This window comes from Streptosporangium sp. NPDC048047, assembly GCF_040653115.1.
Classification (GTDB): Bacteria; Actinomycetota; Actinomycetes; order Streptosporangiales; family Streptosporangiaceae; genus Streptosporangium.
In genome coordinates, this window is the sequence record NZ_JBEZNH010000046.1 from 1 (window position 1) to 57440 (window position 57440).

The window sequence follows — 57440 nt, forward strand, 5'->3', positions numbered from 1 at the left end:
GGACAGCCTCTCCGCCGAGGAGAAGGCCCGGATCAAGCTGTACCTGAACTTCGACGCCGCGGGACCCGCCGGGCCCCGCGGCGCGGTCAGTGCTGGACGGCCTTCTCCGCGCCGACGCCGGTGAGCGAGCGGACCTCGATCTCGGCGTACTTGGCGGCGTTGTGCTCCTTGCTGAGCACGGTCCCGAGGTAGCCGAACAGGAAGCCCAGCGGGATCGAGACCAGGCCGGGGTTGCTGAGCGGGAACCAGGAGAAGTCCGCGCCCGGGATCAGCGAGGTCTCCGCGCCCGACACGACCGGTGAGAAGATCACCAGCAGCAGGGCCGAGGCCAGGCCGCCGTAGATCGACCAGACCGCGCCGGAGGTGTTGAACCGGCGCCAGAACAGGCTGTAGAGGATCGCCGGCAGGTTGCCCGAGGCGGCGACCGCGAAGGCCAGCGCCACCAGGAACGCCACGTTCTGCTTCTGGGCGAGGATGCCCAGGCCGATGGCGACGGCGCCGATGACGAAGGCGGCGATCCGGGCGACCGCGATCTCCTCCCGGTCGGTGGTCTGGCCGCGCTTGAAGACGTGCGCGTACAGGTCGTGGGCGAAGCTGGAGGAGGAGGCCAGCGTCAGTCCGGCGACGACCGCCAGGATCGTCGCGAAGGCGACCGCGGCGATCACCGCCAGCAGGATCGTGCCGCCGACCTCGCCGAAGACGGCCCGGCCGATCGCCTCGGCGAGCATCGGCGCGGCGGTGTTGCCCGCCTTGTCCTGCGCGGCGATGGCCTTGCCGCCGACCAGCGCCGCCGCGCCGAAGCCCAGCACGAGGGTCAGCAGGTAGAAGACGCCGATGATGCCGATGCCCCACAGCACCGACTTGCGGGCCTCCTTGGCGGTGGGGACGGTGTAGAAGCGGATCAGGATGTGCGGCAGGCCCGCGGTGCCCAGCACCAGCGCCAGGCCCAGGCTGATCAGGTCGAGCTTGCCGGCCAGGCCCTGCGCGGCAGTGCCGTACTTGCCGCCCGGGTTGAGGAACGCCTCGCCCTTGCCGCTCTGCGCGGCGGCGTCGCCGAGCAGGCCGGAGAGGTTGAACCCGTACTTGCCGAGCACCAGCAGGGTGATCAGGGTCGCGCCGCCCATGAGCAGCACGGCCTTGACGATCTGCACCCAGGTGGTGCCCTTCATGCCGCCGACGACCACGTAGACGATCATCAGCAGGCCCACGGCGACGATGGTGAGCGCCTTGCCCGCCGGGGAGGTGACGCCGAGCAGCAGGCCGACCAGCGCGCCCGCGCCGACCATCTGGGCCAGCAGGTAGAAGATCGACACCACGATGGTGGAGACGCCCGCCGCGGTGCGCACCGGGCGCGGGCTCATCCGGAAGGCCAGCACGTCGGCCATGGTGAACTTGCCGGAGTTGCGCATCAGCTCGGCGACCAGCAGCAGCGCCACGAGCCAGGCGACCAGGAAGCCGATCGAGTACAGGAAGCCGTCGTAGCCCGACAGCGCGATGGTGCCGGCGATGCCCAGGAAGCTCGCGGCCGACATGTAGTCGCCGCCGATCGCCAGGCCGTTCTGCGCGCCGCTGAAGGACCGGTTGCCGGCGTAGAAGCCCGCGGCGTCCTTGGTGCTGCGGCTGGCCCGGAAGGTGATGCCCAGCGTGATCGCGACGAAGAGCAGGAACAGGATCGTGGAAAGCGTCTGGTGGCTCATTCGGCGCCGCCCTTCACGTCGGTCCCGTCCTTCGCCTCGGCCCCGGCCACTCCGGTCCCGGCCGCTACGGTCCCGGCCATGTCGGCGCCGCCCTCCGCCTCGTGGCGGATCTCGTCGGCCAGGGGGTCGAGCTTCGCGGCGGCGTGCCGGGAGTAGGCCCAGGCGATGAGGAACGTCGAGACGAACTGCAGCAGGCCGAAGATCAGCGCCACGTTGATGTTGCCGAAGACCTTCGTGCCCATGAAACCGCGCGCCCAGGCCGACAACACGACGTACAGCAGGTACCACACCAGGAACACCGCGGTCATCGGGAACACCCACGCCCGGAAGCGCCGCTTCAGCTCCTGGAACCGCTCCTCACTCTGGATCTGTTCATATAGGGATGAATCATGTTGTCTGGTGGTCACCGGACCTCCCACGCATGTGATCTGGGTCACCGACAACGTAGGAGGAGGGGTTCTCCGGCGAGGAGACCCGGCGGCGGACTCTTCGCCCAGCCGCCGCCGGACGGCGTTCAACCGGTCACGGCCCGCGATGAACGGTGCGATCCCTGCGCCGAACGGTCCGCCGTACCCTCAATCGGCCGTGGCGGTGGAGCCGGCGGGGGCCGCGGGGACGGCAGGGGCGGAGACGGCGACGGCCTCGGCGGAGGCGGGGACGACGGTTCCGGCGGGGGCGTGGCAGCCGGCGTACTCGTCGCGGCGCCACAGCATCGCGGCGAGCATGAGGGGGAACATCGCCACGTGCGCCGCCGTCATCATGGTCCCGGCGCCGATGACGCCGGCCCACAGCAGCGGGAAGAGCGGCACCACCGGCACGAACATGGCGGCGCACATCTCCAGGGTGCTCGCCCAGCCGTGGCCGCGGTAGCGCATCCACACGGCCATGCCGACGGACATGTTCACCGCCATCACCAGGTACGCCGCCTCGGGGTGCTCGGCGTGGGACAGGCCCAGCCCGGCGGCGTCCAGCGCCAGTCCGAGGAGGAGCATCCCGGCGAACATGGCGACGACCATCTCGGCGTAGTGGCGGGCGAAGCGGCCCCAGGAGGGACGGGCGGGGGATGCGGTGTCGTTCATGGCTCCACTGTGCGGCCGGATCGGCCTCCTGCCGGAACCCGGAGGGGGTATATGTCCGGAAACTTGGGCATAATGTCCTCCGAACCGGCGATCAACTCATAAGGTCCCTCCCATGAGCGAACGGCGCATCACGGTCATCGGCTACGACGGAGCCGAGCTCCTCGACATGGCCTGCGTGACCACGCCCCTGGAGATCGCCAACCTGGCGGGCGCCGCGCCCGCCTACCGCGTGCGCCTGGCCACCCCCGGCGGCCACCCCGTCACCTGCGGCACCGGCCTGGTACTCCAGGCACAGGAGGCCCTGGAACGGGTGAACGGGCCCCTGGACACCGTCATCGTCTCCGGCGGCATCGGGCACGAGGCCGCCGCCGCCAACCGGCTGATCCTCGCCCACGTCCGCCGCCTGGCCCGCGACAGCCGCCGGATCGCGTCGGTCTGCACCGGCAGCAGCGTCCTGGCCGCCGCCGGCCTGCTGAACGGCCGGCGCGCCACCACCCACTGGCAGTGGGCCCACCGCCTGGCCTCCCGCCACCCGGAGGTCACCGTCGACCCCGCACCGATCTTCATCCGCGACGGCGACACCGCCACCGCGGCCGGCGTCACCAGCGCACTGGACCTCACGCTCGCCTTCATCGAGGAGGACAACGGCGCCGAACTGGCCCGGCGGGTGGCCCGCTACCTGGTGACCTACCTGCAACGCCCCGGCGACCAGGCGCAGATGAGCATGTTCACCGCCGCCCCGTCGCCCGAGGACACCCTCGTCAAACGGATCGTCGCGCAGATCACCGCCGACCCGGCCGCCGACCTGTCGGCCGCGACGCTGGCGGCCGTCGCCGGCGTCAGCGAGCGGCACCTGACCCGCCTGTTCCTGCGGCACCTCGGACAGACCCCCGGCCGTTTCGTACGGCAGGCCCGCACCGAAGCCGCCGCCCACCTGCTGACCTCCACCTCCCTGCCGGTGGCCGCCGTGGCGGCCCGCTGCGGCTTCGGCACCGCCGAGACCCTGCGCCAGGCCTTCGTCGCCCGCTACGGCGTCTCCCCCTCCGGATACCGCGCCACCCGGCAACCGGCCTGACCGGCCCTCCACGGGAGGCCCGGTCAGACGGCGCTCGGACGCGCGGCCGAGGACCCCATGGACCGGGCCCGCAGAGCGTGCGCCCCGGCCAGGCACACCGTCACCCCCACCACGCCCAGCAGGACCCGGTGGTCGAAGAGCGACACCAGCACCGCCCCCGCCGCCAGGGACGCCAGCTGAACGGCGCCGGCGACCGCGTCGAAGGCGGCCGAGACCCTCCCGACCAGATGACCGGGGCTGCGCCGCTGCGTCAGCGTCGCCTCGGCCACGCCCGCCAGCGTCAGCCCGGCGCCCCCCGCCGCCATCGCGGCGAGCACGACCACCCCGGCGGGCACCATCCACAGCAGCACGGCCACGCCGTACAGGGCGATGCCGGCGCCGACCGCGAACAACTCGCCGTAACGGGCGATCACCGCCGCCGCGCCCAGGCCACCGGCGATCGCGCCGACGCCCATGGCGGTGGAGGTGACCGCGGTGAACTCCGGCGGCCGGCCCAGGCCGTGCTCGATGACCGCGAAGATCAGCGACTCGGTGGCGCCCGCGATCGCGAACATCATGCAGAACGCCGTCACGGTACGGCGCAGCAACGGATCACCGGCCAGGTGCCGGGCACCGGCCAGGAACTCGTCCCGTGGCCGGCCCCGCGGAGCGGCCGGCGCCGGCGGCGGCGGCGGCGCGGACAGCGACGCGAAGGCCGCGGCGGCCACCGCGAAGGTGACGACGTCGAACAGCACCACCGCGCCGATTCCCCATACCGCGTAGACGGCCATGCCGAACAGCGGCCCCACCAGGCGCAGCCCCTGCCGGGCGGTCTGCAGCGCCCCGTTGGCCCCGGCGAGTGCCTCCGCCGGCAGGATGGCCTTCAGCAGCCCGCCGAGCGCCCCGGACGTCGCGGCGTACGAGAGCCCCATGGCGGCCGAGACCGGATAGACCAGCCAGAAGGTGTCGCGCCCGGTCACGGCGGCGAGCGGGGTGATCGCCATGGCCGCCAGCAGGCAGGTCGCGACCAGGAACCTCCTGCGGTCCACCCGGTCGATCACATATCCGAGCAGCGGCGACAGGCACAGCGGCGCGGTGAAGAAGAACAGGGTCAGCCCGGCGGCGCCGTCGGAGCCGGTGAGCTTCTTCGCCAGGACCGCCGGGATCAGCAGCAGCGACGCGTCCCCCAGCAGGCTGACGACCATCGCGAAGTAGACGATCCGGAACCGCCGGTCGCGCAGGGCCGCGCGCATCACCGCTTACCGGCGAGCCGCCGCGCGGCCCGTCCCGTCGGCAGCACCGGGACGGCGCTGTGCACCATCGCGAACGCGTCCAGACCGGGAACGATCACGGTGAGCACCGGGCAGCGGGCCCGCCCGGGATTCCAGCGGAAGGCGTAGGCGGCGAATCCCGCGGCCTCCAGCCGCCCGAGGATCTCGGCGACCTGCCCGGCCACGCTCCGCCGTCGTTCGAACCGCTCGCCCATGCGCTCCCGCTCCGTCAGGTGATCACCCGCCGTCCGATCCGCCTCGCCTGCCGCGCCCGACCGGCTCTCCTCTCCGCCCGGCCGGACACCGCCCGGCCGGACACCGCTCGGCTCACCGCCCGGCTCTCCGCCCGGCCAGACACCGGCCACCAGGCGCGGGCCCAGCGGCTCGGGATCCAGCCGCGCGCACCGCTCCAGCAGCGGCCAGCGCCGTAGGCTCTCCAGCCTGCGCGCCAGGGTCAGATCCACCCCGAGCGACATGTTGAACGACGACTGGACCACCTCGCTCAACGCGCGCTCCACCGCGTACTCCGGATCCAGCGAGGCCCCCGAGCCGATCACCCCGGGGTACGGTCCGGCCCGGGAGGGGAGCGCACAGTAGGCGGGGATTCCCAGGTCGGAGGTCATGTCGATGACCAGCGGCGGCGCCCCGAGGCGCGTCCGCGCCTCGGCGTGCAGGCGACGCAGGTCACCCGGCAGCCCATCCGGGTCGACGACCCGGATCGGCGTGTCCGCGTCGAGATACCAGTCGAGCAGGGCGTGCGACAGGGCGTCCCGCTCGACGACCTCCAGCAGCCCGTGCAGGACGGCCTCGGTCTCGGTCGTCCCGGCGGCCGTGCCGCTGTCGTAGGCGTACCGCAGATACGACTCGTAGCACAGGTCGTCACCGGGAACGGGATGGCTGCGGCAGGACGGCGACCGGGCGAAGGCCGGATACCAGATCGCCGGCCGCCCCGGGGAGGAACCTCCCGCGGGAGACGACGCGGCCCCGGCCCGCCCGGGACCGGCGACCAGCCCGGACACCCGCGACGGCTCCCCCGGCGGCTCCCCCAGCGGCTCGGCCCGCAGGCAGGCCACCGCGACACCGGGATGGTCACGGGCGAGGCGATGGATCATCTCCTCGCCGCGCAGCTCCGGCTGGGCCACCACGGCCTCCACCGGCAGCACCCGCACCCGGCCGGCGTCCCGGGCGAGCGCGGCCTGCCCCCGATCGTGTTCGAGGTGCTGCCACGCCTCGAACATCGCACTCACCCTGCTCTGCGCGCCGGCCCCCTTGCCCAGGGACGCCGTCACGACCCTCCCCGACCGGTCACGGACGGTGCAGCGATGGACGGGGAACTCCGGCGAGCCGGCGGAGACGAACTCCGCCGACAGGCCGAAGCCGGCGAACATCTCCTCGATGACGGACAACGCCTCCGTCAGGCCGGTCTCACGCTCCCGCTGGGCGCGCGCCACCGGCCGTCAGCGGGCGCCGGCGAGCACGCCGGGCGCGAACCGCACGGAGAAGAACTCATCGAGGAGAAGCGCCTCGGCGGGGCTGAAGGAGAAGGACGCCTCCAACTGGAAGCCGTCCTCCCCGGTGAGGCACCGGCCGTTGGAGTTGCTGTTCCCCATCGCACGCTCCCCACCTCGAAACGGACCCTTTCCGATCATTTCTTCACACGTCATGATCCGCGTCAAGGGCGGCGGGGACATCCGGCCGCCCCTGTCCGGATCGGGGGCCACGGGGCCCGGCGCGACCCCGGAACCATCGGAACCACCGGTCTCCGGCCTCCGATCGGGGAGAGAGAGGGGATCGTGGCGGAGGCCCGGCGCCGGCCCACACCGGGCCGGGCCTCGTCAGAGGGAACGAGATCGCGGTGGAGACCCGCGAGCCGGGCCCCGTCAGGAAGAACGGGGCCGCCAGTCGCCCCGGTCCAGGTTGAGGGTCTCGGGGGTGTGCAGGCGCACCATCGTGCGCGCCACCCCCGGCGGGATGCGGCCCGGCGTCAGCAGCGAGACCACGATCATCACCCCGAACGCCACCGGCACCGTCCACGCCGCCGGCTGCGCCAGCAACGCCCCGGCCAGCCCGGTGTGCGGGCCGCCGCCGATCGTCAGCAGCACCGCCCCGCACGCCAGCCCGCCGCCCGCCAGCAGCCCGGCCATCGCCCCGGCCGAGGTCAGCCGCCGCCACCAGATGCCCAGCACCAGCAGCGGGCAGAAGGAGGAGGCCGCCACCGCGAACGCCAGCCCCACCACGTCGGCCACCGGCAGCGTGCGCGCCCACGTCGCCAGGCCCAGCGGAACCACCACCGCCACCACCGCCGCCGCGCGGAACGAGCGCACCCCGCCCTTGAGGATGTCCTGGCCGATCACCCCCGCCACCGACACCGTCAGCCCCGAGGAGGTCGACAGGAACGCCGCGAACGCCCCCGCCGTGACCAGCGCCCCCAGCAGGTCGCCCACCACTCCCCCGACAACCCGCCCGGGCAGCGCCAGCACCACCGTGTCACCGCCCGACAGCTCCGGCGCGTAGACCCGCCCCAGCGCGCCGTAGACCGCCGGCAGCAGGTAGAACACCCCCAGCAGGGACAGCACCACCAGCGTCGTACGGCGCGCCGCCCGCCCGTCGGGGTTGGTGTAGAACCGCACCAGCACGTGCGGCAGCCCCATCGTGCCCAGGAACGTCGCCAGGATCAGCGAGTACGTCGAGTACAGGCCGTACTCCTTGCCGCTGGCCAGCGGCAGCGCCCAGGTCGCCGCGTCACCCGCGCTCAGGCCCGGGGTGCCGTCCGCCCGCCACGCCACCAGCAGGAACACCACCGGAACGGCCAGCGCGGTCAGCTTCAGCCAGTACTGGAACGCCTGCACGAAGGTGATCGACCGCATGCCGCCCGACACCACGTTGACCGCCACCACCACGGCCACCAGCGACCCGCCCATCCACTCCGGCGCGCCGGTGATGGCCCGCAGCACCAGACCCGCGCTCTGGAACTGCGGCATCAGATACAGCCACCCGATCAGCACCACCAGCACCCCGGCCAGCCGCCGCACCGCCATCGACTCCAGCCGCGCCTCGGCGAAGTCCGGCAGCGTGTAGGCCCCCGAACGGCGCAGCGGCGCCGAGACCAGCACCAGCAGCACCAGGTACCCGCCCGTCCACCCCACCGGCAGCCACAGCATGTCCACGCCGTAGGTGAGGATCAGCCCGGCGACCCCCAGGAAGCTCGCCGCCGACAGGTACTCCCCGCCGATCGCCGAGGCGTTCCACAGCGGCGAGACCGTCCGGGAGGCGACGTAGAAGTCCGAGGTGGTCCGCGACAGCCGCACCCCGAACGTCCCGATGAGCACCGCGGCCAGCATCACCAGGACCACGGCCGTCACACCGTACGCCGCGTTCACCGGCCGCCCGCCCGGCCCGTCCCGGGACCCGCGACCGGATCGGCAGCCGGGCCCGTGACCGGCTCCGCGGCCGGATCCGCCCCCTCATCCGCCTCACGCCCGCCCGCCCGGTCCGCCGGCTCGGCGGAAAGCCGCCCGTCGCGCCCGTCCGGCCGGTCCACCAGCTCGGCGAAGTGCCGCTCGTAACGCTCGGCCTGCCGCACGTACAGCCACGCCCCGGCCACGAACCCCGGGTAGACCAGCCCCGCCAGCAGCGCCCACGGCACCGGCACCCCGAGAAGACGCGCCGCGCCCAGTTCAGGAACCAGCATGAACAGCAGCGGCAACCCGCCGGCCACGCACCCCAGCACCGTGCAGACGAACAACGCCAGCCGGAACTGCGTCCGCACCAGCGACCTCATGTAGACCTCGCCCAGCCGCGTCTGCTCGTCGATCTCCCGCGTCGCCGGATACCGCGGATGCCGGGCCGCGGTGGTCCGCGGGCTGGTCACCACCTCCCGGCGCGGCCGCTCGGCCTCCCGCTCCCGCCGCGGCCGCTCCCCCTCCCGGCCCTCCCGGGCATCCCTGCCCACCCGGTCCACCGCCCGGGTGAACCGCTCGGCCATCCGCCGCCGCGGCTCGGCCTCCTCCCGCGGCTCGGCGTCCCTGCCGTCCCTGCTCATTCGCCCCTGCCCCGGCGGGCCCGGCGGACCAGCAGATCACGCAGCTCACGCGTGTGCCGGCGGCTGACCGGGATCTCACTGCCGCCCACCCGCACCACACACCGGCCCGACTCGATGTGCAGCTCGTCGATATGCTTGACCGCCACCAGATGGCTGCGGTGCACCCGTACGAACCCCGCCGCCGACCAGCGCTCCTCCAGCGTGGCCAGCGAGATGCGCACCAGATGACTGCCCGCGGCCGTGTGCAGCCGCGCGTAGTCGCCCTGCGCCTCCACGTAACGCACCTCGGCGCTGGACACGAACCGGGTGACGCCCCCCAGCTCCACCGGGATCGTCTCCGGCTCGGCCCGGCCCGCACCGTCCCCGTCCGGCAGCTCCGCCGCCACGCACACCCGCCGGATCGCCTCCGCCAGCCGCTCCGGCCGCACCGGCTTCAACAGGTAGTCCTCGGCCTTGATCTCGAACGCGTCGACCGCGTGCTCCTCGTACGCCGTCACGAACACCACCCGCGGCGGGTTGGCGAACTGCGACAGCAACCTGCCCAGCACCACCCCGTCCAGCCCCCGCATCCGGATGTCCAGGAACACCGCGTCCACCGGCCGCCCCTCGGCGATCGCCCGGTCCAGCACCCGCAGCGCCGCGGCGCCGTCCCTGGCCAGGAAGACCTCGCCGATCCGCGGATCGTCCCGCAGCAGGTAGGCCAGATCCTCCAGGGCGGGAAGCTCGTCGTCCACCGCCAGCACACGCAGGCCGGTCACGGTCACCCCTCGACATCGTTCACATGCGAATCCCTAGAGGGTGATGAACCAGACATCAGGTGTCAACACTCTCCGCCAACCTCCGGAAGGACCGCTCCCGGCCTCGAGCCCGGCTCAGGTGGCCGACACCCCCGGGTGATACTTGGGAACCCGCACACTGATCTTGGTCCCGGCGCCCCTGCCGGTCTCCACGACCAGACCGAACTCGTCGCCGTAGACCTGGCGCAGCCGCTCATCCACGTTCGCCAGCCCCACCCCGCCGGCCCCGGAACGCTCCTCGGCGTCCCCCGCCAGGATCCCGCGCAGCCGCTCCGGATCCATCCCCACCCCGTCGTCCTCCACGCTGATCCGGCACTCGGCGCCCGCGTCCTCCGCGATGATCGCGATGCGCCCGGTCCCCGGCTTGCTCTCCAGACCGTGCCGCACCGCGTTCTCCACCAGCGGCTGAAGACACAGGAACGGCACCGCCACCGCCAGCACCTCCGGGGCGATCCGCAACGTCACCTGGAGCTGGTCGCCGAACCGGGCCCGCTCCAGGGTGAGGTACCGATCGATGGAGTGCAGCTCCTCGGCCAGCGTGGTGAACTCCCCGTGCCGCCGGAAGGAGTACCGGGTGAAGTCCGCGAAGTCCAGCAGCAGGTCCCGCGAGCGGTCCGGGTCCGAACGCACGAAGCTCGCGATGGTCGTCAGCGAGTTGTAGATGAAGTGCGGGGAGATCTGCGCCCGCAGCGCCCGCACCTCCGCCTCCATCAGCCGCGTCCTGGACCGGTCGAGCTCGGCCAGCTCCAGCTGGGAGTCCACCCAGCTCGCCACCTCGTGGGCCGCCCGGACCAGCCCCGCCGAGGCGTGCCCGCCGTAGGCCGCCAGCGACCCCACCACCCGGCCGTCGGTGGTGAGCGGCACCACCACGGCGAACCTGATCGGGCACTCGGGGATGTCGCACGAGACGACCTCCGGCCCCAGCACCCGGGTACGGCCGCCCGCCAGCGTCCTGGCCGCGTGCCCGAACGCGTCCGGAGCGTGGTGGTCGCCCTCGCCGTCGTAGACCAGCAGCCGCTCCCCGTCGGTGATCGCCAGCGCCGGGGAGCCGAGCAGCTCGCGCAGGTGCCGGGACGCCTTCTGCGCGCCCGCCTCGGTCAGCCCGGCCCGCAGCGGCGGCGCGGCGAGCGAGGCGGTGTGCAGGGTCTCGAACGTGGCCCGCTCGGCCGGGCTGCTGCCCAGTTCGCGCCGGCCGCGCAGCACCCGCCACAGCACCAGCGCGGGGACGCCGACCAGGACCGTCACCACCAGCACCGCGACGAGGGGTTCCACGTGCCGGACCCTACCGCCGGGATCGTTGTACGGCCAACGTTACTTTACATAGTAGATCATGAAATGGACGTGAACGGACCAGTGAATACCCAATGACCCTTTACAACGTTGAATACAACGTTGTAGAAACGGCTGGACACGATCGTCGGGGGCGAGGAACCGAGGAGAGACCCCTTGCGCACCAGAACCGTCCGCCGCGCCCTCGCGGTCGCGGCCGGGGCCGCCTGCCTCCTGGCGGCGTCCCCCGCCACCCCGGCCGGAAGCAGCGCCGCCCCGGCGCGAGACATCACCCGGCCGCGCGACGCCACCCGGCCGCAGAGCGCCGTCCCGGCCCAGAACACCGCTCGGAGCACCGTCCCGGCCCGGAGCGCCGCCCAGGACACCGGCCGGGCGCCGGGCGGCGCCCGGGACCGGGGCGCCGCCGTCCCCGCCCGGACTCCGCGGGGCACGTACGTCAACCCGGTCAGCCGGGACTTCGCCGACACCTTCGCCGACCCGTCGGTCATCCGGGGCGACGACGGCTGGTGGTACGCCTACGGCACCAGCGACCCCCTCCGGGAGGGCGAGGGCACCCGCCACCTGCTGCCCGTCTCCCGCTCCCGCGACCTGGTCCACTGGACCCACGTCGGCGACGCCTTCACCGAGGAGACCATGCCCTCCTGGGCCGACGCCGCGGGCGGCGCGAGCCTGTGGGCGCCCGACATCCGCAAGGTGGGCCGCGAGTACCGGCTCTACTACGTGGTCACCCAGACCACCGTCACCGGCGAGCCGAACGACAACGCGATCGGCATGGCCACCGCGCCCACCCCGGCCGGCCCCTGGACCGACTCCGGCGCGCCGGTCGTCGGGCCCCGCAGGGGCCCCGGCGGCGCGGGCGACTTCCAGTGGACCTTCGACCCGGCGCTGGCCGTCGACACCGACGGCGCCCAGTACCTCGTCTACGGCTCCTACTACGGCGGGGTCTTCGTCACTCGGCTCGACGCCGCCGGACGGCGCGCCGCAGGCGAGCCCACCATGATCGCCATCGACAACCGCTTCGAAGGCGGCTACCTGGTCCGCCACGGCGGCTACTGGTACCTGTTCGCCTCCTCCGCCGACTGCTGCGCGGGCCCGGCGACCGGCTACAGCGTCTACGCCGGCCGCTCCCGCGACATCACCGGCCCCTACCTCGACCGCCAGGGTGTTCCGCTGAACACCTCCCGGGCCGGCGGCACGATCGTCATCGCCCCCAACGGCAACCGCTGGGTCGGCACCGGCCACAACGCCGTCCTGACCGACGACACGGGCCAGGACTGGCTGCTCTACCACGCCATCGACCGCTCCGACCCCTACCTCGACGAGCCGTACGGCGTCAACGAGCGGCCCATGCTGATGGACCGGCTCGACTGGATCGACGGCTGGCCGACCGTGCGGGGCGGCCGCTGGGCCTCCGAGGACCCCCAGCCCGCGCCCGGCCGCCGCGACCCGCGGCGCCGGCCCGCGCCGGACCCGGTCCCCGGCCCGGTGGACCGCGCCCGCAGCGACGAGTTCGACGGCACGGCCCTGGGCCCCGGCTGGTCGTGGATCCGTTCCCCGCAGGGCGCGCTCCGCGACGGGGAACTGCGCTGGCCCACGCAGGCCGCCGAGCTCAACCGCGACGACAACACCGCCTCGGTGCTGCTGCGCGACGTGCCCGAGGGCGACTGGACGGCCGAGACGAAGCTGACCATCGACCTGGGGACCGACACGGTCCGCAACTACCAGCAGGCCGGCCTGATCGCCTACGCCGGGGACGACCTCTAAGCCAAGCTCGTCCACGCCGCGATCTGGAACACCCGCCAGACCGAGTTCGGCAAGGAGATGCCCTACGCCGGCCGGATCGCCTACGGCGGCACGATCGTCGGGCCGCCCGCCGAGACCACCTGGCTGCGCCTGGTCCACCGCGTGGACCCGCGCGACGGCGAGCACGAGCTGCGCGCGGCCACCAGCCGCGACGGGCGCGAATGGGTCCACGGCGGCGTGTGGACGCTGCCGGCCGGGGCCGACGTGCGCGTCGGGCTCGTCTCGATGGGAGGCGCCGGGGCCACGGCGCGGTTCGGCTACTTCCGCCTCCACCGCCGCTGACCGCGGCCGGCCACCCGCGGCGGGCGGGGCCGGCGGGACCCCTCTCCCCGCCGGCCCCGCCTCCCCGCGACCCGTCCCCGGATCGCCCGCCGGGCCTCAGGAGACCTTCGTGGTGACCGTACGGCTGAAGCGGTAGTTGCAGAACTTCGCCCGGGCCTGGGCGCGGGTGTGCCGCCGCGCGTGGTCCCGCTCGTTGAGCCCGTCGAAGCTGTCGAAGCCCAGGGTCGCCGCGGCCGCGCCGTGGGCTCCGGCCGGAAGCCGGGCCGAGAGCACGACCCTGCCCTGCCTGGGGAGCCCGCCGCGGGCCTCGCACCAGACGCCGTCGGCGTACCGCCTGCAGGGGAAGGTCGCCAGCCGCCTGCCCGCGGTGTCGAACAGCGTCGCCCGCGAGGGCCCGCGGGCCCCCTTGGGGAAGGAGCCGCCCACCCACTGGTAACCCCAGTAGGGGGCGAAGGACGGCGTCCAGGTCGTGGAGTAGTCCAGGACGTAGGTGACCTCCCGCCCGGGGGCGGCGCGGGAGGCGCCCCGCACGGTCAGGTCGAAGGCGATGAGCGCCTCCCGCTCGCACTTCCTGGCGCTGAGGCAGCCGGCGTCGGCCGACGACGCCGGGGACAGCGCGGTCGCGACGAGGGTGAGTCCCGCGGCCAGTCCGAGAGCACGGCGCATGTGACCTCCTGGGGGTTCTGCCGATCGGGCGGGGCCGTGGGGCCCCGCCCGCCGGTGGGTTGCCTGCATCGGCACTGAGGACAACGGACGCGGCCCCGGAACGGTTCAGCCCGCCGGGAATCCCAGGGTTTCCGGGCGGACGGAAGGGAGGGGGTCCGCCGTCCGCCCGGAGGCGGCCAGACTACCCCCGTCGGCTTCGGGGCCGGTCGCGCCCCGGCCCCATCGGCCTCAGGACCGGTCACGCCCCGGCCCTCGGTGGGGCCGGGGCGCGACCGGCTCCCCTACCACCCGCGTCGTCGCGCGGCCGTCCGCCGTACGGTGACCCGCCGGGTCCCGGCCCGGTTCCGGCGCAGCGACCGGAGCACGAGCACGGCCAGGGCGGCCGCCGCCGCGGCGGCCAGGGCGGCCGGTTGCCGGCCCGCCGTGTCCTTGAGCCGGACGGGCGCCCTCTCCTTCACCCGGCCGACCACCTCCGGCGCCGCGGCCCGCGCCCTGGTGACCATCCGGTCGGCGCCCTGCTTGACACGGGCCTTGACGTCGGTCTTCTGCACCAGGGCCTCCACGGTGTCACCCAGTTGCCGGCGGGAGTTCTCGATGTCGCGGCGCACGGACTCCTTGGTGTCCTTGACCGTGCCCCGGTCGCCCCGCGTGTCGTTCCGCGCCGGAGCCCTGCCGTCGGTCATCGTCCCCCCGGACGCGGTGACGCCGGCCGTGCCCGTACCGGCCGCGCCCACCCCGCTCGCCGCCGTGCCGGTCCCGACCGCGCCGGACCGCCCGCCGGCGGCGTCCCCTCCGGTGGCGCCCGCCACGGCGGCGGACGGCCCGGCGTCGCCGTCGGGGCCCGTTCCGATGTGCCCGCCCGTCGAGGCGCCGGGGACCGGGGCGTACGGCGTCTTCGGCGGGATGTCCAGCGACTGCCTCTCGTCCGGCGGCACCGGCATGCCCACCGGCTCCCGGCGGGAGCCGGTGACGCCGGCCGCCTCACTCTCCCGGCCGGCCCTGCCCGGATCGGTCTCGGTCATCGGTGCGCCCTCTCCTTCACCGTGTCGATGTCGTGCTTGACGCTCTCGATGGTGTGCCGCGGAGCCGGCGGACCGGCCTCGGACACCTGCTGCTTGCCCAGCAGCCCGAGGATCCCGGCCACCGCCAGCAGCACCACGCCCACGATCAGCGCGGACAGCCAGCCCGGCAGGACCAGGGCGAGGGCCAGGATCGCCGCGGCGACCAGGGCTCCGCCCCCGTACAACGCCATGGCTCCCGCTCCGCCGAACAGCCCGGCGCCGAGCCCGGCGTGCCTGCCCTTCTCCGTCAGTTCGAGCTTGGCCAGGCGCAACTCGTCCCGGACCAGGCGCGAGACGTCCTGCGAGAGCTGGCGGACCAGCTCCGCCGTGGACAGGGTCTCCCTGTGAGTGTCGGTCATGGCATGCCTCTCCTCCCTGCAGGAGAAGCGCCTACCCCCTCCTGCCATGGCAAACATCCCCGGCGGCGGCCGGTCGCGAGGCGCCGGGCGGCCTCGCGACCGGCGCTCGCGACGGCCCGCGCCGTCACCGCGGGGAGGAGCGCGCCTGCGCCGGTGACGGCCCGTACGCCGCCGGGAAGGGAGCGGCGGACCGCCCCTCCCCACCCGTCCGCGCGTCCCGTGGACCGGGCCCGCGCGGATTCATGATCGATGTGACCGGTGTGGATACCGGTTCGATCCTGGCCATACCCACCTGCCGTTCGACGGCAACCGGTTACCCGCAGTCATTCGGCGGCGCGTCCCGATGCGAACCCGGCACCGGACGTGTCCGGACGCGGCCGGTCCGGACACGGCGAGGGCGGCGCGGCCGGTCAGCCGGGCAGCGGGTCGAGCAGCCGGTGAGGGCGGCGCAGGGCCACGCTGACCGGGTCCTCACGGAAGGGGTCGGCGCCGGGGCCGGGCCGTATCTCGATCTCCTCCAGCGGGGGAGGCCCGCCGCACGAGGGGCAGTTCCCGTGGGGGTCGATGCGGACGCCGCAGGTGAGGTGGTGGAAGACCCGGCGGGGCCCCTCCTGCGACAGGTGCCTCTCGCCCCACTGGGAGAGCAGGTACACCGGGTCCCAGAGCTCGCGGCCCATCGCGGTGAGGACGTACTCCTCGCGAGGGGGCGCCTGGGAGTATCGGGCCCGCTCCAGCACCCCGGCGTCGACCAGCGTCTGGAGCCGCTGCGACAGGACGGCCCGCGGTATGTCGAGATGGGTGAGGAAGTCGCTGTAGCGGCGCACGCCGTACAGCGCGTCGCGGACGACCAGCAGCGTCCAGCGCTCCCCGACGAGTTCCAGGGCGCGGGCGAGCGAGCAGTCCTGTCTTTCGTAGTTCTTGCCGAGCGCCATGGCCCCATGTTAGTTCGCTCACCGAACCCGGGGGCCGCGCGTCCGATGTGGGTTCATTCACCGAACCGACCCGTGTTACGGTTTCCGCCAGTTCATTGAATGAACCTGGAGGATCCTCATGGCACTCGCCGCCCCCGGGCGCGCCCCGGACGCCGCTCCGGCCCCCGGCCCCACCCTCGCGCTCGCCTGCGCCGCGCCACTGCTGGCGCTGGTCAACTACACCGTGCCCATGACGACGCTGCCCCAGATGACCAGGGACCTCGGCTCGGGCCCCACCGGGCCGGCCTGGCTGCTGAACGGCATCTCGCTGGGCCTGGCTGCGGCGCTGCTGGTGGCGGGGGACGCGGCCGACACCTACGGGCGGCGGCGGGTCTACCTGATCGGATTGTGGACGCTGGCCGCCACCGCCGTCGCGGCGGCCCTGGCGACCGGTACCGGGATGTTCGCCGCCGCCCGGGTGGCGCAGGGAGCCGCCAGCGCGGCGGTGCTCACCGGCGGGCTGGGCGTCCTCGGGCACGCCTTCCCCTCCGGCCCCGGGCGCCTGCGGGCCGTCGGCCGCTACGGCGCCATGATCGGCCTGGGCATCGCCGTGGGGCCGCTGCTCTCCGGGGTCCTGGCCGACGCGGTGAGCTGGCGGGCGGTCCACTGGGTGGTCGCCGCGGCCTCGGTGGCGCTGGCGCTGCTGGGGGCCCGGTGGCTGCCGGAGTCGCGGTCCGCGACGCGCCGGCCGCCGGACGTGCCCGGCGCCCTCCTACTGGCCTCGGGCCTGGCCGCGCTGGTCACCGGCGTCACCGAGGGACGCGCCGGCTGGGACCGGCCGGTCGTCGCCGTCGCCTTCGCCGTGGCGGCGCTGCTGCTGGGCCTCTTCGTCGCGGTCGAGCGGCGCCGCCGGGTCCCCCTGCTCGACCTGGGGCTGTTCCGGCGCCCCCTGTTCGCCGTCTCCACCGGCGGGGCGCTCGTCGTCGGAACGGTCGTGGTCGGGCTGATGAGCTTCCTCCCCGCCGTCCTGCAGCTCTCGCGGGGCATGACCCCGCTGAGCAGCGCCGCGTTGCTCGCCGCCTGGTCGGGGACCTCGTTCCTGACGGCACTGCAGGCACGCCGCCTGCCGCTGAGCGGCGGTGGCGGCCTGGCGCTGGGACTGGGGCTGTCGGCCGCGGGCACGCTCGTGCTGCTGGACGCGGCCGCCCACGCCCCCTGGATCCGGGTGGCGGCCGGGATGGTCGTCGCCGGGGTCGGCAGCGGCCTGATCAACGCGGCGCTCACCCGGCTGGCGATCGAGAGCGTGCCCGCCCACCGGGCCGGGATGGGGTCGGGGGCGGGCAACACCGCCCGCTACGTCGGCTCGACGCTGGGCGTGGCGCTCATGGCCGCGGTGGTCGGCACCGCGGGCCCGCGGGCGGGGACCGACGCCGCCGTGCTGGTCTGCGCCCTGGTCGCGGCCGTCGCCGGCGCCGGGATCGCGGCCGTCGCCCGGCTCACCGGTCCCGGCGGAACACGACCACCAGCACCCGCAGCGCGAGGATCGCGCTGATCACCAGCAGGTTGTAGGCGATGAGCTGGTGGAGCCCGACGTCGGGGGTGACCCGCGGGCCGGGACCGGCGCCGAGCAGCAGCGCGGCCATCAGGCCCGTGGTGGCCGACAGCACGGTGACCAGCACCTGGTGGAGCAGTCCGGTGACGTGCCGCCGGTCGCGTTCGTCGGCGAACAGCCGCACGTTCAGGCCGAAACGGCCGTTCTCGGCCGCGCCGACGATCCGCTCCACCCGGCGGGGCAGGCGCCGCAGCATGGGCAGCAGGTCGAGCATCTCCGCGGTGAGGGCCTGCCGCACCCGCCCGGGGTCCGTCTGCTCGGCCAGATGCCGGGTGGAGAACGCGCGGGCCTCGGCGACGATGTCGAAGCCCGGCGCGATCTTGACGAGCGTGCCCTCGACCGTCGCCAGCGCCCGGAACACCGCGGCCACCTCCGGCGGGACGGACAGGCCGTGGGCGAAGACGATCCGGAACAGCTCGCCGAACATCCGCGCGTCCGGGACGGCTCCGCCGGCCAGGTGGCGGGCCATGAACCGGCCCAGCTCACGCTCCAGTTCCCGCTCGTCGATCTCGTCGGGCCGCGGCACGACCTCCAGGAGCGCGTCGCCCACCCCGAGCGGGTCTCCCCGGTCCAGCGCGCCGAGCAGCCGTTGCAGCGCGCCGCGCAGCGAGGCGTCGAGCCGCCCCACCGAGCCGAAGTCCAGCAGCGCCAGCCGCCCGTCGTCGAGCAGCATGAGGTTGCCCGGGTGCGGGTCGGCGTGGAAGACGCCGTGCAGCATCACCTGGCGCAGCAGGGTCTCGAAGAGGGTCCTGGCCAGCTCCTCGCCGCGCTCCGGCGCGGCCGAGCCGAGCGGCACCCCCTCCAGCCGCTCCATGACGAGCACCCGCCGCCCCGACAGCGCCGGGTACGGCGTCGGCACCCGTACCGGCTCCCCGGCGGAGGCGGCGGCCACCGCGGCCATGTTGGCCGTCTCGATGCGGAAGTCCAGCTCCTCCCGGAGCGCGACGGCGAACCCCCGGGCCAGGTCGCCGACGCCGAAGGCACGGCCCCATCGGGTGCGCCGCTCCAGCGTCCTGGCCAGGCGGTCGACGATGTCGAGGTCCTGCTCGACCACGGCGGTGATCCCGGGACGCCGGACCTTGACCACCACCTCCTCGCCGGTGCGCAGCCGGGCGCGGTAGACCTGCGCGATCGAGGCGGCGGCCAGCGGCTCGCGGTCGAAGCGGGCGAAGGTCTCCTCCACCGGCCCGCCCAGTTCGGCGGTCAGCACCGGCTCGATCTCCGCCCAGGGCGCCCGGGCCGCCCGGTCCTGCAGCAGCCGCAGCTCCTCGACGAACTCCTCCGGCAGCAGGTCGGCGCGGGTGGACAGGATCTGCCCGAGCTTGACGAAGGTGACCCCGGCGTCGTCCAGTGCCTCGCGCAGCGACCGGGCCAGGCCCGCCCGGCTGGAGGGCGCGCCGAGGTCGGGATCCCTGCCGCGCAGGTAGGGGCCGAGGCCGTGCCGTACCAGGATCCGGGTGATCCGCAGGTAGCGGCGCGAGCGGGAGACGCGGCGGCGCAGCCCCCGGACGATCTCCAGCGGTCCCGGCAGCGACCCCGGCGGCACCAGCGCCTCGGCGACCACCAGGAACACCATCCCGGCCAGCAGCGCGCAGACCAGGCCGAGCAGCAGGAACCACAGCGGCGTGACGCCTTGGTCGTGGATGTCCACCGCGCCGGAGAACGCCTTCATCAGCGGCCCGAGGGCCAGGGCCACCAGTCCCCCGGCCATGAGCGTGCGGACGATCCCGAAGCGCAGGTCGAGCAGCCGCCGGGTGACCACGGCGAACCCGCCCACCAGCAGCAGCGCGGTGCCCGCGAAGGCCGCCGCCGTCAGAACATCCATGCCCGCCCGCCGTTCCGCTCACCGAAGAACATCGGCCGACAGACTAGGTCATTCCCGGACGAGGGTATGAAGGTGGAGTTCGACGCCGCTCCCGGCGTCGCCCCAGAACGGTACGTCCAGCACCTCCATCAGGGGAAAGCCGGCCTTCTGCGCGACCCGGCAGGAGGCGGGGTTCTCCACGGAGTGCCGCAACTCCAGCCGGGACAGGTCCGTACGGGTGAACGCCCACCGCGCGACCGCGCCCAGCGCGTGGGCGGCCGCGCCCCGGCCCCGGGCCGCGGGCAGGATCCAGTAGCCCACCCCGGCGGCCCCTGCGCCGGCCGGCGCTCCGGCGTCACCGACGCGGAGCCTGACGTGGCCCAGCACCTCTCCGGTCGTCGCGTCGGTGATCGCGAACGAGGCCGACGAGCCATCGGCCCATCCGGCGGCCCGGTCGGCGATCCACCGGCCGGGATCGCCCGCTCGCGTGCGCGTCCACCGGCGGATCTCGGGGTCGCTCAACGCCTTCGCGACCGCCCCGGCGTCACCGGGACGCCACGGGCGCAGGCGGAGCGCGCCGATGGTGATCTCTGCGGGTTCCACGCCGCGAGCGTATCGGCCCGCGGACGGGCTCCACGAACCCGATGATCTACATTTTCCGATAAATCATTCTTTTACGGATTTATCATATTCCCTGGCAATTTTTCGTATATCGCCTTAGATGGGCGTGTCCGGGGAGTCGCCGGGATGGGTGTGCATGCACTCCCCCGTGCCCAGGCACATCCGGCACTCCTCCTCCGCCCGGACGAAGACGATCTCCCCCGACTGCCGGACGCTGGGCCTCTCCGGGCTCCAGGTCCCGCCGCCGCCGCACCAGCGGCACGGCAGCCCGCAGTGATGCGCGCCCTCGGCTATCCGCAACTCCCACTCCCCCCGCGAGGTGGCCGGCCTCCGCCGGACGTCGCCCGTACGGCCGGCGCGCCCCCGTCCGTCCCGGTCCGTCCCGGTCCGCGGGCCGGCCGCGCGACCGGGCCGTTCCGGGCCGCGCCGCCCGCGCCGCACCGTTCAGAAGCGATCTTGCCTGATCCGCCGGGCTCCCGCAGCCGGAAGCCGCTCCCCTCCCCCGCCGCCCGCTCCCGGCCGGACGGGCGACGGACCCGGCGGCCGGATCGGCGACGCGCCGGACGGCCCCGGGACACGGGGCGTGTCGGCTCGCGAGGAAAGTCTGTTACGCCAGATCATGAGACCCTTGCTCTGCTTACCGAACGCGATGGGAAGGGCGGCACGCTAGAGATGGCACAGATCGTCGGCGGCGGACGCCCGGTCAACGACGCCGAGCGACGGGTGATCGCGCATCTGCGGGACAACGCCCCCGACGACTGGCTGCTGCTGCACAACATCGAGGTGCCGCGCGACGGCGACGTCTTCGAGGTGGACCTGGTGGTCCTGACCGGCCACTCCCTGTGCGTGATCGACGTGAAGGGGACACGCGGGCGGATCGAGGTCGCCGGGTCGCGGTGGTTCCCGGCGCGGCGGGAGGCGTTCGGCTCCCCCGTGACCAAGCTGCGCGGCACCGGGCGGGCGCTGAAGGGCCTGCTGGTCCAGCGGCGGAGGGAGCTGGAGCGGGTGTACGTCGACAGCCTCGTCGTGCTGACCGGGCCCGACACCGAGCTCGTCGACCCGGCCGGCCGCGACCTCGGGCACGTGACCGGCCTCGACGGGCTGATCCCCACGCTGCGCGACGTCTCCCGGATCAGGCGGGGCTGCACCCCGGACACCGGGCCGTACCGGACCGCGATCCTGGAGGCGCTGAACGGCGCCGTACGGAGGTCCACCGCGCCGCCCCGGTTCGGCAACTGGGAGGTGGAGGAGGAGCTCGGCGGGGACGCCCGGGTCACCGAGTACCGCGCGTTCAACGCCACGGTCCCGGGCAGCGAGACGGTGCTGCTGCGGGTGTACCGGGCCGATCCGCTGGCCGAGGAGGAGCCGCGCGCGGCCGAGCGGCGGCTGATCACCAACGCCTACCAGGCCCTCACCAGGATCCCGCCGCACCCGTGCGTCGTCCGAGCGCGCGACTTCTTCGCCGTCGACGACGAGAGCCGGTTCGTGCTGGTCCTCGACGACGTGCACGGCCAGGCGCTGCAGCTGCGGCTGACCGCGTCCCGGCGGGCCCTGCCCGTCGCGGCCCGGCTCGACGTGCTGGAGGACATGCTGGCGGGCCTGGCCCACGTCCACGCCAACAACGTCATCCACCGGGCGCTCAGCCCGGCGTGGGTCCTGGTGACCGAGGACGGCCGGGCGATGCTGACCGGGTTCGACTACGCCAAGCCCGGCCCCCGGCCCTACACGGTCGCCAGCGAGCTGCCCAACGTCCTCGACACCCCCTACGTCGCCCCCGAGTACCAGCCCGAGCTGATGACGGCCGCCTCCGACGTGTACGCGGCGGGGGTCATCGGCTTCCACCTGCTCGCCGGGCGGCTCCCGTCGGGGAACCCGGACGCCGAGACCCCGCTGGACGACGTCCCGACGCAGGTGACGGACCTGCTGCGGCGGATGCGCGACCACTCCCCGGACAAGCGGCCGAGCGCCGCCGAGGCCCTCGACGACCTGCGGCGGGCCCGGGAGGGGCTGCCTCCCGGGGAGCGGGCGGCGGAGCGCGACCCCGTGCTGCTCGACCGGATCCGCGGCAGGTTCCGCCGCCTGTCCGGCCGCCGCCCGTGATGACGGCCTTTCACGGCCGTGACGACGGCCGTGACGACGGCCGTGAAAGGCCGTGACGACGGCCGGGCGGCGCGGGGCCGGGGCGCTCAGGAGTCGACGAACTCTTCGGGGACCATCACCCGCAGGCCGTTCGGGATGGTCCGGATGGTGATCGGCGTCATCAGGCGGACCTCTCCGTCGACGTCGGCGGCCATCGGCGGGTCGGTCTCCAGGAGCATCTCCCGGCCGACGACGAAGGGGCCGCCCGCGAGGCTGCGCCAGCGGCCGGTGGCGGCGCGGATCAGGGTCTCCACGACCAGCCGGAGGCGCTTGCCCGAGCCGAGCTGGTAGGCGACGAGCTGGCCGTTGTCGATGCTGATGTCCCTGGCGACCTGCCAGCCGCCGTGGAAGCGGCCGTTGGCGATGTTGAGCTGGTGGGTGAGCAGCTCGTGGCGCCGGCCGTCCACCGTGATGGCGGCGCGGAAGGGCCGGTGCCCGGGGAGGATCGTCAGGGCGGTCAGGGGGTAGGCCGGCCGTCCCAGGACGCGCTTGAGCCAGGGCCGCACCTTGCCGGCCACCTCGACGGAGACGCCGAAGCTGGCGAGGTTGGCGAACTCCCGGTCACCGGCGACGCCCAGGTCGATGTCGGCGACCTTGCCGGTGCGGAACACCCGGACCGCTCCGGGCAGGTCCAGCGGAAGGCCGAGGCTGCGGGCGAAGTTGTTGGTGGTGCCCAGCGGCAGCAGGCCGAGGGCGACGTCGCGGTGGGCGACGTGCTTGACCGCGGCGCTGAGCGTGCCGTCGCCGCCGCCGACGGCCAGCAGGTCGGGGTGCTCGTCCAGCGCCGCGTCCAGCGTGGCCCGCAGGCGGCGGGGATCGTCGACGGTGAGGATGCGGACCGGTTTGAAACCCTCCGCCTGCAGCGCGCGGACGACCTCGGGGAAGAGCCGGCGGCCGCGGCGCGAACGCGTGTTGACGACCAGGCAGACCCTGCCCTTCGTCCGGATGGCCTCGGTGTGCTCGGCCTTGCTTCGGAGCTCTGCCACGTGTCCCTCTCCGCCTCGGCGTTCCTGCCGCTCAAATGGTATGGCCCCGCCGTCGGTGACGGCGGGGCCATACACGGTTCCCGGCCGGGGGAACCGGGCCGCCCGGGAGAACCGGGCGGTCCGGGACCGGGTGGTCAGGCGGTCAGGCGGTCAGGCGGACCTTCCGGGTCACTTGGACGGCGGGGTCACCTGGACGATCGCCCCGAGGTTGCCGGGCAGCGGGGAGATCAGCTTGAGCTTCACGCCCAGCGCCTTGCCCTCGTCGCCGGGGTTGCCGGAGCCGAGGACGTGGCCGTCGCCCAGGTCGGTGCCGTACAGGTCGGTGGCCGGGGTGCCGTCGGGGTTGACGACCCGGGTGCTGTAGGGCTGGTCGCCCTTGGACGGGACGACCACCGAGGCGTCGAAGTCGCGGTAGTACAGGTTGCCGTCGCGGGACTCGAAGCCCGGGTACCAGGTCTTGGCGTCGGTGAACTCGCGCACCCCGTTCTGGGCCGGCAGCTTGCTGCAGTAGGCGCTGAACGGCTCGCCCGGGCCCTCGATGCACTCGGTGAAGGGGTAGGTCTTGCCGAAGGAGAAGGCCGCGTTCGAGGTCTGCATACGGCCGGGCAGGTTCTTCAGCACGGTCGGGTCCTTCTCGGCCCCCGCGCCGTTGCGGCGGAGCGGGTCGAAGTGGGAGTCGACCAGGAGGAGGCTGCCCTTGGAGCCGATGCTCGGCGCCAGATCCAGGTTGCCGACGATGGAGTTGTTGGTGTAGGTGGAGTCGCGGTACCACACCAGCAGGCCGGGCGCGTTGTACTTGACCTTCTCCACCTTCCACGCGCCGTCACGGGAGTAGTTGGTGGTGTAGGTGTACTGCAGGCCCTTGTCGAAGCCGTCGAAGTTGCGCCACTCCGCGAGGTAGAAGCGGGAGATCTCGCGGTAGCCGTCGTTGACGATCCAGCCCTGGCCGTGGGTGTTGGTGAAGGTGCCGCCGCTGGTGGTCCAGCCGTTGTTGCCGCCCTCGACGTCGTCGCTCCAGACGGTCTGGCCGCCGTTGGTGAGCGCGAAGTCGTCCACGTGCCAGCTGCGCGGGGTGAAGGCCGCGTCGGTGTCGTAGACCAGGCGCAGCTTGATGTCCTTGCCCGCGTACGGGGTCAGGTCGACGTAGTCGTGCCGCCAGCCGTCGGTGTCGCCGGTGAGGCCGTACTTGCGGTTGTTGAACTTGGCGAGGTTCTTGTTGGGGTCGGGGTAGTCGTCACCGGTCGAGACCAGGGCGCCGCCCTCGGTGTAGACCTTCAGCTGGCTCCAGGTGGAGCCGCCGTCGGTGGACGCCTCGACGAAGCCGAAGTCCCAGTCCTGCTCGATCTCGTAGTTGTTCCAGAGCCAGAACTTCACGTCGGAGCCGGCCGGGACCTGGACGTCGCGGGCGAGCTTGACGTCGCCCCACTCCTGGTCGAGGTTGGACCACCACATCTTCGTGCCGCTGTGCGGCGCGATCATCTTCAGCGGCGCGCTGGGCACGTTCACCCGGACGCCGTCCTGGGTGAGCTTGGGCGTGCGCGACGCCTGGCCGATCGTCACGAGGCGGGAGGAGTCACCGGCGTTGAAAACCTTGGGGTTGGCCCAGCCGAGGACCCACTTGTCCCAGATGCCCATGTGGGTGGGCATGGACTGGAAGATCGGGCCGCTGTGCGAGCCGCTGGACATCAGGTCCCAGAAGTCGACCGCGGAGGACCCCTGGCCGGTGGTGTCGTACAGGTCCGGCAGGCCCAGGTCGTGGCCGTACTCGTGGGCGAAGACGCCGACGCCGGAGTCCTCCGGCTGGACGATGTAGTTGGAGATCTTCACGTCCTTGCCGGGCACCTTGTAGCCGCCGGCCACCGCGCTGGAGTGCGCCCAGATCGCGTAGGGGCCCTCGGCGCCGCCGTCGGAGGACTTGTCCTTGCCGGCGTGGACCAGCACCAGGTGGTCCACCACGCCGTCGGGCTCGGCGAAGTTGCCGTCGCCGTCGGCGTCGGCGACGTCCTCGACGTCGTAGTCGGCCCAGGGGAAGTTCGGGTCGGCGGCGGCGAGGGAGTCGACCGCGTCGATGGCGAGCTGGCCCGGGCCGAGCGGGTTGCTCGGGTGGCCGGTCATGTCCTGGGGCTCTTGGCCGCAGGCGCGGGCGCCGTAGTAGGCCTCGGAGTGCGGGACCTTGATCCACGGGCTCGCCTGACCGCTGACGGTGTAGGCGCCCTTGGACATCTCCTCGTACATGTTCTTCATGGTGGAGCCGGAGATGTCGATGCCCTTGCGGCCGTCCCGGGGGTCGGTCAGGTCGGGGCGGACCCGCTCGGTGATGCCCTTGGAGCTGTAAAGCATCTTGTTGAAGTGCTCGGGGCTGAAGTCCGACACCCAGAAGCTGTTGTTGTCCTTGTGCGGCAGCTTCGCCGGGTCGGGGATCTTGTTGTGCAGCGGACCGTTGATCAGCGTGCCCGGAGGCTCGGTCACGCACTCGTCCTCGGTCACGCTCTTGGGACGGCTGAAGCCCGAGAAGTCGTCGTTGGCCTTGTCGTTGAACTCCACCAGGAGGGTGAGGAGCTTGGCCTGCTTGACGACCTTCGACTTCTTGAACAGGAACTCGGCCGGGTTGAGCCCGGTCCTGATCGCCTGGGCCTCGCGGGCGGCCAGCACCCGGGCCGCGGCGGGGTTGCCCTCGGAATACTTGCGGTTGACCTTCTTCGCCGCGATGGCCTGACGCGCCTTGGCGCGCGAGCCGGGGACGGCCGGGTCGGCCACCTCCGGCTCTTCCCTGGGCGGCGCGTAGTTGATGTAGTAATCGGCCGCGGACGGCTGGTACCGGGCGACCGAAGTGTCGGCCTGCGCCGACTGGCCGCCGACGGCCAGTCCCGCGGCGGCCAGGCCGACCACAGGCACCAGCGCGAGAACGCGCCTGCGGATGCCTCTGCCTCTACTGGACAACGCATACCCTCCCTGCCCGGGTTCGCCGGGCGCGGACATCCCTGCGTGCCGTGTGCACGCGCCGACGGGGACGTTAGACGAGAAGGTAAAGCAAGAGTAAAGACGTCGGCTTTATGTTGCGAAACTGTAATTGAGAGCCTTTTGTCGCGTAAATACGTTATGTCGCTCCTTGATCCTTTACTGAAGGTCAATCGGCAGGTCGGGCGCGGTAGGCCACCGACGTGCGGGCCGGACGGGGGGAGGCGGACCGTACGGGGACCGCCGTACGGGACCGTGCGCATGGCGGGAGGATCACGCGGCGGACGGGGGCACGCGACGGACGGGCGTCACGGGGGCGCGGGCCGTACGACGGGCGTCACGGACGGGCCGGCCGTACGGCGGGCGTCACGGGGTGCCGGGACACGGCGACGCCCCGGCACCGGGGTGCCGGGGCGTCAGGGCGTCAGGGCGTCGGGGCGTCGGGGCGACGCCGGCGCGACGTCAGGACGGGAGGGACCGGGCGGTCAGATCTCCTCCCGCGGGGCGGTCGGGTCGAGCTGGCGCGGCTGGGTCTTCACCCTGGGGTGGTGCAGGTCGAAGGCCGGACGCTCGGAGCGGATGCGCGGCAGCGAGGTGAAGTTGTGCCGCGGCGGCGGGCAGGAGGTCGCCCACTCCAGGGAGTTCCCGAACCCCCAGGGGTCGTCCACCGTGACCCGCTCCCCGTGGCGGAAGGACCACCAGACGTTGTAGAAGAACGGCAGCGTGGAGGCTCCGAGGACGAACGCGCCGATCGAGGAGATCATGTTCAGGCCGGTGAAGCCGTCGATCGCGCTGTAGTCGGCGTAGCGGCGCGGGAAGCCCTCGACGCCGAGCCAGTGCTGGACCAGGAAGGTGGTGTGGAACCCGATGAACAGCAGCCAGAAATGGATCTTGCCGATCGTCTCGTTCATCATCCGCCCGGTCAGCTTCGGCCACCAGAAGTAGAACCCCGCGAACATCGCGAAGACCACGGTGCCGAAGACGACGTAGTGGAAGTGGGCCACCACGAAGTAGGAGTCGGTCACGTGGAAGTCCAGCGGCGGCGAGGCGAGGATGACGCCGGTCAGGCCGCCGAGCAGGAAGGTGACCAGGAAGCCGACCGCGAACAGCATGGGGGTGGCGAAGGTCAGGTGGCCGCGCCACATGGTGCCGGTCCAGTTGAAGAACTTCACCCCGGTCGGGATCGCGATGAGGAAGGACATGAACGAGAAGAACGGCAGCAGCACCTGACCGGTCGGGAACATGTGGTGCGCCCACACGGTCATCGACAGTCCCGAGATGGCCATCGTCGCGCCGACCAGGCCGATGTAGCCGAAGACGGGCTTGCGGCTGAAGACCGGGATGACCTCGGTGATGATGCCGAAGAACGGCAGCGCGATGATGTACACCTCGGGATGGCCGAAGAACCAGAACAGGTGCTGCCACAGGATCGGCCCGCCGGTCTCGGGGGCGTAGATCTGGGCGTCGAGCTTCCGGTCGATGAACAGGGCCATCATCGCGGCGGCCAGCACCGGGAAGGCCATCAGCACCAGCATCGAGGTGAGCAGCACGTTCCAGGTGAAGATGGGCATCCGGAACATGGTCATGCCGGGGGCGCGCATGCAGATGATCGTGGTGATGAAGTTGACCGCGCCCAGGATCGTGCCCAGACCCGCGATGACCAGGCCGATGATCCACAGGTCGCCGCCGGCTCCGGGCGAGCTGACCATGCTCGACAGCGGGGTGTAGGCGAACCAGCCGAAGCTCGCCGCGCCGCCGGTGGTGAAGAAACCCGAGATGACGATGATCCCGCCGAACAGGAACAGCCAGTAGCTCACCATGTTCAGCCGGGGGAAGGCCACGTCGGGCGCGCCGATCTGCAGCGGCATGATCGCGTTGGCGAATCCGGCGAACAGCGGCGTGGCGAACAGCAGCAGCATCACCGCGCCGTGCATGGTGAACATCTGGTTGTACTGTTCCTGGCTGACGAACTGGAGGCCCGGCTGGAGCAGCTCCGCGCGGATGACCATCGCCATGAGCCCGGCGATCACGAAGAACGCGAACGACGTGATCAGATAGAGGTTCCCGATGATCTTGTGATCGGTCGTGGTCAGCCACGACACGATCAGGGAACCCTTGGCGGTGGGCGCGAGCGCGGGCCGCTGCTGCACAGTTGTCACAGCCGGCTCCTTCCGGTTGGCGACGGCCGGATACGGCGGAACTCCCCGTTCGTTCACCAGCCCTCTGCCCGGTGCGGATAACCCGAACACGCGGCACGAGTAGCTACATAGTCAACTAATCGTCTCATTAAGGTAATTAAGCTCAAAATCTACACTTACAGGGAGAATTCGCCCTTATTTCCCGAATTCTCGCATCGGGCCGGACCCCGTCCGCACCCGGGTCCCCCCGGCGGAGCCCCGGGGCCGACTCCCGGTCAGGGCGGCTCGACCCGAGGGCTTAAAGTCCCCTTGTGACTGCTATCGCCGAACTCACCGCCGCGCTCGCACCCGGAAAGATCCTGACCGACCCCGACGTGACCGACTCCTACGCCCGGGACCGGACCTTCCTGGAGCCGGGCAAGCCCCTGGCCGTCGTGCTGGCCGAGAGCCGCGACGACGTGGTGGCCGTCATGCGATGGGCGACCCGTCACCGGGTGCCGGTGGTGCCCCGGGGCGCCGGGACCGGCCTGGCGGGCGGAGCCACCTCGGTGGACGGCGGCGTGGTGCTGGCGCTGCACAAGATGACCGCGATCCGGGAGCTGTCCCCGGCCGACGAGATCGCCGTGGTGGAGCCCGGCGTCATCACCGCCGACCTGGACAGGGCGGCCCGCGAGCACGGGCTGATGTACGCCCCCGACCCCTCCTCCTACGAGATCTCCACGATCGGCGGCAACCTCGCCACCAACGCGGGCGGGCTGCGGTGCGTGAAGTACGGCGTGACCCGCGACTCGGCGCTGGGCCTGGAGGTCGTCCTGGCCGACGGGCGGGTCGTCGACACCGGCAGGCGCACGGTCAAGGGCGTGACGGGCTACGACCTGACCGGCCTGTTCGTCGGCTCGGAGGGGACGCTCGGGATCATCACGGCGGCCACCGTACGGCTGCGCCGCGCCCCCGCCTCCTACCCGGCGACGATCGCCGCCGAGTTCACCTCCCTGCGGGACGCCGCCGCCGCGGTCTCGGCGATCATCGCGGCCGGGTGCCAGCCGTCGCTGCTGGAGATGCTCGACCGGACCACGCTCGAGGCCGTCGACGCCTGGCGCAACATCGGGCTGGAGCCGGCCACCAAGGCGATGCTGATCGGGCAGGCGGACTCCGCCGACGCCGACGCCGTCGCCGCGCGCATGTCGGAGCTGTGCGAGGCCGACGGGGCGTCCTTCGTGGCGGTCTCCTCCACCCCCCAGGAGGCCCAGGAGCTGATCGGGGTCCGCCGGATGGCCTACCAGGCCAAGGAACGGCTGGGCAAGTGCCTGGTGGAGGACGTGTGCGTGCCGCGCTCGGCACTGCCGTTCATGATCGAGAAGATCGAGGCCATCGCGGCGCGGCACGACGCGCTGATCGCCACGGTCGCCCACGCCGGCGACGGCAACCTGCACCCGGTCTTCATCTTCGACCACGCCCTGACCGAGCCGCCGCCGAACGTGTGGGCCGCGGCCGACGAGGTCTTCCGGGAGGCGCTGGCCATGGGCGGCACGCTCACCGGCGAGCACGGCGTCGGGCTGCTGAAGCGGCGCTGGCTGGCGCTGGAGACCGGGCCGGTCACCGAGGAGCTGCACCACGGGATCAAGGATCTCTTCGACCCGCTCGGCATCCTCAACCCCGGCAAGGCCATCTGAGCCGCTCGCCCGCCGGGGCCGCCCGGCGACCCGGGTGGCCCCGGCGGGCCCGGGTACGGCGGAGCGCCCGTTCACCGAGGCCGGGAAGGTCCCGGCGGCCCGCCCGGACCGGCGGTGACCGGTGAGGTGTGGCGGAAAACATCCGTCCCCGCGCTCACGCTGGTAGCGTGCTGCCCCAGATAAACCTATTTTTTGGCTTTTGTCGGGGGTCGTTGTGGTAGAGCCGCTCGCAGCGGGGGATCCCCCGCGGTTGGGCCAGTACGAGCTGACCGGCCGCCTGGGGGAGGGCGGTCAGGGGGTCGTCTTCCTCGGGCGCGGACCGGCGGGTGAGCAGGTCGCCGTCAAGCTCCTGCATCACGGCCTGGCCTCCGACCCCGAGGCGCGGTCACGGTTCCTGCGGGAGGTCTCGGTCGCCCAGCGGGTCGCCCGGTTCTGCACCGCCTCGGTGCTCCACGCCGACCTCGCGGGCAGTCAGCCGTACGTCGTCAGCGAGTACGTGCCGGGGCCGTCGCTGCGGCAGCTGGTCCTCACCGAGGGGCCGCGCCGGGGGGCCGCGCTCGACCGCCTCGCGATGAGCACGGCCACCGCGCTGTCGGCGATCCACCGCGCGGGGATCCTGCACCGGGACTTCAAGCCCGCCAACGTGCTGATGGGGCCGGAGGGCCCCGTCGTGATCGACTTCGGCATCGCCAGGGCGCTGGACTCCCCCGGCCTGACCTCCACCGGGACGGCCGTGGGCACGCCGTCCTACCTCGCCCCCGAGCAGCTCGGCGACGGCGAGGTGACGGCCGCGGCCGACGTGTTCGCCTGGGGCGTCACGATGGTCTTCGCCGCGACCGGCAAGCCCGCGTTCGGCGCGGACTCCATCCCGGTGGTGATGAACCGGATCCTCACCGCCGAGCCCGACCTCGGCGCGCTGGAGGGGCAGCTGCACTCCCTGGTGACCGCGTGCCTGTCCAAGGACCCGGCGGCGCGGCCCACCGCCGAGGAGCTGGTGAGCCACCTGATGGGTTCGACGATCCCCTCCCCCGCCCGCGGGCGGGGCCGTCCCGCCGCCCAGGACCAGGCCGCCCAGGACCAGGCCGCTCGGGACCAGGCCGCTCGGGACCGGGCCGCTCGGGACCGGGCCGCGCAGACCCCGTCCGCGGTGCCGCCTCCGCCCGCCCCCGCCCGGCCGGGCCCGCCGGGTTCCACCCCGGCCGCCGCCGGCCCCCCACACCCCGGCGCCCCACACCCCGGCGCCGTCTCCGGCCTCCCGCACCCCGGCGGCGCCCCCGGTCCGGCCGGCTCGGGGGCCTCCCGCCCCGGTGCCGCTCCCGGTCCGGCCGTCCCCGGTGATCCGTCCCGGCCGGGCAGGCCCGCGCCGAAGCCGCGCCGGCCGAGCGGCCTCCTGCTCGCGAGCGTGGCGGGCGTGGCCGCGCTGGCGGTCGCCACGGGCACCGTGGTGATCCTCAACGGCGACGAGCGGACCTCCGCCGCCGAGGCCGCCGAGGCGTCCAGGAGCGCGGAGGCGAACCCCACCCGGCAGGCCGGAGAGCCCGAGCAGCCGGAGTCCGAGCTCATGCCCGACGAACCGCCCGCGGCGTGGGAGTCGCCCGCGCCGAAGCCGAGCCCCTCGCCCACCGTCCGGGCCGGCCGGGAGCGGACCGTCGCGCCCCAGCCGCCCAGGACGCCCAAGCCGACGGCCACCGAAGCGGGCGGCGGCTCCGGTGACCGTGGGCAGCCGCGGCAGACCGCGGACCAGGACACGGTGGAGCCGGGCGACCCGTCGTCCGACTCCACCGGCTCCACCGGGAAGCCGGCCACCGCGCCGCCGCGGGCCACCACCAAGCCGACGACCGCGCCGAAGCCGAAACCGAGCGCCACGACGTCCAAGCCCAAGCCCGCGCCGAAGCCCAACCCCTACACCGCGACCGGCGTCTGCGGCTCCGGCTACAAGGTGATCGACTCCCACGCCCTGTCGTCCTCGGCCACCGTCTACCTGCTCTACAACTCGGGGGCGGGCCGCAACTGCGTGGTGACCATGTCGAAGTACGTGGTCCCGGGGAAGATCTCCATGAACGCGATCCTCCAGGTGAAGGGCGGCTCCTCCGGCGGCAACCCGGGCTCCTACACCGCCTACGCCGGGCCGGTGCGGCTCCCCGGCGCCAAGAAGTGCGTCATCTGGGGCGGCTCGTACGGCTCGGCGTCATGGAAGAGCGGCTGGAGCCACTGCGGCTGACCCGGAAGACGCCGGACCGGCCCCGGACGGGACCGGTCCGACGGAGGCACCGCGCCCGTCAGGTCCCGAGCGGCCTCCGGGCGGCGTTCACCCGTCCGCCGCGCTCCCGCTCCGCGGTCCTCCCGCGGTCCCAGAACGCGTACGACAGCGTCGCCCCGCCCGTGAGGCCGTACCCGAGGACGAGGCCCAGGATCATGTCGTCCAGCAGGACCGAGAGGACGATCGACAGCACGGTGCCCGACACGGCGAAGAGGAGGACGGTCCGTATCGCCCTCGACGGCTTCATGTGCCCGAACGCACCGAACAGAAGATGCCTTTGCTTCCTCGATAGGTTCATGATCTCCAGGTGCCACGGACCGGCCGGAGCAAACGTTCCCGCCGCCGTTCCGGCGCGTATTCTCCGCTTCCGCCGCAACACGTGTCATCGCCCCTGTCGGAGCGCCGGAGCGTCGGCTACCTTGCTGGAGTGATCGTCAACTCTGGGACGGTGGCCGGGCGGAGGCGCCCGGCGCGCGGCAGGCGGGGCAGGCGGACGGACACCGGGCGGGACGCCCGGTGAGCGGGCCGGACATCTCCGGGGACGACTACCGGGCGCGGCGCGCGGCGATGCTCGCCAAGCTGGCCGAACTCGACGCCGAGCACGCCAGGGCGGTCGCCGGGGGCGGCCCGAAGTACGTCGAGCGACACCGCGCGCGGGGCGGACTGCTCGCCCGGGAGCGGATCGAGCTGCTCGTCGACCCCGACTCGGCCTTCCTGGAGCTCTCGCCACTGGCGGGCTGGGGCACCGAGTTCCCCGTCGGGGCGAGCGTGGTCACCGGGATCGGCGTGGTCGAGGGCGTCGAGTGCGTGATCGTCGCCAACGACCCCACCGTGCGCGGCGGCTCCACCAACCCCTGGACGCTGCGCAAGACGCTCCGCGCCGCCGACATCGCCCTGGCCAACCGGCTGCCGCTGATCAACCTGGTGGAGTCCGGCGGGGCCGACCTGCCGACCCAGAAAGAGATCTTCATCCCCGGCGGGCGGGTCTTCCGGAACCTGACCCGGCTGTCGGCCGCCGGGATCCCGACCATCGCCCTGGTGTTCGGCAGCTCGACCGCCGGCGGCGCCTACGTCCCCGGGCTGAGCGACCACGTGGTGATGGTCAGCGGGCGGGCGAAGGTCTTCCTGGGCGGGCCGCCGCTGGTGAAGATGGCCACCGGGGAGGAGGCAGAGGAGGAGGCGCTGGGCGGCGCCGAGATGCACGCCCGGGTCAGCGGGCTCGCCGACCACCTCGCCGCCGACGAGCACGACGCGCTGCGCATCGGGCGGCGGATCGTGCGCAACCTCAACCACCGCCGGGCGGGCCCGGCCCCCGGGCCCGTGCGCGAGCCCCGGCACGACGCCGACGAGCTGCTCGGCATCGTGCCGGAGGACCTGCGGGTCCCCTTCGACCCGCGCGAGGTGATCGTGCGGATCGTGGACGGCGGCGGGTTCGACGAGTTCAAGCCCCTGTACGGCACGAGCCTGGTGACCGGCTGGTCGCGGCTGCACGGCCACCCGATCGGGATCCTGGCCAACGCCCGGGGCGTGCTGTTCAGCGAGGAGTCCCAGAAGGCCGCCCAGTTCATCCAGCTCGCGAACCAGGCCCGCACGCCGCTGGTCTTCCTGCAGAACACCACGGGCTACATGGTCGGCACGGACTACGAGCGCGGCGGCATCGTCAAGCACGGCTCCATGATGATCAACGCGGTGGCCAACTCGACGGTCCCGCACCTCACGGTCGTCATGGGCGCCTCCTACGGCGCCGGCAACTACGGCATGTGCGGCCGGGCCTACGACCCCCGGTTCCTGTTCACCTGGCCGAGCGCGAAGTCGGCCGTCATGGGGCCGGCGCAGCTCGCCGGGGTGCTGTCCATCGTGGGCCGCGCCGCGGCGCGGGCCAGGGGACAGGACTACGACGAGGAGGGCGACGCGGCCATGCGCGAGATGGTCGAGCGGCAGATCGAGGCCGAGTCGCTGCCCTTCTTCCTGTCCGGCCGCCTGTACGACGACGGGGTCATCGACCCCCGCGACACCCGCACCGTCCTCGGCCTGTGCCTGTCGGCCGTCGGCAACGCCCCCGTCCCGGAGCCCGCGGGCTTCGGCGTCTTCCGGATGTGAGCCCGTGATCCTGACCCTTCCGGCGGCCCCCGCGGCGCCCCTTCCGGCCTCCCCTCCGCACAAGGGAGAACCGGCTCCCACCGGGAACCCGGTCGCCCTCCCGGTGGTCCGCGCGGCCGCCGGGCCGTCCGCCGCGCGCCCGTCACGGCGCCCGCGTCCGGGAGGCCGCCGATGATCGGACGCCTCCTCGTCGCCAACCGCGGTGAGATCGCCCGCCGGGTCCTCCGTACCTGCCGGGACCTCGGCATCGAGACCGTGGCGGTGTTCTCCGACGCCGACGCGGGCGCCCCCCACGCCGCCGAGGCCGACCACGCCGTACGGCTGCCCGGCGACGAGCCCGCCGCCACCTACCTGTCCGCGGCGCGGATCGTCGAGGCGGCCCTGCGGGCCGGGGCCGACGCGGTCCACCCCGGCTACGGCTTCCTGTCGGAGAACGCCGCGTTCGCGCGGGCCGTGCTGGACGCCGGCCTGACGTGGGTCGGCCCGCCCCCGGAGGCCGTGGCCGCCATGGGCTCCAAGATCCAGGCCAAGGCGCTGATGGCCGCGGCCGGGGTCCCGGTGCTCCCCGGCTTCACCGCCGGGCCGGACGGCTCCGCCGGCGACCTCGAACGCGACGTGCGGGCCCTGATCGAGCGCGAGCCGGCCTCCGCGGGCCGGGGGGCGCTGCTGGTGAAGGCGTCGGCGGGCGGCGGCGGGCGCGGGATGCGGGTCGTGGAGCCGGGCGGCGACCTCGCCGCCGCGGTCGAGTCGGCCCGGCGGGAGGCCGAGGCGGCGTTCGGGGACGGGACGGTCTTCGTCGAGCCCCTCCTGGAGCGGGCCCGGCACGTCGAGGTCCAGATCATGGCCGACCGCCACGGGACGGTGTGGGCGCTGGGCGAGCGGGAGTGCTCGATCCAGCGGCGGCACCAGAAGGTGATCGAGGAGGCCCCGTCCCCGGCGATCTCCCCCGCCTCCAGGGTCCGGCTGTGCCACGCGGCGGTCACCGCCGCCAGGGCCGTCGGGTACGTCGGGGCGGGCACGGTGGAGTTCCTCGTCTCCGGCGACACCGTCGCGTTCCTGGAGATGAACACCCGCCTGCAGGTCGAGCACCCCGTCACCGAGTGCGTGCACGGCGTCGACCTGGTCGAGCTGCAGATCCGGGTGGCCGAGGGCGCGCGGCTGCCCGAGGCGCCCCCGCGGGCGTCGGGCCACGCCGTCGAGGCGCGGCTGTACGCCGAGGACCCCGGGCGCGACTGGCTGCCGCAGGCCGGTGTCCTGCACCTCCTGGACGTCCCCGGGGTGGACGTCCGCTTCGCCCCGCCGCCGCCCGGCGCGTCCCGCTGCCTGCGGCTGGACTCCGGCGTCGAGGACGGCTGCGAGATCGGCGTCCACTACGACCCGATGCTCGCCAAGGTCGTCTCCTACGCCCCCGACCGGGCCGAGGCCGTACGCCGGCTCGCCGCGGCCCTGGCGTCCGCGCGGATCCACGGCCTCGTCACCAACCGCGACCTGCTGGTGCGGGTCCTGCGGCACGAGGCGTTCCGCTCCGGGGACACCCACACCGGATTCCTCGCCGAGCACGACCTGACCGCCGCACTCACCGAACCCGGCACGTCCACCGGGTCCGCCGGGCCCGCCGGGACCTCCGCCGTCCCGTCGGCCGCCGTGCCGGCCACTCCGCCCGGCACGGGCCAGGGCCCGCCCGTCCTGCCCCTGTCGGCCCTGGCCGCGGCCCTGGCGCAGGCCGCGGCCAACCGCGCCGCCGCCCCCGTCCAGGCGGGGCTGCCCGCCGGGTGGCGCAACGTGGTCTCCCAGCCCCGCCGTACGGACTTCGCCGAGGCGCGGGTCTCCTACCTGATCACCCGGGACGGGCTGCGGGCCGAGGGCCTGCCGGACACGATCCTGGTCTCCGCCGCCCCCGACCTGGTGGTCCTGGAGACCTCCGGCGTACGGCACCGCTTCGCCGTCGCCCGCTACGACGGCGTGACGCACGTGGACTCCCCCCTCGGCCCGGTACGGCTCACCCCGCTGCCCCGCCTGCCCGAGCCGGCCGGGCGCACGGCCCCGGGCTCCCTGCTCGCGCCCATGCCCGGTACGGTGCTTCGCGTCGAGGTCAAGCCCGCCGATCTCGTCACCGCCGGGCAGACGGTCCTGGTGCTGGAGGCGATGAAGATGGAGCACCGCGTCGCCGCCCCGGCCTCCGGCGCGGTCTCCGCGGTGAACGTCGCCCCGGGCGACCGGGTAGAGGCGGGCGCCGTGCTGGCAGTGATCGAGGAGAGTGGCGGATGAACGTCGTTGACGAGCGGCCGGTGGAGCCCCTGGTGCGCGGGGAGGCGGCCGGCGGGATCGCGACGATCACGCTCGACTCGCCGCGCAACCGCAACGCGCTGTCGGTGCGGCTGCTGGGCGAGCTGCGCGACCACCTCGACCGGGCGCTCGCCGACGACGGCGTGCGGGTGATCGTGCTGACCGGGACCGGTCCGGTGTTCTGCGCGGGCGCCGACCTCAAGGAGCAGCGGCTCGGCCCGGGGGCGGCCAGGAACGCCCCGGTCACCGCGTCCTTCCCGGAGATCATGCGCCTGGTCTGGGAGAGCCCCAAGCCGGTGATCTGCCGCCTGAACGGCACCGCCCGCGCCGGCGGGCTGGGCCTGGTGGCCGCCTGCGACTTCGCGATCGCGCCGGACACGGCGTCGTTCGCGTTCACCGAGGTGCGGCTCGGCGTGGTCCCGGCGATGATCTCGGTGACCGTGCTGCGGCGGCTGGACCCGCGGGCCGCGGCCGAGTACCTCATGACCGGGGAGACCTTCGATGCCGCCCGCGCCCAGGAGATCGGCCTGCTCACCCGCGCCGTGCCCGAGGCCGAGCTGGACGGCACGGTCGCCCACTACGCAGGCATGCTGCTGCGCGGCGGCCCCGAGGCGCTCGCGCTGACCAAGCGGCTGGTGCGGACCGTGCCGGCGATACCGCTGGAGGAGGGCATGCGCCGCATGGCCGAGCTGTCGGCCGAGCGGTTCACCTCCGCCGAGGGCCAGGAGGGCATCGCCGCGTTCATGGAGAAGCGCCCGGCGTCCTGGGTGCCGCCGGGCGCCTGACGGCCTTCTCGCCGGCCGTACGGTGTCCCGCCCGCGCCACGTCCCTTCCCTCCCTGTCCTGCCCGCCCTGTCCTGTCCTGTCCTGTCCGCCGCGGTCTTCGCAGGAGGTCCGATGTTGCGCGTCGCGAACTGTTCCGGCTTCTACGGCGACCGCCTGTCGGCCGCCCGGGAGATGGTTGAGGGCGGCCCGATCGACGTCCTCACCGGCGACTGGCTCGCCGAGCTGACCATGCTGATCCTGGCTGGGAACCGCGCGAAGGGCCGCCCCGGGTACGCGACCACCTTCCTGCGGCAGCTCGAGGAGGTCCTCGGCACGTGCGTGGACCGTGGCATCCGGATCGTCTCCAACGCGGGCGGCCTCGACCCGGCCGGGTGCGCCGGGGCGGTGGCCGATCTGGCGGACCGGCTCGGGCTGCGGGTACGGGTCGCGCACGTCACCGGGGACGACCTGTCCGGCCGTGACCCGCGCGGCATGCGCGACCCGGAGACCGGGGAGCCGCTGACCACGACCCCGCTGACCGCCAACGCCTACCTGGGCGGCCGGCCGATCGCCGCCGCCCTGTCGGCCGGCGCGGACGTCGTGGTGACCGGCCGGGTCACCGACGCCGCGCTGGTCACCGGCCCGGGGATCTGGCGGTACGGCTGGCGGCCCGGCGACCACGACGCGCTCGCCGGGTCGGTGGTCGCCGGGCACGTCATCGAGTGCGGCTGCCAGGCGACCGGCGGGAACTACGCCTTCTTCCGGGAGGTGCTCGACCCGGCGCGCTGCGGGTTCCCGCTGGTGGAGCTCGCGACCGACGGCTCATGCGTGGTCACCAAGCATCCCGGGACCGGGGGCCTGGTGTCGGTCGGGACCGTCACGGCGCAGCTGCTGTACGAGATCGGCTCCCCGCGCTACCTCGGCCCCGACGCGGTGGCGCGGTTCGACACGATCCGGCTGGAGCAGCAGGGGCCGGACCGGGTCCGGATCTCCGGGGTGCGCGGCGAGGCCCCGCCGCCGGACCTGAAGGTGGCGGTCACCTACCCGGCCGGATACCGCAACACCATGACCCTGGTCCTGACCGGCCTGGACATCGAGGCCAAGGCCCGCCTCGCCGAGGAGGCCGTCTGGGCCCGCGTGCCGAAGGAGACCTTCGACGAGGTCCACGTCGAACTCGTCCCGCTCGGCGCCGCGCCGGCGGGCGACCCGGCTCTCACCGGTCCGGCCGCTCCGGCGGGGGACGCTCACGGAACCGGTCCGTCCGGGGGCACGGCGCTGCTCCGCATCACGGTGCTGGACGCCGACCCGGGGAAGGCCGGGCGCGTCTTCTCCTCGGCCGTCGTGGAGACGGCCCTGGCGAGCTATCCGGGCTGCTACGCCCTGACCCCGCCGGGGAGCGCCACGCCGTACGGCGTCTACCGGCCCGCCCTGGTCCCGGCGGAGACCGTACGGCCCCGGGTCCGGCTCGACGGCGAGGAGATCGGCTGGGACGGCGGACCGGCGGAACGGGTTCCGGCGGGCGTGGGAGACGACCCGGTGACGGCACGGATCCCGTCCGGCGGGGAGGACGATCCGGTGACGGCGCGGGTTCCGCTGGGGACGATCGCGGGCGCCCGGTCGGGCGACAAGGGCGGCGACGCCAACCTGGGGGTGTGGGTGAGCACGCCCGAGCGGTTCGGGTGGCTGGCCGGTCACCTGACGGCCGAGCGCCTGGCCCGGCTCCTCCCGTCCGTCGCGGGTCTGCGGATCGAGCGTTTCGAGCTGCCGAACCTCCTCGCGCTCAACTTCGTCGTCCACGGCCTGCTGGGACGGGGCGTCTCGGCCGGCACCCGCCTGGACGCCCAGGCCAAGGCGCTCGGCGAGGAACTGCGCGCCGCTCTCACGGACGTCCCCCGCGCCCTGCTGTGAGGTCCCGCGCCGGCCCGTCATCGAACGCGACCCGGCCCTCGGCGGCCCCCGGCACCGCCGGGTGCCACTCGACCGGCCCTCCTCAGGACGGCCGCCACCCGAAACGGCCCGCCACCCGAAACGGCCCGCCGCCCGAAACGGCTCGTCATCGGGCACGACCCGTGGCCGGACGCGATTCGCCGCCGGATACGGACCAACAACAATTCGGTTTTTCTGTGCTCAGAACCACGAAAGGCACATCCGCAACCCTAGGATTGCTCGCAATTGCGACATGATCGTCGCCTAGGGAAGGATCGACTCATGCGTTTGCGGTTCCTCGGCTCCACGTCGGAGGCGGGCGCCTGCCCCTCCCTCTACGAGACCGACCGCGGCACCATCGTCGTCCAGGGCCTCCACGTCACCGACCCCGTGGCGCTGGCCGATCTGCTGCACGTCCTCGACGGCGAGACCGCGGTCGAGGTGCCGAGGGAATTGCTCGTGGATATCGCCCGGCGGGTGCTGCCCTCGGATTGATCACAATTGCGCCACGCGCTATGGCATGATCGGTTCTTTCGGGTCTAACCTCGTGCGGTCATGTGACGGCCGCGCGCCTGGAAAAGGGACCGGCCCCGGTGCGAGCGGCGGCGTCCGGCCTGTACGGCCGGCGGAGGAGACGACGGGTGAACGGGTTCCAGGAGGGCCGGACCGAGCTCGGCCTGCAACTGCGGCGGCTCCGCGAGTCGGCCGGCCTGTCCGGCAAGGATCTCGCCGAGCGGCTCAGATGGCAGGCGTCGAAGGTCTCCCGCCTGGAGAACGCCCGCCAGACCCCGACCGAGGACGACGTCACCCGGTGGGGACGCGCGCTCCAGGCCGACCCCGGCGCGGTCGAGGAGCTGGCCGAGCAGGTCAGGGCACTGCTGGATCGCCAGGACTCCTGGAGGCAGCGGAATCGCAACGGCCTGGCGACGCTACAGGAGGACATCCGCGACCGGGAGATGCGGACCTCGCTGTTCCGGGTGTTCGAGCCGGGCATCGTCGTCGGACTGCTGCAGACCACCGAGTACGCGCGGGGCGTCTTCACCCGGCTGAAGCGCATCTACCGGTCACCGGACGAGATCGACGCCGCCATCCGGGTGCGCATGAAGCGCCAGGAGATCCTCTACGACCAGGGCAAGACGTTCCGTTTCGTCCTGCCCGAGGCCGCCCTGCGCTACCGGCTGGCGTCGCCCGAGGTGATGCGGGGCCAGATCGACCGGCTGCTCGCCGTGACCACGCTGCCCAACGTGGAGTTCGGCGTCATCCCCTTCGAGGCGCCCCTGCCCTCGGCGCTTCTCAACGGCTTCTGGATCTACGACAGGGAGCAGGTCTCGGTGCCGACGAGGACCCGTGAGCTCATCCTGCGCGACCCCGAGGACATCGAGTTCTACGAGACGACGTTCGACGAGCTTCACGGCGTGGCGGCCTTCGGAGAGCAGGCCAGGACGGTGATGGCGCGGGTGCTGGACGACCTTCTCCGGCAATCTACGGATTAATCCCCCGCAATTGCTTGATCAGGGGGCCAAGATCGTGCAATTCTCTGTTCGACGACGGAGGTGACGCATGATGCTCGACACGCTGTCCTGCCTGGAGAGGTTCGCCACGGCCACCCGGCTGCACGCCGACCTGTCGGTGCAGAGGATGTCGTTCGGAGACCCGGCGTACGTGTGCGTCCGCAACCGCTTCAGCGCCACCCTCTCCGAAACCGTGACGTGCTCGTCCGACGGGGGTTTCATCACCTCGTGGGGCTACCGGCTCGGCGACGCGGACAACGTCGAGGGCGCCGCCGCGCGCCTGGCCTTCCTGCTGGCGGCCATGCCCGCCTGATCCGCGCGACCGGGCCGTACGACCCGGCTCCGCCGGGCCTCCGAGTCCGGTGCACGGGTTCAGGCGCGGGTTCGGGCACGATCCCGGGCGAGCCGGTTCGCGCGACCGGGCGGCCGGGCTCAGACCGGCTCGGGCCCGGCGGAACCGTCCGGCCCGGCGGTCGCCCCGGAGCCGCCGGTCTCCTCCGGGATCTCGGAGGCGGGGAAGACCGAGGGGCTCAGCCCGACCTCGCGGGCCGCGGCGACCCGGGCGTGGTGCAGGAGCCGGCCACGCGACATGTTCCCGGTGTGCAGGGTGTAGCGGACCACCAGGCCGTCGAGCATCCCGTCGAGCCGCTCGGCCGCCCCCTGGGGGTCGTCGCAGACGAACTCGCCCCGCTCCACCCCTTCGGCGATCACCTGGGAGAGGGTCTCGATCCAGCCGCTCTCCAGCTCCAGCAGGATGTCGCGGACGTGCGGCTCGCGCACCCCGACGGCCCAGGCGTCGAGCCAGAGGATCCAGCTCTGGTCGGACCGGGAGGCGGGGATGTAGAAGCGCAGGATCCGGTCGAGCTTCTCGACGGAGTCGCCGGGACCGGCGCCGATCTCCCTCAGCCGCTGGACCTCGGCCTCGCTGGTGCTGCGGAGCATCTCGGTGATGAGGTCGTTCTTGGTGGCGAAGTGATAGTGGATCAGGCCGCCGCTCACGTTCGTCGCCCGCGCGATGTCGGCGACCCGGGTGCTGGCCAGGCCCCGTTCGAGCACGACCCGCCGGGCCGCTTCGAGCAGCTCCGCCCTCCGCTGGTCGGCCTGGTCGGCGCGGCTGCCCCGCGCTCCGTCTCCGCTCTGCACTGCGCAAGAGTAACAGGAGCGCGGGACACCGGTCCGGATGCTGTTGACTGAGTGTTCAGTCAAGGATATCCGGACCGGTTCCGCACCGGATTCCGGCCCGTCCCCGGCGGCTCAGCCGCAGCGGTAGAGGGTCCGGTCCTCTCCGGTCCCGCCGCCTCCGGCCCCCTCGTCTCCGGCCCCTTCGTCTCCGGCTCCGCCATCTCCGGTCCCGCCGCCTCCGGTCCCGCCGTATTCGGCCGCCGGGACGACGGCGCAGTTGGCCCGGACCCAGGCGAGCGCCTCGGAGTTCCCCCGGCCCCCTCCGGGCCCGCCGGATCCGCCTGACGGGCCCGCCGCATCCGGAGCGCCGGAGCCCCCGGCCGTTCCCGTGGAGCGGCCGGGCTCGCCGGACGCGCCCGAACCGGCGGACCCGCCGGACCCACCGGATCCGCCCGGGCCGCCGAAACCGCCGGGACCCCCGCCGGGCAGCACATACCGGAGCCGCCCCGTGGAGACGAGCTCCCTGAGCCTGTCCACGCTCATGGCCGGGTCCGAGCCGCCGAAGCCACCCATCGCGATGACGGGCCGGCCGGTGGAGAGGATGGCCGACGCGGCGCTCTGCGCGCTGTCCACGGCCACCAGCCAGGTCGCTCCGCCCCGGTTGCGCTCCAGGTAGCCGAGCAGGTCGTCGTCAAGTCCGGCCGGACCGAGTCTGATCAGGCGCGGCCCGGACGCGTCGCCGGGGAGGCGTTCTCCCGCCCCGCCGGGGAGACGGTCGCCGGAACCGGCTCCGGAACCGCCCCCGGAGCCGCCATCCCGGGCGCCGGGCGTCCCCGGGCGGCGGATCAGCATGCCGGGCATGCCGCTTCCGGCCGGGCCGGCCGTGGGGTTGGTGCCCATGACGGGTGAGCCCAGCGGGGTCAGCGCGTACGCGGCGGGACCGGCCAGACCGGCGAACAGGCCGGTGACCAGTACGGTCACCGCGGCCGCCCGCCGGGCGCGCCCGCCGAGGCGGACCATGAGCAGCGTCACCGCCGCGACCGCCGCCATCGCGGCGACCGCCCACGCCAGCCACGGCACGAAGTCCGGGCTGCGGCGCAGCACCGCGAAGGACCACGTCCCGGTGACCGCGAGGCCGCCCGCGAGCACCGCGGCCCAGGCCCGCGAACGCCGGGCCGCCCGCCACATCAGCACCCCGCCGACACCGGTCGGCGCGGCGACCGCCGGGGCCATGGCGGTGGTGTAGTACGGGTGGAAGATGCCCTCGGCGAAGCTGAAGACCACGTAGTGGACGGCCAGCCAGCCGCCCCACAGCAGCAGGGCCGTACGGGCGCCGCGCAGGGAGCCGCGGAAGGCCAGGACGAGCCCGGCCACCAGCGCGAGCACGGCGAACGGCAGGAGCCAGGAGATCTGCCCGGCCAGGATGTCGTTGAACAGGCGCCCGGCGCCCGACGTGCCGCCGAACCCGCCGGGGCCGCCCCCGGGAGCCCGGGTGAGTCCCTCCGGCAGGTCCGCGGGCACGCCCGGGGGCGGGTTCCCCGCCGCGCCGCGGCCCCGCGCCCCTCCCCCGGGGCCGAAGATCCGGCCCAGGCCGTTGTAGCCGACGACCAGGTCCCAGACCGAGTCGTCGGAGCTGCCTCCGACGTAGGGGCGGCTTCCGGCCGGCCACAGGTCCACGATCGCCATCCACCACGCGCTGGAGGCCACCAGCGCCGCACCGGCGGCGAGCAGCCGGCCCAGGCGGCGAGCCACCGTACCGGGGGCCAGGAAGAGGTGGACCGCGGCGAAGACCGGGACCACCAGGTACGCCTGGAGCATCTTGACGTTGAAGGCCAGCCCGACGGCGACGGCCGACAGCACCAGGGTGCGCGTCCGGCCGGTGCGGACCGACTCCTGGCAGAGCCACGCGGCGGCCACCAGTAGCAGGACGAGGAGGGTGTCGGGGTTGTTGTCCCGGTTGATCGCCACCGTGATCGGGGTCAGCGTCATCACCAGGGCGGCGAGCAGGGCGGCCGCGTGGCCGGCCGTACCGGGCAGCGCGCGCCGTACCGCGGAGTGCAGGATCCCCACCGCCGCGACGCCGGCCAGCGCCTGGGGCAGGAGCATGCTCCACGTCCCGAACCCGAAGATCCTCGCCGACAGCCCCATCACCCACAGCGCGAGGGGCGGCTTGTCCACGGTGATGAACGACCCGGCGTCCAGCGCGCCGAAGAAGAACGCCTTCCAGCTCTGCGTCCCCGACAGGATCGCGGCGGCGTAGTAGTCGTTGGCGTACCCGTTGCGGCCGAGCGCCCAGGTGTACAGGACGGCGGCCAGGGCGAGCACCGCCCACAGGCCGGGCCGCGCCCAGCGGGGGTCGCCGGGGGCCCCGAGGGCCGCCCGCCGTACGGCGGCGCGGGCGCTCATCGGGCGGCCTCCCCGGAGGAGCCGGGCGTCCCGGCGGGACCGGACCGGTCCGCCCGGCGCGGGTTGAAGACCCAGGCCCGCAGCAGCAGGAACCGGACCAGCGTGGCCAGGGCGTTGGCCGCGACGAGCGCGGCGACCTCGGCCGCGGCGGAGGCGTCCGGCAGCAGGCGTCCGAGCAGCGCCAGGCCGCCGGTGCTCAGCAGCAGCCCGACGGCGAACGCCAGGCCGCCTTCCAACTGGTGGCGCAGGGCGCCCGCGCGGCCGGTGACGCCGAAGGTGAAGCGCCGGTTGGCGGCGGTGTTGGCGACGGCGGTGACGAACAGCGCCACCGCGTTGGCCGCCACCGCGGGCGCCACCTGCCGCAGGGCGACGAACAGCCCCAGGTGCGCCAGGGTGCTGAGGACGCCGATGACGGCGAAGCCGGAGAGCTGGCGGGCCATGCCCCGGGGGAGGCGGGCCGAGCGGACCCGCGGCGGCACCGGCAGCCGGGCCGCGTCCCACAGGGTCCTGCGCGCCACCCTGGCCATCCCCCGCAGGTCGTCCAGGGCGGTGCGCAGGATGTCCACCCGGCTGTCGGGGTCGTCCACCCAGTCGACCGGCACCTCGTGGATGCGCAGGCCGTGCCCCTCGGCCAGGAGCAGCAGCTCGGTGTCGAAGAACCACTCCTCGTCCTCGACCGCCGGAAGCAGCGCCTGGACGACCTCCGTACGGCCCGCCTTGAACCCGCACTGGGCGTCGGAGAAGCCGGCGCCCATCGCCGAGCGCAGCAGCAGGTTGTAGGCGCGGGAGATCAGCTCCCGCTTCGGGCCGCGGACCACGTCGGCGTTCCTCGCCAGCCGGGTGCCGATGGCCAGGTCGCTGTGGCCCGACAGCAGCGGGGCGACCAGCGGCAGGAACGCCTCCAGGCCGGTGGACAGGTCGACGTCCATGTAGGCGACGACGTCGGCGTCGCTGGCCGACCACACCCGCCGCAGCGCCCGGCCGCGGCCCTTGGCGTCCAGGTGGACGGCCCGCACGCCCGGCAGCTCGCGTTCCAGGCGCGTGGCGATCTCCCAGGTGGCGTCGGTGCTGGCGTTGTCGGCGATCGTTATGCGGAAGCCGTAGGGGAAGGCGCCGGTCAGATAGGCGTGCAGGCGGCGGACGCTGCCGCCGAGCACCCGTTGCTCGTTGTGGACGGGGACCACGACCTCGACCAGCCGGGTCCGCGCCGGTGCCGTCACCCCCGTCACACCGCCCTCCGTGAACCGGGATTCGGATCTCTTCTCATGGGCCCCAGGCTCGTCCGGCGTTCTTTGACGGATCTGAGGCGTCCATTAACGGCCGGTGAGAAAACCCGGGAAGGCGTCCGAGGATGCCGGACCGCTCTTGTGAACCACTGGGATCCGCACCCGGCTCCCCTCGCCCCGGGAGCGGGGTCACGCCTCGCGGGCCGCGCCGGGCAGGCTCATCCGGGCCAGGACTCCGCCGCCCGGGGCGTTCTCCAGGGAGACCCGCCCCCCGGCCTCCCGTACCGCCTGCGCCACGATGGCCAGTCCCAGCCCGGAGCCGGGCATGCTCCGCGCCGACGACGACCGCCAGAACCGGTCGAACACGTAGGGAAGTTCCTCGGGCGGGATGCCCGGCCCCGCGTCCCGGACGGCCAGCTCTCCGCCGCGCAGCCGTACGGTGACCGGGCCGCCGGAGAACTTCACCGCGTTGTCCAGCAGGTTCACCACCGCCCGTTCCACGGCGGCCTGGTCGCCGTGGACGTACCAGGGCGCGAGGTCGGTCTCGATGGGCGTGCCGGGGGCGCGGAGCCGGGCGCGGCGCGCGGCGGACTCCACCACCTCGTGGAAGGCGAACTCCACGTGCGGCTCGTGGTCGCCGTCCCCGCGGGCGAGCTGGAGCAGGTCCCCCACCAGCGTGGACAGCTCCTCGAACTGCGCCTTCAGCCCGGCCAGCAGCCTGCGCTTGGGCTCGGCGTCCAGCGGCCGGCCGGTGTTCTCGCTGCGCAGCAGCAGGTCGACGTTGGTGCGGAGGCTGGTGAGGGGGGTGCGCAGCTCGTGCCCGGCGTCGGCGATCAGCCGCCGCTGCCGTTCACGGGAGCCGGCCAGCGCCGCGGTCATCGCGTTGAACGAGGCGCCGAGGCGGGCGATCTCGTCGGTGCCCTCCACGGGGATGCGGGTGCCGAGGTCCTCGGTCCTGGCGACGTGCTCGACGGCCTCGGCCAGCCGGCCGACCGGGCGCAGCGCCGTACGGGAGACCAGCAGCCCGGCCGAGGCGGCGCCGACCACGCCGAGGGCGGCCACCCCGGCGAGGATCCAGGCGAGCGTGGTCAGCGTGGACTGGAACTCGGCCAGCGGCCGCGACTCCATCACGGCCAGGCCCGACCCGGCGCTCGTGGTGAGCACCCGCATCGGGGTGCCGTCCTCGGCGGCGCCGTCCCGCAGCGTCCGCGTCCCCTCGGGGGCGGCGGCCAGTGCGCGGTCGGCCGGGGTCACCGTGACGGCGAGCCCGCCGACGACGCATCTGCCCCCCCGTTCGTCGATCACCTGCACCGGGAGGATCCGCGGCGGCCTGATGCGTTCCGGAAGCGTGTCCGGGCCGGGACCGGGCAGATCGGGCAGCGGGGGGAGGGCGGGCAGGCGGCCCGAGCAGTAGTCCTGCATCCACTGGGCGCCCGCCGGGGACCCCTTGGGCTTCTCCAGCAGGGAACGGTCCACCTGGTTCAGCAGCGCGCCGCGGACGATGAACCAGCAGGCGCCCGCGCACACCGCGATCGCCAGCGCGACGGCCGCCGCGACCAGCAGGGTCAGCCGCGAGCGCAGGGAACGGCGTCTCACGGCGCGGCCCGCAGGACGTAGCCGACGCCCCGGACGGTGTGGATCAGCCGGGGACGGCCGCCCGCCTCGGTCTTGCGGCGCAGGTACATGATGTAGACGTCGAGGGAGTTGGACGACGGCTCGAAGTCGAAGCCCCACACGTCGCTGAGGATCTGCTCGCGGGTGAGCACCTGCCGCGGGTGCAGCATGAACAGCTCCAGCAGCAGATACTCGGTGCGGGTCAGCTCCAGCCGCTCGCCCGCCCGGGTGACCTCCCGGCCCGCGGTGTCCATCCGCAGGTCGCCGCAGGCCAGCACGGCGCCGCCGGGGCCGCCCTGGCCGCCGGGGCCGGGTGCGGCGGGGACGGCCAGGGCGCCGCGGCGCAGCAGCGCCCTGACCCGGGCCAGCAGCTCGTCCAGCTCGAACGGTTTGACGAGGTAGTCGTCGGCCCCGGCGTCCAGCCCGGACACCCGGTCGCCGACGGCGTCGCGGGCGGTGAGCATGAGCACCGGCACGTGGTTGCCGGCCGCCCGGAGCCGCCGGCACGCGGTCAGGCCGTCCAGGCGGGGCATCATCACGTCCAGCAGCACCAGCTCGTACGGCTCCCCGGCGAGGACCGACAGCGCCTCCTGGCCGTCCGGGGCGACGCCGACGCGGTAGCCCTCGAACTCCAGGCTGCTCTGCAGCGCCTCCCTGAGCGCGGGCTCGTCGTCCACGACCAGCACCCGCGCCGCCCTGCCGTCACCCATGGCCCCCACGCTAGACGCCCCACATGAGAGCCGGATGAACGCCCGCCCCTCCCCCGGTTCCCGCTCCCCCTGCGCCGGAGGCCCCCGATGCCGGGGACTCCCCGGTGTCAGGGGACCCCCGGCGCCGGGACCTCCTCCAGGGTCAGGGCCCGGACCGGGCAGAGCCGTACGGCGCCGCGCAGGCGGGCGGGGCCGACCCGCGCGGCGGCGTCGCCGTCCACGGTGACCAGCCCCTCCTCGTCGGCGTCGAAGACCTCGGGCAGGGCGAGGGAGCACTGCCCGGAGCCGATGCACCGGCCGCGGTCGGCGGTCACTCGTGCGGCCGTCACCAGGCGACCCGGAGCGAGTGCAGGCCGAAGATGGGGCCGCCGTACTTGAACGGCAGCTCGGCGTCCTCGCCGACGACGCGCAGGCCGGGGATCCGCTCGAAGAGGGTGCGGTAGGCGATCTCCAGCTCGGCGCGGGCGAGGTTCTGCCCGAGGCACTGGTGGACGCCGTAGCCGAACGCCAGGTGGTTGCGGGCGCCGCGCCGGACGTCGAGCTCGTCGGGCCGGTCGAAGGCGCGGGGGTCGCGGTTGGCGGAGGCGCCGAGCACGAAGACGCCCTCGCCGGTCCGGACCTTCCGGCCGCCGATCTCCATGTCCTCGGTGGCGACGCGGTCGAAGGCGACCCAGTCGACGATCGAGTGGAAGCGCAGCAGCTCCTCGACGGCGTCCGGCCAGCCGGCCGGGTCGGCGCGCAGCGCGTCGAGCTGGGCGGGGTGGCGCAGCAGCGTCAGGACGCCGAGGGGGATCATGTTGGCCGTGGTCTCGTGCCCGGCGATCAGCAGCAGGAACGCCATGCCGACCAGCGCGTCGTGGTCCAGCTCGCCGGTCTCGCGGCGCGCGGTCACCAGCCGCCCGATGAGGCCGTCGCCGGGCGAGCGTTCGGCCGCGGTGACCAGGCGGTCGAGGTACTCCCAGATCTCGATGCCCGCGGCGCGGGCGGCCCGCATGTCGTCGAGGGCGGCGGTGACCATCGCGCGGGTCCTGGACTGGAAGAACTCGTGGTCGGCGTAGGGGACGCCGAGGAGGTCGCAGATCACCAGGGACGGCACGGCGAGCCCGAACGCCTCGACCAGGTCGGCCGGGGAGCCCTTGCCGAGCATGTCGTCGATGAGCCGGTCGACCACCTCCTGGATGCCGGGCCGCATCTCCCTGATGCGCCGGACGCTGAACTCCGGGATGAGCATCCGCCGGTAGACGTCGTGCTCGGGAGGGTCCATGTCGATGAACTGACCGGCCTGGAACCTCGCGAACGCCCGCCGCTCCTCCTCTGAGGGCTGCTCCGCGGACAGTTTCGTGACGGGGTGGCCGGGTGTGGCCGGGGAGGTGCTGATCCGGGGGTCGGTGAGCACCCGCTGCGCCTCGGCGTGCCGGGTGACCAGCCAGACCGGTCCGCCGGGCAGCTCCGCCTCGACGAGGGGGGCCTGCTCGCGGAGCTCGGCGTACTCGGCCGGGGGCGCGAAGGGGCAGGTGCGCGGAACGGGGAAGCTCTGGGCCATAGTTGTACTCCTCACGAGCCGGGCCACTGAACTTACTTACATGAAAGTAAGTAAAAGAGGGCACGGCCGTCAAGCATGTCCCGGAGAAAGCGCGAGGGAAGTGGCGGAACGGTGATGGGTGCCCGGCGCAGCGACACCAGGGAACGGATCCAGCAGGTCGCGCTGGAGCTGTTCGCCGAGCGGGGATACGAGAAGACCTCACTGCGGGAGGTCGCCGAGCGGCTCGACATCACCAGGCCCGCGCTGTACTACCACTTCAAGGCCAAGGAGGACATCCTCAACGGCGTCATCGAGGATCTCACCGCCTCGATGGAGGAGATCGTGGAGTGGGCCGGCGCCCAGCCGCGCACGCCCGAGGCCAGGGTGGAGGTCCTGCGCCGGATCGCCGCGCTCCTGGAGGACCAGTGGCGGCCGCTCGTCCGGTTCGCCCAGGTCAACCAGGACGTCATGGCGGGGCTGCCGGCCGGCGAGGAGATGCGGCGGCGCATGATCGCGCTGATCTCGGTGCTGAGCGGTCCCGGGGACGACCCCGTCCGGCAGTTCGAGGCGCGGCTGGCGGTGATCGCCCTCATCCTGGGCACCGTCCCGCTGTCGATCTTCGGTATGGACCTGCCCGAGAAGGAGCAGTCGGCGACGGCGCTGACCGTCGCCACGAGGCTGGTCGCCGGCGGCTGAGCCCCGGCGGCACGCCGTACGACCCGCCCACCGGTCACCGGGGCGCGCCGAAGGCCCCGTCCTGAGACCGTAAGGCCCCGTCCTGAGCGGGAGCGCGCTCAGGGCGGGACGACGCTCAGGACAGGACGGCCATGGCGGCGTTGTGGCCGGGGATGCCGCTGACGCCGCCGCCGCGCCGGGCGCCCGCGCCGCAGAGCAGGACGCGTTCGAAGGCGGTCTCCACCCCCCATTTGCCCGGCTCGCCGTACGGCCACGACAGGTCCCGGTGGAAGATGTGCCCGCCGGGCAGTCCCGCCTCGTCCTCCAGGTCCACCGGGGTCTTCACCTCCAGGCACGGGCTCCCGTCGGGGGCGCGCAGCAGGCAGTCCTCGATCGGCTCGGCGAGCACGGAGTCGACGGAGGCGAGGGTGGCCCGCAGCGCGGCCTCGCGCGCCCCGGCCGGGTCCTCCCGGAACAGCCGGGCCGGCATGTGCAGGCCGAACAGGGTCATCGTCTGCGCCCCGGCGGCGCGCAGGTCGGCGCCGAGGATGGACGGGTCGGTCAGCGAGTGGCAGTAGACCTCGGCCGGGGGCAGGGTCGGGATCCGCCCGGCGGACGCCTCGGCGTACGCGCGGGCGAGCAGGTCGCGGCCCTCGTTGATGTGGAAGGTGCCGCTGAAGGCCGCCACCGGGTCCACCTCGGCGTCCCGCAGGCGCGGCAGCCGGGACAGCACCATGTTGACCTTCAGCTGCGCCCCCTCCGGCGCGACCCCGTCGCCGCCGAGCAGCCGGGCCAGCACGGCCGGCGGCACGTTGGCCAGGACCCGCTCGCCGCGCACCGTGTGCTCGCCGCCGGCGTCGCGGAAGGCGACCTCGCCCGAGGCGGGGTCGACGGCGAGGACCTCGGCGCCGGTCAGGATCTCGGCGCCGGCCGAGCGCGCCGCGTCGGCGAGGCCGCCGGAGACCGCGCCCATGCCGCCGACCGGGACGTTCCAGTCACCGGTGCCGTCGCCGATCACGTGGTAGAGCAGGCAGCGGTTGGCCAGCAGGCCGTCGTCGCAGGGGTCGGCGAAGGTGCCGATCAGGGCGTCGGTGAGCACCACCCCGCGTACGGTGTCGTCGGCGAAGCGCTCGTCCACGACCTCGCCGATCGGCCGCTCGAACAGCTCCCGCCACGCCTCCTCACCGACGAGGCCGCGCATGGCCTGGCGGTCCATGAGGGGACGCAGCAGGGTGGGCGCGACGCGTCCGGCGACGTGCCCGGTCAGCGCGTAGAAGCGCCGCCAGGCCGCGAGGTCGGTCCCACCCCCGGTCACCCGGGCGAAGGAGGCCGCGGTGCGGGCCTCGTCGCCGTGGTCGACCAGCAGTCCGGTGTCCCCGACGGGGGTGTAGGAGGCGTAGCGGCGGCGGCGCAGCTCCAGCCGGAGCCCGAGGTCGGACACGATCTTCGAGGGCAGCAGGCTGACGAGGTAGGAGTAGCGCGACAGGCGGGCGTCCACGCCGGAGAAGGCCCGCGCCGACACCGCGAGGCCGCCCACGTGGTCCCGGCGCTCCAGCACCAGGACGCGGCGGCCCGCGCGGGCGAGGTAGGCGGCGGCGACCAGGCCGTTGTGGCCGCCGCCCGCGATCACTGCGTCATACCGGGAACGGAACACTCGGCATCCCTCGAAAGGCTCTCGGAGGCGGTGGGGGCGACGCCCGGCCATGTCCGGCACCATATAGCGAAGGTGACAAAACGGTCTATAGGCCACTTCTCATTACCGCTCAGACGGTAAGGCGGGTACCTCTCCGATGAGAGGCAGGTGTCACCCGCCGCCGGCCTCCCGCCGCCGGTGGGAGGCGTCGACCCCGGAAGGGGAACGGGCCCCGGCCACGCCCCGCCCCGCGCCACCGGCGCGCGGACGTGGCGTTCCCGGCGGTTCCACGGGTGGACGTCCCTCCTGGACGGCCGTAACGTGATCGTCCCGGAAGCAGCAATCCCGGTTACACCGTTCCAAAAGGGCGACGAGCCGGCCCGCACAGGGAGACAGAGACCGCTCATGAGTACCACCCAGCAGCCCATCGAAAGCGTGCTCCGACCGTCCGGCGAGGTGGCCGAGGCACTGGAACGGGGCGCCCCGGTCGTGGCACTGGAGTCCACGATCATCTCCCACGGCCTGCCCCAGCCCCGCAACCTGGAGGTCGCGGCCGAGCTGGAGCGGATCGTCCGGGACGCCGGGGCGGTGCCCGCGACGATCGCGGTGCTGGACGGGGTGGCGCGCATCGGCCTGGACGAGGGCGGGCTGGAGCGGATCGCCACCGAGCCGGGGCTGCGCAAGCTCGGCTTCCGCGACCTGCCCGCCGCCGCCGCCGCGCTGCGGGTCAGCGGCGCGACGACGGTGTCGGCGACCTCGTTCCTCGCGGCCCGCGCGGGCATCCGGGTCTTCGCCACCGGCGGCCTGGGCGGCGTGCACCGCGGCTGGGTCGAGACCCAGGACGAGTCGGCCGACATCGACATGCTGAGCCGTACCCGCATCACCGTCGTCTGCGCGGGGGTGAAGTCGATCCTGGACGTGCCGGCCACCCTGCAGCGGCTGGAGACGCGCGGGGTCACCGTCGCCGGTTTCGGCACCGGCGAGTTCCCCGGCTTCTACCTGCACACCTCCGGCGAGCGGGTGGACTGGCGGATCGAGACCCCCGAGGAGGCGGCGGGCGTCATGCGGGCCCAGGACGCGCTCGGCGGGCCGGAGACCGCGCTGATCGTCGCCAACCCGGTGCCGCGCGACCGGCAGCTCGACCCGGCCCTGCACGACCGGGTGCTCGCCGAGGCGCTGGAGGCGGCCGAACGGCAGGGCGTCAGCGGTCAGGCGATCACCCCGTTCCTGCTGGACTACCTGGTCAAGGGCACCGACGGCGCCTCCCTGGAGGCCAACCTCGCGGCCGTGCGGGGCAACGCCCGCGTCGCCGGGCTGATCGCGGCGGCGTGGAGCCGGGGAAACTGAGGAAACCGTGAGCACAACCGGCCTGCTGGTCATCGGCGACGTGGTCACCGACGTCGTCGCGCTCCACGGGGGCACCACCCTGGCCCACCTCGCCGTCGGGACCGACACGGCCGCCGACATCGTGCTGCGTCCGGGCGGCTCGGGGGCCAACACGGCCTCCTGGGCCGCCCACCTGGGCGCCGACGCGCGGATCCTGACGCGGGTCGGCTTCGACACGGGCGAGTGGCACGCCGCCGAGCTGCGGCGCCGGGGGGTGCGCCCGCACCTGCGGGTGGACCCCGAGCGGCCGACCGCGGTGGTCATCGCCATGGTCGACGTGACCGGCGAGCGCTCCATGCTCACCAACCGGGGCGCGGGCGGGCACATCGGCACCGACGACTGGGACGAGAGCCTGCTCGACGGGGTCGGCCACCTGCACCTCTCGGGTTACACGCTGTTCGCCGAGCCGGGGCTCCGGCTCTCCCGGGTGGCCCTGGCGGAGGCCGCCCGGCGCGGCGTCACGGCCAGCGTCGATCCGGCCTCGACCGGGTTCCTGCGGTCCTTCGGCGCCGAGCGGTTCGTCGAGGAGACCCTGTCCGCCCGGATGGTCATCCCGAACCTCGACGAGGCGCGTCTGCTCACCGGCGAGCCCTCCGCCGAGGGCGCCGCCGAACGGCTGAGCCTGCGGTACGGCGCCGCCGCCGTGAAACTCGGCTCCCGGGGGGCGCTGATGGCCCGCGGCGGAAAGTTGACCGCCCGGGTTCCCGGACTGCCCGCGGAAGTGGTTGACTCGACCGGGGCCGGTGACGCGTTCGCCGCGGGCTTGTTGACCGCCCTGCTGAGAGGGGCTGACGACGAGGCCGCGCTGGACGCGGGACGCCGGGCCGGGGCCGAGGCGGTGACCGCCGTCGGCGGACGGCCGCGCGTCTCCGGGTCCGAAGTGGGTACCAACGAGCTTTATCCTCTTATCACCAATTGATAGCTTGCGGCGTAAGCTGCACCATTAGCCACATGCGTCACTTTGGGGAGGTTGCGGTCCACCGATGGATGCCGATTCATCGATCTGCCTGAGTGATCTGGTACCGGCCCTGCGCTGGAGCAGGCCGCAGCAGGTCGCCGAAGCCCTCTCCGATCCCCGCCTGCCCGCCGGCTGGTGGTCCTCGGTCACCCTCAACAAGGCCCTCGGCACCGCCGGGCTCGACTGGATCTGCGACCGGCTCGCCCGGCTCTCCGTGTCGCGCTGGGATCACCTGCCGCTGAGCGACGTGCTGCCCGCCCTGCACGTGCACACCGTCGATCCCACCCTGCCCGGATGGCCGGAGCCGGCCCGCGCGGCCATCACCGCGCTGGGCGGCTGGTCCCGGCTGCGCCGGCTGACCTCCGCCGACCTGGGCGGCACGCCCGGTCAGATCGGCCCCGAGGCCGTGGTGACGGCCGTGTTCCACGAGGTGCTGGGCCGCGTTCCCGGGATCTCCGGGGCTCCCGGGCTCACGGAGCAGGCCGGGACGGCTGCGGGAACGACCGCGGAGAACCGTACGGCCGCCCCGGCGGCGACTCCGGCGGCCCCCGAGCGGCAGGTTCCGGCCGCGCAGGCCCCCCCGCCCGCGCCGGCCGCGCCACCCGCCGTCTCGGTGCCCGCCCAGTCCCCCGCTCCCGGAGCGCCGCAGCCCGCCGCACCGGCCGCGCAGCAGCAGCCCGCGCCCGCCGTACCGCAGGCCGAGCCCGCCGCGGCGCAGGCGCCGGCGCGGCCGCAGGTGGATCTCAGCGACTACCCGCTGGTCCGCCTGGTGGAGAACATGTTCCGCGACTGGAACCCGCTGGAGCTCGCGGTCGCCGTGGAACGGCTGTTCGCCGTCGACCCGATCAGCCTGCGGGCCCTCGCCCACAGGCTCAACGCCGGCCGCGACGCCCTGTCGGCGGCCCAGCGCACCGCCGAGGAACGCATCCTGCTGTGGCTGCGCTCGCCGGAGTCGGCCCCGCTCACCGGTCACATGTTCGGGCTCACCGAGTGGCTGGGCTCGGCGGCGACCGAGGAGCAGCTCATCGCGGCCGATCCGGCGCACCCGGTCGAGGTCCCCACGCTCCGCACACCGCTGTGGCGCGTGCTGGTCACGCTCATGCCCGACCGGCGGCTCCAGGACGGCTGGCTGGTCGTCGGGGATCTCGGCGGGCTGCGCGACCGGACCCGCCAGTTGCTGGCCGGGCAGCCGTCCGACGCCGACGTGGTCGCGCTCATGGAACGCCAGCTCGGCATCCGCGCCCACTCCGCCCCGGCGTGGCTGGTCGCCCTGAACAACTCTCCGGCCGGGAACCAGGGCTCCCCGCAGCAGGGCGGCGGCTCCCCCGGCCAGGGCGGGCAGCTCCCGCGCCGCACCCCGGGCTCCAACGCCCACAACAACCATCGCGGCGGTCAGCCGATCCCGCAGGTCAACCCCGGCTCCATCGATCCGCGCGCCGCGCTGGCGACCCTGTCGGCCCTGTCCGGCAACGGCCGCCCGCACCTGGTATCCAGCCGGCGAGCCCCGCTGCACCCGCCGTCCGGTCCGCCGAGTTCCTCCGGTCCGGGCACCGACCCGAGCCGCTGGCAGCGGATCGAGGTGACCAGCGAGCACCTGCGGGGCGGCCCGGTGGCGGTGCCCGAGGGGTACGCCACCAGGCTGGGCATGCGTCCGGGCACGCTCCTGTCGGTGACCGGCCCCGGTGACAACGCGGTGGTGCTGGTCTGGCGCGACCAGCCCGTCTTCGACTCGCTCCAACCGGTGCTCATGCGCCTGAACGCCCGGCCGGGCGACCAGGTGTACGTCACCGTGGACGGCTACCGTCTGGAGGCCCAGCTCCCCGGCTGAGCCTCCCCCTGCCCGCCCGGTCTCTTTCCACGGCCGGGCGGGCCGTCTCAGACGGTCACGGCCTCGGTCCGGCGGCCCCGCCGCCACAGGCCGTCCACGGCCAGCGCCCCGCCGCCGCTGAAGCCGATGGCCAGGGCCGCCGCGGCGAGGGCCAGGACGAACTCGTATCCCCCCTTGTCGGCCGCGAACCCGTTGGCCCCGTGGACGAAGACGATCGCGCCGGCCATGTCCAGGGCGAGCAGGACGCCGAACACCGGCAGCGCCGCGCCGACGATGAACGCGATCCCGCCGACGACCTCCAGCACGGCCACCGCCGGGGCCGCCAGGCCAGGCAGCGGGATGCCGACCTGCTCGAAGAACGCCGTCGTCCCGGAGATCCCCATGGTGGTGAACTTCTGCCACCCGTGGACGAGGAAGATCACTCCGATGCCGATCCTCCCCAGCAGCAGGGCGAAGGGCCGAATCCGGTCGAGCATTGCCACTCCTCTGTCAGTTCGAATTTGAACAACAACCTAGCCGCTAGTTCAAATTTGAACAACCCGTACACTGGGCCCGTGAAGGACACCCCATGGCTGAGCGAGGCCGAGATGGGCGCCTGGATGGCCTATCTCACCGCCTCGCACATGCTCGAACGGCGCATCGAGGAGCAACTGAAGGCCGACTCGGGGCTGACCCACGCCCAGTACGAGATCCTCGCCAAGCTCTCCGCCGCCCCCGGACGCCGCATGCGCATGACCGAGCTCGCACGCAGGGCCGTGGTCTCCAAGAGCGGGCTCACCTACCAGGTCGGACGGCTGGAGAAACGCGGTCTCGTCGAGCGGGCGGCCTGCCCGTCCGACGAGCGGGGCGTCCTCGCCGTGCTGACCGACCGGGGCATGCGCTGCCTGGAGAAGACCGCCCCCGGCCACGTGGCCGTCGTCCGCGCGTTCCTGATCGACCGGCTCACCCCCGAGGAACTGGCCGGCATGACGCGGATCATGTCCAGGGCCGCGGCGGCGATGGCGTCACCCTCCGAGGCCGGTCCGGCGGACACGAGGGACACGGCGGACACGGCGGGCACGTAGGCACGCGAAAGCCCGCCCCGCGGCACCGTGAGGGCCGCGGGGCGGGACGGGAGCCGGTACGGCCCGCGCGCGGGGGCGCGTGGTCCGCGCGAGCCGTACCGGGCAGGGGCCGCGCCGCCGGGTCAGGCGGCGGCGCAGCCGACCGAGGCCGGCGCGCCGGAGGTTCCGGGCGCGTTGCCGGTGAAGCCGAAGGACGTGGTGCCGC

Annotated in this window: 50 protein-coding genes (1 of these 50 running past the window's edge); 19 read left to right on the top strand and 31 right to left on the bottom strand. The window is 73.7% G+C overall.

All coding sequences use genetic code 11. The annotated features are described in order from the left end of the window. Positions 1–86: 86 nt before the first annotated feature. From AB0D67_RS29460 to AB0D67_RS29470, 3 genes are all read right to left on the bottom strand, one after another. A complete protein-coding gene (locus AB0D67_RS29460) occupies positions 87–1697 on the bottom strand; it encodes a cation acetate symporter (RefSeq protein ID WP_362943053.1) in 1611 nt (536 codons plus the stop codon). Then, the gene (locus AB0D67_RS29465) at positions 1694–2104 is read right to left on the bottom strand and encodes a DUF485 domain-containing protein (RefSeq protein ID WP_362943056.1); all 411 of its coding nucleotides are present in this window, start codon (positions 2102–2104) and stop codon (positions 1694–1696) included. Before AB0D67_RS29465 ends, AB0D67_RS29460 begins: the two co-directional genes overlap by 4 nt. Before the next feature lie 168 nt (positions 2105–2272). Further along, positions 2273–2776 (bottom strand): hypothetical protein, encoded by a 504-nt coding sequence (locus AB0D67_RS29470; protein ID WP_362943059.1) that lies wholly within the window; start codon positions 2774–2776, stop codon positions 2273–2275. 112 nt (positions 2777–2888) lie between these two features. Between AB0D67_RS29470 and AB0D67_RS29475 the strand changes: the two genes are divergently transcribed. Further along, positions 2889–3851 carry a helix-turn-helix domain-containing protein gene (locus AB0D67_RS29475; protein ID WP_362943062.1) on the top strand — a complete coding sequence of 321 codons (963 nt, stop codon included), beginning with the start codon at positions 2889–2891 and terminating at the stop codon, positions 3849–3851. Positions 3852–3874: 23 nt separating this feature from the next. Here AB0D67_RS29475 and AB0D67_RS29480 read toward each other — a convergent pair whose 3' ends face one another. The 7 genes from AB0D67_RS29480 to AB0D67_RS29510 form a co-directional block, all read right to left on the bottom strand. Then, entirely contained in the window at positions 3875–5083 is a 1209-nt protein-coding gene (locus AB0D67_RS29480; RefSeq protein WP_362943065.1) for an MFS transporter, read from the bottom strand. Further along, positions 5083–6552 (bottom strand): YcaO-like family protein, encoded by a 1470-nt coding sequence (locus tag AB0D67_RS29485; RefSeq protein WP_362943068.1) that lies wholly within the window; start codon positions 6550–6552, stop codon positions 5083–5085. Before AB0D67_RS29485 ends, AB0D67_RS29480 begins: the two co-directional genes overlap by 1 nt. Before the next feature lie 6 nt (positions 6553–6558). Next, positions 6559–6711: a hypothetical protein gene (locus AB0D67_RS29490; protein WP_362943071.1), complete on the bottom strand. Its 153-nt coding sequence runs from the start codon at positions 6709–6711 to the stop codon at positions 6559–6561. A gap of 270 nt (positions 6712–6981) precedes the next feature. Further along, positions 6982–8442, bottom strand: coding sequence for a cation acetate symporter (locus tag AB0D67_RS29495; protein ID WP_362943224.1), 1461 nt, complete (start codon positions 8440–8442; stop codon positions 6982–6984). Between the two features lie 35 nt (positions 8443–8477). Then, positions 8478–9143, bottom strand: a complete 666-nt coding sequence (locus tag AB0D67_RS29500; RefSeq protein ID WP_362943074.1) for a hypothetical protein — start codon at positions 9141–9143, stop codon at positions 8478–8480. After that, the gene (locus AB0D67_RS29505) at positions 9140–9901 is read right to left on the bottom strand and encodes a LytTR family DNA-binding domain-containing protein (RefSeq protein ID WP_362943077.1); all 762 of its coding nucleotides are present in this window, start codon (positions 9899–9901) and stop codon (positions 9140–9142) included. The genes AB0D67_RS29500 and AB0D67_RS29505 overlap by 4 nt, the downstream gene beginning before the upstream one ends. A 114-nt stretch (positions 9902–10015) precedes the next feature. Beyond that, the gene (locus AB0D67_RS29510; protein ID WP_362943080.1) at positions 10016–11212 is read right to left on the bottom strand and encodes a histidine kinase; all 1197 of its coding nucleotides are present in this window, start codon (positions 11210–11212) and stop codon (positions 10016–10018) included. 174 nt (positions 11213–11386) lie between these two features. Here AB0D67_RS29510 and AB0D67_RS29515 point away from each other — a divergent pair, with 174 nt between their 5' ends. Next, positions 11387–12994, top strand: a complete 1608-nt coding sequence (locus AB0D67_RS29515; RefSeq protein ID WP_362943083.1) for a family 43 glycosylhydrolase — start codon at positions 11387–11389, stop codon at positions 12992–12994. A gap of 57 nt (positions 12995–13051) precedes the next feature. Then, positions 13052–13315 (top strand): hypothetical protein, encoded by a 264-nt coding sequence (locus tag AB0D67_RS29520; protein ID WP_362943086.1) that lies wholly within the window; start codon positions 13052–13054, stop codon positions 13313–13315. 96 nt (positions 13316–13411) lie between these two features. Here AB0D67_RS29520 and AB0D67_RS29525 read toward each other — a convergent pair whose 3' ends face one another. The 4 genes from AB0D67_RS29525 to AB0D67_RS29540 all read right to left on the bottom strand — a co-directional run bounded on the left by AB0D67_RS29525 (position 13412) and on the right by AB0D67_RS29540 (position 16333). After that, entirely contained in the window at positions 13412–13981 is a 570-nt protein-coding gene (locus AB0D67_RS29525; RefSeq protein ID WP_362943089.1) for a hypothetical protein, read from the bottom strand. Between the two features lie 281 nt (positions 13982–14262). Next, positions 14263–15003, bottom strand: a complete 741-nt coding sequence (locus AB0D67_RS29530) for a DUF3618 domain-containing protein (protein ID WP_362943092.1) — start codon at positions 15001–15003, stop codon at positions 14263–14265. Continuing rightward, entirely contained in the window at positions 15000–15401 is a 402-nt protein-coding gene (locus AB0D67_RS29535) for a phage holin family protein (RefSeq protein ID WP_362943095.1), read from the bottom strand. The genes AB0D67_RS29530 and AB0D67_RS29535 overlap by 4 nt, the downstream gene beginning before the upstream one ends. Before the next feature lie 410 nt (positions 15402–15811). Then, the gene (locus AB0D67_RS29540) at positions 15812–16333 is read right to left on the bottom strand and encodes a helix-turn-helix domain-containing protein (RefSeq protein WP_362943098.1); all 522 of its coding nucleotides are present in this window, start codon (positions 16331–16333) and stop codon (positions 15812–15814) included. Between the two features lie 118 nt (positions 16334–16451). Here AB0D67_RS29540 and AB0D67_RS29545 point away from each other — a divergent pair, with 118 nt between their 5' ends. Continuing rightward, a complete protein-coding gene (locus AB0D67_RS29545) occupies positions 16452–17864 on the top strand; it encodes an MFS transporter (RefSeq protein WP_362943101.1) in 1413 nt (470 codons plus the stop codon). Here AB0D67_RS29545 and AB0D67_RS29550 read toward each other — a convergent pair. The 3 genes from AB0D67_RS29550 to AB0D67_RS29560 all read right to left on the bottom strand — a co-directional run bounded on the left by AB0D67_RS29550 (position 17809) and on the right by AB0D67_RS29560 (position 20649). After that, positions 17809–19749, bottom strand: a complete 1941-nt coding sequence (locus tag AB0D67_RS29550) for an AarF/UbiB family protein (RefSeq protein WP_362943104.1) — start codon at positions 19747–19749, stop codon at positions 17809–17811. The two genes, AB0D67_RS29545 and AB0D67_RS29550, sit on opposite strands and share 56 nt — an antisense overlap. A gap of 48 nt (positions 19750–19797) precedes the next feature. Further along, positions 19798–20331, bottom strand: coding sequence for a GNAT family N-acetyltransferase (locus AB0D67_RS29555; RefSeq protein WP_362943107.1), 534 nt, complete (start codon positions 20329–20331; stop codon positions 19798–19800). Between the two features lie 114 nt (positions 20332–20445). Further along, a complete protein-coding gene (locus tag AB0D67_RS29560) occupies positions 20446–20649 on the bottom strand; it encodes a hypothetical protein (protein WP_362943110.1) in 204 nt (67 codons plus the stop codon). A gap of 372 nt (positions 20650–21021) precedes the next feature. Here AB0D67_RS29560 and AB0D67_RS29565 point away from each other — a divergent pair, with 372 nt between their 5' ends. Next, on the top strand, positions 21022–22449 hold the full coding sequence (locus AB0D67_RS29565) for an NERD domain-containing protein kinase family protein (RefSeq protein ID WP_362943113.1): 1428 nt from the start codon (positions 21022–21024) through the stop codon (positions 22447–22449). 86 nt (positions 22450–22535) lie between these two features. Here the strand turns inward: AB0D67_RS29565 and AB0D67_RS29570 are convergent, their stop codons facing one another. The 3 genes from AB0D67_RS29570 to ctaD form a co-directional block, all read right to left on the bottom strand. Further along, positions 22536–23474 (bottom strand): diacylglycerol kinase family protein, encoded by a 939-nt coding sequence (locus tag AB0D67_RS29570; protein ID WP_362943116.1) that lies wholly within the window; start codon positions 23472–23474, stop codon positions 22536–22538. 168 nt (positions 23475–23642) lie between these two features. Continuing rightward, positions 23643–26414, bottom strand: a complete 2772-nt coding sequence (locus AB0D67_RS29575; RefSeq protein WP_362943119.1) for an immune inhibitor A domain-containing protein — start codon at positions 26412–26414, stop codon at positions 23643–23645. A gap of 503 nt (positions 26415–26917) precedes the next feature. Continuing rightward, positions 26918–28591: a cytochrome c oxidase subunit I gene (gene ctaD, locus AB0D67_RS29580; RefSeq protein WP_362943122.1), complete on the bottom strand. Its 1674-nt coding sequence runs from the start codon at positions 28589–28591 to the stop codon at positions 26918–26920. A gap of 290 nt (positions 28592–28881) precedes the next feature. Between ctaD and AB0D67_RS29585 the strand changes: the two genes are divergently transcribed. After that, on the top strand, positions 28882–30243 hold the full coding sequence (locus tag AB0D67_RS29585; RefSeq protein WP_362943125.1) for an FAD-linked oxidase C-terminal domain-containing protein: 1362 nt from the start codon (positions 28882–28884) through the stop codon (positions 30241–30243). A 250-nt stretch (positions 30244–30493) separates the two neighbouring features. Beyond that, on the top strand, positions 30494–32464 hold the full coding sequence (locus AB0D67_RS29590; protein ID WP_362943128.1) for a protein kinase: 1971 nt from the start codon (positions 30494–30496) through the stop codon (positions 32462–32464). A 58-nt stretch (positions 32465–32522) separates the two neighbouring features. Here the strand turns inward: AB0D67_RS29590 and AB0D67_RS29595 are convergent, their stop codons facing one another. Beyond that, positions 32523–32750: a hypothetical protein gene (locus AB0D67_RS29595; RefSeq protein WP_362943131.1), complete on the bottom strand. Its 228-nt coding sequence runs from the start codon at positions 32748–32750 to the stop codon at positions 32523–32525. Positions 32751–33070: 320 nt separating this feature from the next. Between AB0D67_RS29595 and AB0D67_RS29600 the strand changes: the two genes are divergently transcribed. From AB0D67_RS29600 to AB0D67_RS29630, 7 genes are all read left to right on the top strand, one after another. After that, positions 33071–34603 (top strand): carboxyl transferase domain-containing protein, encoded by a 1533-nt coding sequence (locus AB0D67_RS29600; RefSeq protein WP_362943227.1) that lies wholly within the window; start codon positions 33071–33073, stop codon positions 34601–34603. 171 nt (positions 34604–34774) lie between these two features. Continuing rightward, complete coding sequence (locus AB0D67_RS29605) at positions 34775–36871, top strand: biotin carboxylase N-terminal domain-containing protein (RefSeq protein WP_362943134.1); 2097 nt, start codon at positions 34775–34777, stop codon at positions 36869–36871. Then, the gene (locus AB0D67_RS29610; protein WP_362943137.1) at positions 36868–37674 is read left to right on the top strand and encodes an enoyl-CoA hydratase-related protein; all 807 of its coding nucleotides are present in this window, start codon (positions 36868–36870) and stop codon (positions 37672–37674) included. Before AB0D67_RS29605 ends, AB0D67_RS29610 begins: the two co-directional genes overlap by 4 nt. Positions 37675–37786: 112 nt before the next feature. Then, positions 37787–39562, top strand: a complete 1776-nt coding sequence (locus tag AB0D67_RS29615; protein ID WP_362943140.1) for an acyclic terpene utilization AtuA family protein — start codon at positions 37787–37789, stop codon at positions 39560–39562. A gap of 300 nt (positions 39563–39862) precedes the next feature. Then, positions 39863–40075: a hypothetical protein gene (locus AB0D67_RS29620; protein ID WP_362943143.1), complete on the top strand. Its 213-nt coding sequence runs from the start codon at positions 39863–39865 to the stop codon at positions 40073–40075. Positions 40076–40221: 146 nt separating this feature from the next. Then, the gene (locus tag AB0D67_RS29625) at positions 40222–41073 is read left to right on the top strand and encodes a helix-turn-helix transcriptional regulator (RefSeq protein WP_362943146.1); all 852 of its coding nucleotides are present in this window, start codon (positions 40222–40224) and stop codon (positions 41071–41073) included. Positions 41074–41140: 67 nt separating this feature from the next. Continuing rightward, entirely contained in the window at positions 41141–41404 is a 264-nt protein-coding gene (locus AB0D67_RS29630) for a hypothetical protein (protein WP_362943149.1), read from the top strand. Between the two features lie 119 nt (positions 41405–41523). Here AB0D67_RS29630 and AB0D67_RS29635 read toward each other — a convergent pair whose 3' ends face one another. The 7 genes from AB0D67_RS29635 to AB0D67_RS29665 all read right to left on the bottom strand — a co-directional run bounded on the left by AB0D67_RS29635 (position 41524) and on the right by AB0D67_RS29665 (position 49712). After that, positions 41524–42234 carry a TetR family transcriptional regulator C-terminal domain-containing protein gene (locus AB0D67_RS29635; RefSeq protein WP_362943152.1) on the bottom strand — a complete coding sequence of 237 codons (711 nt, stop codon included), beginning with the start codon at positions 42232–42234 and terminating at the stop codon, positions 41524–41526. Between the two features lie 111 nt (positions 42235–42345). Next, complete coding sequence (locus AB0D67_RS29640) at positions 42346–44619, bottom strand: glycosyltransferase family 39 protein (RefSeq protein ID WP_362943155.1); 2274 nt, start codon at positions 44617–44619, stop codon at positions 42346–42348. After that, complete coding sequence (locus tag AB0D67_RS29645; RefSeq protein WP_362943158.1) at positions 44616–45848, bottom strand: glycosyltransferase; 1233 nt, start codon at positions 45846–45848, stop codon at positions 44616–44618. The genes AB0D67_RS29640 and AB0D67_RS29645 overlap by 4 nt, the downstream gene beginning before the upstream one ends. Positions 45849–46034: 186 nt before the next feature. Further along, the gene (locus AB0D67_RS29650; RefSeq protein WP_362943161.1) at positions 46035–47441 is read right to left on the bottom strand and encodes a HAMP domain-containing sensor histidine kinase; all 1407 of its coding nucleotides are present in this window, start codon (positions 47439–47441) and stop codon (positions 46035–46037) included. Continuing rightward, the gene (locus AB0D67_RS29655) at positions 47438–48169 is read right to left on the bottom strand and encodes a response regulator transcription factor (RefSeq protein WP_362943164.1); all 732 of its coding nucleotides are present in this window, start codon (positions 48167–48169) and stop codon (positions 47438–47440) included. The genes AB0D67_RS29650 and AB0D67_RS29655 overlap by 4 nt, the downstream gene beginning before the upstream one ends. 107 nt (positions 48170–48276) lie before the next feature. Continuing rightward, positions 48277–48498, bottom strand: a complete 222-nt coding sequence (locus AB0D67_RS29660) for a ferredoxin (RefSeq protein WP_362943167.1) — start codon at positions 48496–48498, stop codon at positions 48277–48279. Beyond that, positions 48495–49712 carry a cytochrome P450 gene (locus AB0D67_RS29665; RefSeq protein ID WP_362943170.1) on the bottom strand — a complete coding sequence of 406 codons (1218 nt, stop codon included), beginning with the start codon at positions 49710–49712 and terminating at the stop codon, positions 48495–48497. Before AB0D67_RS29665 ends, AB0D67_RS29660 begins: the two co-directional genes overlap by 4 nt. A gap of 114 nt (positions 49713–49826) precedes the next feature. Here AB0D67_RS29665 and AB0D67_RS29670 point away from each other — a divergent pair, with 114 nt between their 5' ends. Then, positions 49827–50387, top strand: coding sequence for a helix-turn-helix domain-containing protein (locus tag AB0D67_RS29670; protein ID WP_362943173.1), 561 nt, complete (start codon positions 49827–49829; stop codon positions 50385–50387). Between the two features lie 115 nt (positions 50388–50502). On the opposite strand, the gene AB0D67_RS29675 is transcribed toward AB0D67_RS29670, so the two are convergent. Beyond that, positions 50503–52020, bottom strand: coding sequence for an NAD(P)/FAD-dependent oxidoreductase (locus AB0D67_RS29675; protein ID WP_362943176.1), 1518 nt, complete (start codon positions 52018–52020; stop codon positions 50503–50505). Positions 52021–52404: 384 nt separating this feature from the next. Here AB0D67_RS29675 and AB0D67_RS29680 point away from each other — a divergent pair, with 384 nt between their 5' ends. The 3 genes from AB0D67_RS29680 (at position 52405) to AB0D67_RS29690 (ending at position 56171) form a co-directional block, all read left to right on the top strand. Then, positions 52405–53346, top strand: a complete 942-nt coding sequence (locus AB0D67_RS29680; RefSeq protein ID WP_362943179.1) for a pseudouridine-5'-phosphate glycosidase — start codon at positions 52405–52407, stop codon at positions 53344–53346. A 7-nt stretch (positions 53347–53353) separates the two neighbouring features. Continuing rightward, a complete protein-coding gene (locus AB0D67_RS29685) occupies positions 53354–54304 on the top strand; it encodes a sugar kinase (protein WP_362943182.1) in 951 nt (316 codons plus the stop codon). A gap of 64 nt (positions 54305–54368) precedes the next feature. Beyond that, positions 54369–56171 carry a hypothetical protein gene (locus tag AB0D67_RS29690; protein ID WP_362943185.1) on the top strand — a complete coding sequence of 601 codons (1803 nt, stop codon included), beginning with the start codon at positions 54369–54371 and terminating at the stop codon, positions 56169–56171. A gap of 47 nt (positions 56172–56218) precedes the next feature. On the opposite strand, the gene AB0D67_RS29695 is transcribed toward AB0D67_RS29690, so the two are convergent. Then, a complete protein-coding gene (locus AB0D67_RS29695; protein ID WP_362943188.1) occupies positions 56219–56647 on the bottom strand; it encodes a DoxX family protein in 429 nt (142 codons plus the stop codon). A 78-nt stretch (positions 56648–56725) separates the two neighbouring features. On the opposite strand from AB0D67_RS29695, the gene AB0D67_RS29700 reads away from it, so the two are divergent. Continuing rightward, positions 56726–57235 (top strand): MarR family transcriptional regulator, encoded by a 510-nt coding sequence (locus AB0D67_RS29700; RefSeq protein WP_362943191.1) that lies wholly within the window; start codon positions 56726–56728, stop codon positions 57233–57235. Between the two features lie 122 nt (positions 57236–57357). On the opposite strand, the gene AB0D67_RS29705 is transcribed toward AB0D67_RS29700, so the two are convergent. Beyond that, positions 57358–57440, bottom strand: the 3' portion of a protein-coding gene (locus AB0D67_RS29705; protein ID WP_362943194.1) for a glycoside hydrolase family 6 protein. It continues 1279 nt past the right edge of the window; only the last 83 of its 1362 coding nucleotides appear in the window; its start codon lies beyond the right edge, outside the window; the stop codon is at positions 57358–57360.

Excerpts from the sequence above, each read along its gene's own strand:
- AB0D67_RS29460 (WP_362943053.1), bottom strand. The coding sequence starts at position 1,697 with ATGAGCCACCAGACGCTTTCCACGATCCTGTTCCTGCTCTTCGTCGCG.
- AB0D67_RS29470 (WP_362943059.1), bottom strand. The coding sequence starts at position 2,776 with ATGAACGACACCGCATCCCCCGCCCGTCCCTCCTGGGGCCGCTTCGCC.
- AB0D67_RS29475 (WP_362943062.1), top strand. The coding sequence starts at position 2,889 with ATGAGCGAACGGCGCATCACGGTCATCGGCTACGACGGAGCCGAGCTC.
- AB0D67_RS29480 (WP_362943065.1), bottom strand. The coding sequence starts at position 5,083 with ATGCGCGCGGCCCTGCGCGACCGGCGGTTCCGGATCGTCTACTTCGCG.
- AB0D67_RS29490 (WP_362943071.1), bottom strand. The coding sequence starts at position 6,711 with ATGGGGAACAGCAACTCCAACGGCCGGTGCCTCACCGGGGAGGACGGC.
- AB0D67_RS29495 (WP_362943224.1), bottom strand. The coding sequence starts at position 8,442 with ATGCTGGCCGCGGTGCTCATCGGGACGTTCGGGGTGCGGCTGTCGCGG.
- AB0D67_RS29500 (WP_362943074.1), bottom strand. The coding sequence starts at position 9,143 with ATGAGCAGGGACGGCAGGGACGCCGAGCCGCGGGAGGAGGCCGAGCCG.
- AB0D67_RS29520 (WP_362943086.1), top strand. The coding sequence starts at position 13,052 with ATGCCCTACGCCGGCCGGATCGCCTACGGCGGCACGATCGTCGGGCCG.
- AB0D67_RS29525 (WP_362943089.1), bottom strand. The coding sequence starts at position 13,981 with ATGCGCCGTGCTCTCGGACTGGCCGCGGGACTCACCCTCGTCGCGACC.
- AB0D67_RS29530 (WP_362943092.1), bottom strand. The coding sequence starts at position 15,003 with ATGACCGAGACCGATCCGGGCAGGGCCGGCCGGGAGAGTGAGGCGGCC.
- AB0D67_RS29535 (WP_362943095.1), bottom strand. The coding sequence starts at position 15,401 with ATGACCGACACTCACAGGGAGACCCTGTCCACGGCGGAGCTGGTCCGC.
- AB0D67_RS29540 (WP_362943098.1), bottom strand. The coding sequence starts at position 16,333 with ATGGCGCTCGGCAAGAACTACGAAAGACAGGACTGCTCGCTCGCCCGC.
- AB0D67_RS29545 (WP_362943101.1), top strand. The coding sequence starts at position 16,452 with ATGGCACTCGCCGCCCCCGGGCGCGCCCCGGACGCCGCTCCGGCCCCC.
- AB0D67_RS29550 (WP_362943104.1), bottom strand. The coding sequence starts at position 19,749 with ATGGATGTTCTGACGGCGGCGGCCTTCGCGGGCACCGCGCTGCTGCTG.
- AB0D67_RS29565 (WP_362943113.1), top strand. The coding sequence starts at position 21,022 with ATGGCACAGATCGTCGGCGGCGGACGCCCGGTCAACGACGCCGAGCGA.
- AB0D67_RS29595 (WP_362943131.1), bottom strand. The coding sequence starts at position 32,750 with ATGAAGCCGTCGAGGGCGATACGGACCGTCCTCCTCTTCGCCGTGTCG.
- AB0D67_RS29600 (WP_362943227.1), top strand. The coding sequence starts at position 33,071 with ATGCTCGCCAAGCTGGCCGAACTCGACGCCGAGCACGCCAGGGCGGTC.
- AB0D67_RS29605 (WP_362943134.1), top strand. The coding sequence starts at position 34,775 with ATGATCGGACGCCTCCTCGTCGCCAACCGCGGTGAGATCGCCCGCCGG.
- AB0D67_RS29610 (WP_362943137.1), top strand. The coding sequence starts at position 36,868 with ATGAACGTCGTTGACGAGCGGCCGGTGGAGCCCCTGGTGCGCGGGGAG.
- AB0D67_RS29615 (WP_362943140.1), top strand. The coding sequence starts at position 37,787 with ATGTTGCGCGTCGCGAACTGTTCCGGCTTCTACGGCGACCGCCTGTCG.
- AB0D67_RS29620 (WP_362943143.1), top strand. The coding sequence starts at position 39,863 with ATGCGTTTGCGGTTCCTCGGCTCCACGTCGGAGGCGGGCGCCTGCCCC.
- AB0D67_RS29630 (WP_362943149.1), top strand. The coding sequence starts at position 41,141 with ATGATGCTCGACACGCTGTCCTGCCTGGAGAGGTTCGCCACGGCCACC.
- AB0D67_RS29640 (WP_362943155.1), bottom strand. The coding sequence starts at position 44,619 with ATGAGCGCCCGCGCCGCCGTACGGCGGGCGGCCCTCGGGGCCCCCGGC.
- AB0D67_RS29655 (WP_362943164.1), bottom strand. The coding sequence starts at position 48,169 with ATGGGTGACGGCAGGGCGGCGCGGGTGCTGGTCGTGGACGACGAGCCC.
- AB0D67_RS29665 (WP_362943170.1), bottom strand. The coding sequence starts at position 49,712 with ATGGCCCAGAGCTTCCCCGTTCCGCGCACCTGCCCCTTCGCGCCCCCG.
- AB0D67_RS29670 (WP_362943173.1), top strand. The coding sequence starts at position 49,827 with ATGGGTGCCCGGCGCAGCGACACCAGGGAACGGATCCAGCAGGTCGCG.
- AB0D67_RS29680 (WP_362943179.1), top strand. The coding sequence starts at position 52,405 with ATGAGTACCACCCAGCAGCCCATCGAAAGCGTGCTCCGACCGTCCGGC.
- AB0D67_RS29690 (WP_362943185.1), top strand. The coding sequence starts at position 54,369 with ATGGATGCCGATTCATCGATCTGCCTGAGTGATCTGGTACCGGCCCTG.
- AB0D67_RS29695 (WP_362943188.1), bottom strand. The coding sequence starts at position 56,647 with ATGCTCGACCGGATTCGGCCCTTCGCCCTGCTGCTGGGGAGGATCGGC.